The organism is Helicobacter sp. T3_23-1056 (genome assembly GCF_053654535.1).
On record NZ_JBSIUU010000012.1, the window covers coordinates 1 to 57,671 of the forward strand.

Consider the following 57,671-nt stretch of genomic DNA (forward strand, 5'->3'; position numbering starts at 1 on the left):
GATTGTGCCTAGCCACGCGTTATTTCCGTTTTTTATCTCGCTTACTTGAGCACCGTCTATTCGCAAATTTGTTAGACTGCCCTCATTAGTGATATAAGTTACGCTAGCGTTGTCTTTGATGTCCATATTATATACCATTCGCGTGCCAGATTCTACCTTGATAGTGCCTATTGTAGAGCTATGCCCTATGGTTATATGCTGAAAGATTCCTCCCAATTTCCCGTCCCAATTATATGTCCAGTTCCCCCTATCTCCAGCTTCTGTGGTAGTATCGCTAGCTAGGATAAGTGAGCCGATATGTGCTTGGGCTATGGTTTTTACACTTGCTTGGACTTGCCCTTGAGAAGTGATACGAAAGCTCATATCTTTTGCGTCCAAAAGCCCAAATTCTATGAATTTGTAGAATCCTTTTTTGTAGTCGTGCGGGTATCCTAAATACCCCTGCCCTCTAAAACGATTTAGCCCTACATCGATTTGTTGTGTGCCTCCACCGATAGTTAGCCTCTCACTTGCCGTGCCAAACTGCACGGTGGTATTCCAATACTGATTTGTCTCATAGGATTCGTGCAAGTGCCGTGCGCCACTTCCTGTCATCTCTGTCCAATCAGCATTGCCCGTGCAGGTATAGACTTTTGTGCGCCCATCAAAGTCATTGTAGATACTACCCGGTGTGTAGTCATTTACGGTAGTGCGGCAATTTACCTGCGCTGCTATGGTGTCTAGGCTAAGGCTAGCTATGAGGCTAGCTGTGGCTATGGATAACGCTAGGCGTTTTTTGGGCGCGGTGGTTTTATTTACCCGCCCCCTAGCCCCCTCCGCAAGGGAGGGGGAAATCCTGCCGTCATTGCGAGAATTTGCATTGTCGTCATTGCGAGCGCAACTCGTTGCGCGTGGCAATCCAAAATAAGCCCCCTCCCTTGCGGAGGGGGTTTGGGGGTGGGTAGATTTTGCGCTAGCAAAATTTGCAATCTTGTCATTGAAAGTTGCATTGCTGTCATTGCGAGCAAATGCGTTAGCATTTGCGTGGCAATCCACGACAAAAAACATAGGTGGCAATCCACACTACGATATAGACAAAATAGATTGCCACGATTCTGCAACTTTTGACAAAGTTGCAGAATCTCACAATGACGGTATTGTTTCCCACTCCCTTGCGGAGGGGGCTAGGGGGTGGGTTTCTTGTCATACTAAGCAAAGCGAAGTATCTCAAAATGTCGATAAAAACAGAGATATTTCGGGCTTTGCCCTCAATATGACAAAAAATAGCAATCAGACAAAAATTTATCGTCATTGCGAGACTTCCGCAGGAAGTCGTGGCAATCCACAATGTAATACAGAATCAATAGATTGCCACGCAAGTCTTGCGACTTGCTCGCAATGACGGAAGAGCAGAATCCTTGCCTATAATGACGGCGTGGGTGGATTGCCACGCGTGGCGTAAGCCACGCTCGCAATGACGGATTATAAAAGTTGTAAAATCTAGGCAATTTATTTTTATGTTTTTGATATGTTTTTGATTTTGGATTTTTCAAGCGCAACTGCGCCCGCTCGCGCTTACACACTAAATCGCTACTTTGTAGATACGGGCTTGTGCCACGCGGATTTATGCAAAATCCGCTAGCAATGACGAGGTGGCGTTTTGGTGGAAGTGGAATCTAAAAATACCCACCCCATTAGCCTCTCCGCAATGTGGGGGAATTTTTGGATTGCCGCGCAAGTCTTGCGACTCGCTCGCAATGACAGCGTGGGTGTGGATTGCCACAAATCTAGGCTTTTTAACAAAAGCCTAGATTCTAGCAATGATACCCACCCCATAGCCACTCGTGCTAAGTGGGTGGGGGACAAAAGGCAAAATCCTATGTATGCAGTGTAATGGAGGGGGGATTTGGACATTTTGATTTCTAAAAATATCAGTATTTTATTTTCCAAAAAAATATAAGTATTTTGATTTTTAAAAAATATCAGTATCTTATTTCATAAAACATATCAATATTTTATTTTACAAAAAAATCAGTATTTTGATTTTCAAAGAATATCAGTATTGTATTTTCCAAAAAAAAATATCAGTATTTTGATTTCTAAAAAATCTCAATATGGCAAAATTTATCACTATGCCGCTAGCATCAAGCAAAAGCCTAGATTTATTTTTTGCAAGTGTTGATTTGCGTGGAGTGGGCTTTTAGCTCGGCTTCTTTGTCGATACGATTTTGAGGGATTTGGGCAAAAGTAGCACTAGCCTTCACACAATCCCCTAGCTTATAATACCCCCACGCAAGCGAGTCGATGTATGAAATCGAGTAAGGCTCTACAAGCAATGCTTCTTTGACATATTCGATACCTTTTTTTATATCTATGTCAAAATCTATCATCAAATATCCGCAAAAATTATAAAAAAACGCATCTTGGTTGGTTGGCTTTTGTTTGTTTGATTGGAGTTCTTTTTTGCGCTCTTTGATTGCTTTTTCTAGCTTTTTTGCCGCCTCTATGGCAGAATCTTTTGCGATGTCGTTTTCGCCTAGCCCATATATCGCTTCTAGGGCTAAAAATCTAGGATTTTTGCTTTTGGCATAGATTTGCGCACTCAAATCCCGCGCTTTTTCAAAATCCCCTTGCATCACATACAAATCTAGCAAAAGCCCTTGGTCAAATGGAAAACTCTGCGCAATCCCTTGCGCTTCTTGGTATTGTTTGAGGGCGACTAGCACGCGCATATAATTGGTAGCATTTGGAATCGTAGGGGCTTTTTTATAAATCGTTTCAAACACCGCTTTTGCCATATTTAGCGCGTTTGAATCCACATAAAAACTCAAAGCCTCCTCGCAAAATCCTTCCTCGCAACCCTCGCTTATGAGATGTTCGCTAAGCAATCCTAACGCTTGCTGGTTTTTTTCTTGGGATAAAAATATGACTAAAATCTTTTTTAGCACTTCTGGGCTTTTGGTTTTGGTGTATAGTTCGCCAAATATATTTAGGGCTTTTGGTAGCTGTTTTTGGAGCATATAGAGATTTGCTAGGACATCATTTAGGGCGTCTGTTTCTTCGACTTTTTTGACTTTTTCAAGCGCGATTATGGCTTTGTCCATCTCGCCATTTTGGACAAACGCATCGGCTAAAATCTTATTGATGATAGGGTCATTATCATCGCCACTTTGCTCTATGTATAGATTTGCTAGGCTAAATGCTTTGTTTATATCGCCCGTGCCAATCGCGGCTTGAGCGGCTAGCTTTGCATAATAAGGCTCTTTTGTTTCATCGTATAAAAGCAAAAAATTCTCTAGCGATTCTGCAAAATTGCTATGATACAAATCATCAGCCCCTTGCAACAAAAGCAAATCTTTATGAGAATCCAAAATCTTTGGCATTTCTGTATTTTCGTTAGGCAAAGTGGTTTCTAAGTCGTTGTATGGCTGTCTTATGGCGATTTGTGCGGTGAGGGTATGGGAGTTTTGCAAAGAGAATTTAAAAGCGGATTCTATGTTTTCTTGCGCGCTTGTTTGTGGATTTATTTGCGCGCTTGTTTGCGTGTCTGGTTGTGGATTTGATTTTATATTTGGTTTTTTTGATAAGTGTTTTTTTTGGGTTTGGCTAGATTCTGCATTGTCTTGGGTGGTATCGTGCTGTGTGGCGACTGCTATGGCGCAAAAAACACTGCACAAATATAGCGATATAAATGCGCATTTTGCAAATCTTGTAAATGATTTTTGTGTAAGGCTTTTTTGATTCACGCTTTTTTCCTTTTTTTGATTAGTTTTGATTTTACTAGATTGGATTTCGCTAGTTTAGATTTTGTCTAAGTGCGTTTTAGATTTTGATATTTTCTATGAGAGAATCCACACTATCAGCGGGATTTACAACCCCTTTGCACATCGCAAAAAGTTCGGTTAATTCCTCACATTTTTTGCCCCTGTATTTTTCCCAAAAAGGAAAATCCACGCATTGCTTTGGGCGAAGCGGATAGATTTTGCAACATTTTTTTTGCTCATCAAAAAACACGCACGCAAAGCCATTTTGATAGGGCTTTTCGACAAGTGAAAATCGATACCCAACTTTGATTAGATATTTTTTGGCAAAATCTTCTAGCGAGCAGGACAAAAACTTAGCGATTTGCTCTGCTTCTTTTAGGCTTAAAAATATATAGCCACTCTCCCCCACACAGCATTTGCCACCGCAGGTTTCACACGCTTTTTGGCTAAAGCCAAAACCAAAATCTTTTTGCCTAATTGCACCATCTAACAAAGTATCTTGCATAGTTTGTTCTTTTTGCTTTTTTCTCTTTGACAAATCGGCTAGAATCTTTATGTTTCAAGGTTTTTAAGAGGATTTTAAGATTCTAGCGTGGGATTTGAGATGGGGGATATGCTATGAGATTTTAGCATTTCTAGCGTGCGTGATAGTAGAGAGCTAGTATCAAGCCCTAGATGTTTTTCCACGCTAGAGACATTGCCGTGCGGGACAAATGCAGAATCTAGCTCAAAGCTAATGATAGGCTTTAAAATGCCTTTTTGACTTAGCATTTCATTGATAGCACTTGCCACTCCTCCTTGCTTGTAGCTATCGCTAAATACGAATGAAATAGCGTGGGATTTGATGATTTTGGCAAGATTTTCATCTAGTGGCTTTACAAATCGCAAGTCTATAAGGCTAGGGGAAAATCCTAGATTTTCTAGCTCTTTACATACGAGGTGCGCCCTGCCTACGCCATTTCCATAGCCAATTAAGGCTATATCTTTGCCCTCTTTTAGCACTTCGCATTTGCCAAGCATAAATGAGCTAGGCTCATAAATAGGCTTGCTAGATTCTAGCGCATCTAGCACAAAACTCCCCCGCACATAGCGATACGCACAAGGCGCGCTATCAAAGCTATGGGCAAAATGCACCGCTTCTATGAGCGTGGCATTATCACGCGGGGCAAAAAGGACAAAATTCGGGATTATCCGCAAATATGCAATGTCAAAAAGCCCTTGATGAGTCTCGCCATCTTCGCCTACGATTCCAGCCCTATCGATGCTAAATCGCACAGGCAAGCCCAAAATCCCCACATCGTGGATAATCTGGTCAAACGCCCTTTGCAAAAAAGTCGAATAAATGCTAACAAATGGGATAAACCCCTCTTTTGCCATCGCTGCCATAGAGGTTACGCAGTGCTGCTCTGCGATACCTGCGTCCCAAAATCTATCAGGGTATAAATCCATTAGCTTGCCAAGCCCCACGCCACCGGGCATAGCTGCGGTTATGCCTACGACTTTTTTGTCTTTTTTGGCGATTTCTAAAAGCGTGTTTGAATACACTTCTGTGGGGGATTTTGCGCTAATAGAGTCGCTTGAATTTCTAGCGGGTTTTTTAAGTGGCTGTCCTGTTTGCAAATCAAACGCCCCAACCCCGTGCCATTTTTCATAAGGTCCTTCAGCGATTTTGTAGCCCTTGCCTTTTATGGTTTGGATATGCACGATGACAGGTCGCTCCATCTCGCGCGCTCTTTTAAGGCAAAAAATCAGCTCCTCTAGCTTATGCCCATCAATAGGTCCTATGTAGCTAATCCCCATTTCTTCAAACAAAATCCCCGGGGTAATGAGCTTAAAACTCTCCTCCACACGCTTTGCTAGATAACTCGCAGAATCAGGCATTTTCTCCAAAAATTTTTTTGTGAAGTTGCGAAAAGATTGATACATAGGGTGTGAGATAAGATGGGATAAATGCTTGCTAATCGCGCCTATGGGGCGAGCGATACTCATTTCATTGTCATTTAGGATTATTACCATTGGGTATTTTCTATCGCCTAGCTCATTTAACGCCTCATAAGTAAGCCCCGCACTCATAGAGCCATCGCCTATCAGCACCACAGGCAAGCCATTTTTTCCTTCTAGTTTGTAAGATTTTGCCACGCCCACGCCTAGCGAAATCGAAGTAGAGCTATGCCCAGCGATGAAATAATCCGCGCTAGATTCTTTTGGATTGCAAAATCCGCTAATCCCGCCAAATTGTCGCAATGAGGCAAAATCCTCAAATCGCCCGCTTAAAAGTTTGTGTGCGTAGGCTTGATGAGAAACATCAAAAATAAATGGATTATGCTTGCGATGAAACACATAGTGCATAGCCACAATAATATCCACCGCACCTAACGATGAGCTTAAATGCCCGCCATTTTTGCTAACCACTTCTAAGATTCTGCCTCGCAAAATCTCTGCTAGCGCATATAGCTCTTTTATGTCCATATATTCTATGGGTTTTTGGGGGAGGGCAAGCCCTGTGTTTGATTTTGGGTTATTTTGTGGCATTGTTTTTTAGTCTTTTAGATTTTCAAGCACGGATTGTTTTAGGGTTTTGTAGCGATTTGAGATACTTCCATCGATGATTCCCCCGCCGTTATTGATGATTAAGCCACCTTTTGTGATAGCGTTGTCTGCTTGAATTTTTAGCTTTGGATAGTCTTTTAGGGATTCTTGGAGGCTTTGCAAATCCTGTGGATTTACGCGAATATGTATATCTGTGGCATTTGCTATTGAGCCTAGCAGCTCTTTTGCCAAAGCCGTTGCCACCGCGCTAGAATCATTCTCTACTTCTTTTGCTATGACTTCTTTTGCCATATCTACTGCTATGCCACTAAGCTCTTTTTCTAGCTCGCGCAAATGTGTTTCAGAGTTTTTCATCGCAGTCCCTAAAGTGATAGCGGATTCTATTAGGGAATTTTTTTCTTTTTGGATTTCGTTTTGAAATTCTGCTTTGATTTTTTCTTCGCCATCGCGCAAGCCGTCTTTGTATGCGTCATTTCGCGCAGTGGCGATTTGGGATTCCATTTCTTGCTGTTGTTTTTCAAACTGCATTTGCATTTTTGCTAGCGAAGTGGATAGCTCATCAATTTTGCCTAATAATTTTTCTACCAATTCTTTCTCCAACGAATCATCTTTTTGGCTAGGTTCTACCTCGATTTCTTTTGGTGCTTCAGAGCTAGATTCTACCTCATCAAGCACGATAGGGCTAAACTCATAGCGCGTGATTTTGTGCTTGCTAGCGCGCTCTTTTGCGATTAGATTTTCTTCGCCAAAACTAGACAAGGACATCATCATCTCCGCCGACTTGGATTACGCCTTGTTCGCTAAGGGTTTGGACTACTTCGACAATCTTTCTTTGTGCGGCTTCCACATCACGCATTCTAACCGCACCCAAAAACTGCATTTCCTCCACAAACTGCTCGCTTGCGCGAGAGCTCATCTGCTCTAAAAATTTTTGTTTTAGCATATCGGGTGCGGATTTTAGAGCCATTGTGAGGTCTTTTTTGTCCGCGACTTTGAGAATCTCCCTAATAGCGTTTTTATCAAGCCCGATAATATCTTCAAATGTAAACATCATTTCTTTGATTTCGCTTGCTAGTTGCTCATCGATTTGCTCGATGTAGGCTAGCGTATTTTTTGCAGCCTTTTGCCCAAGTCTGTTAAACATTTCAGCCACAGCGCGCGGTCCGCCGACTTCGACTTTGTAGCTTGTGAGTGATTCTAGTTTGTTTTCTAGCACGGTAGATACCCTTTTTACGACATTTGGCGATATATCGCCTAAGTTTGCCATACGAATAGAAATTTCAGCACGCGTATTGTCATCGCTAAACTGCCCTAGCGTCTCTGCCGCGCTTGTGGCGTCCATATGTGCCAAAATCAGCGCGATAGTTTGGGGATGCTCATTGACAATAAAATCTGCAAGCTGTTGGGGTCGCACTTTGGATAGATAAGCAAAGTTTTTCGCAGACTGCATAGTCTTAGCGAGTTTATCCATAATGCGTTTGGCTTCTTCTGGTCCCAATGCTTTGGTAAGCAAATCTCGTGCGTAATCCAAACCGCCCGTGTTGATATATTGATTTGATTGAAAAATCGCGTAAAATTCCTCAATCACTGCACCGCCTATGGCTTTGTCTGTGCCTTTTAACTGCATAATCTGGCGCGAAATTTCTGTAATGCCATCAATATCAAGATTTTTGAAAATCTCGCTAGTGAGCTCCTCACCTACTTGGATAAGCAAAATGGCGATTTTCTCACTCATAGATAATTCATCATATTGCGCTCTTTGTCGTTGGTTTAGTGCCATTTTGTCTCCTTATAAGATTTTGTGTTGGATTTTATATCGCTTATTTTTGGCTTATTTTGGCAAATGCTAGAAAATCTAAAAAATCTATGTTTTATTTGGATTTTACTTTTCTTTTAGAAATTGCCAAAATCTAACTTGTCCGCTCTGTGGGCGTGCCTATCTCATCGTGGATAAGTTTTTGGAAAAGAGAGGCGACTTCTTCTGGTTTTTCTTGGATAAGGGCGCGGATTTTCTCTAGCAATACTTCGTATTTGACTTCATCTTCGCTAAACCCTGCGCCACTAAGCCCAAGCTGGTCTTCTATGCGCTTTTTCATATCGCCAAAGCGCGAGGTCAGCTCATCATCATCGTCATCGACTTCAAATAGCGACTCGACTTTGTCTTCCTCTGCGTCTTGCATTTCAAGCATTCTCTCTGCAAATGGTGCAATGACTTTTTTGTAGAATATAAACACAATCACAGCGATTATGACATATTTTAGCAATGGAATGTATTGCGCGATGAGTGCGGTGGCTTTTTCTACAAAAGTTTGAGGTGGTTTTAGCCTATCGTTTTTAGAAAAATCCCAATCCGAAACCGTTACAGAATCTCCCCTATTTGAATTATAGCCGATAGCATCTTGGACTTGTTTTTCTAGCTTTGCTATGCGCTCTGGCGTGAAGGGGACATATTCTAGCACTTCATCGCCATTTTCATTTGTGGTTAGTCTTTGTTCGCCATTGACTAGCACGGACGCTGTCATACGGATAGGCTCGCCGGGCGAAAATTTTGTCTTTATTGTTTCATTGCCTATTTCGTTATTTACAATCGTTTCGCTCTCATCTTCTTTGGTAAGCCCATTTTCATTATCCAAATCCTGCACAGGTCCTATGTTTGACTCTACGCCGGGGATTCCGCCTATGCGTTTTTCGCCCGGTCCTACTTTGTGTTTTTCATAGTCTCTTTGTGCGCGTGGAAGCACTTGTGCGGGGTCAAAAGTCTGCTTTACGGATTCTCTTTGGCTAAAATCATACTGCAAATGCACGATAGCCACTACCTTGCTAGCCCCACCTGCAAGGGGGCTTAGTAGTTTTACAATATCATCTGCTTTTTTTTGCTCCTCTTTATGCACGAACGCATATTGTTGTTTTAGCACTTCATTTAGCCCTAGTAGCTCATTATCCTCGCCTAAGGGCATACCATTGCTATCGACAATTTTGACATTTTCAGGCGTTAGCTTAGGGATAGCCGCAGAGACTAGGTTTTTTATCCCTGTGATTTGAAATGAAGATAATTGCGCCCCGGGCTTTATTTGCACCATTACCGCAGCGGTAGGTGGCACAGAAGTAGAGACAAAAAGACTCTCTTTTGGATTTGCGATTTGCACACTTGCTTTAAAAATCGGCTCTAATGCCTCAATCGTGCGCGTTAGCTCGCCCTCTGTGGCGCGCAAAAACTTCACTTGCTGGGTAAAATCTGTCGCAGCAATGTCGTTTGTATCAAAGACTTCAAACCCTACTTTTGAGGTTTTTGGGATACCGCGTGCGGCTAGCTCGATACGCTCCTCCGCTACGCGCTCTGCTGGGATTTCAATGACATCATTTCTAGGGATTTTATAAGGGATTTGTTTTTCTTTTAGGTATTCTAAAATCAGCGCATTATCCGCAGAATCTAGCTTGTCAAAAAGCACTCCATATTCGCTTTGGGGTTTTTTGCCCGAAAAAACCACCAAAAATACAAAAAATGCTATCAAAATCACAGCAGTAGCAGCAATAACAACGCGTTGTTTTTTATTGAGCTTGCTATAAAGTTTGTGCATACTCTCTAAAAATGCTTTTGCTTCCACTTGACTTCCTTTTGTTTGTTTTGTTTGTTTTGTTTGTTTTGTTGGTCGTTATTTTAGGCTTGTAGTGCTAGATTTTGTGATAATGCTTTATCTAGGCATTCTAGCACGCGTGTGTTTTGAGAATCTAGCCCGATAGTGATTCTGCACGCATTCATTTTGTAGCTTGCTAGATTGCGGATAATTATCCCTTGAGACAAAAGCCAATCACATATTTTGCTAGAATCTAGATTATCCCCCAAAATAAGCGTGATGAAATTGGTAAAAGATGGGATAAAATCTATGCCCTTAGATTTTGCAAAATCCTCATATCGCTGCATTTGGATAAAATTTTGCCTAACACTCTCTTGCATAAAATCATCATCTTTTAGTGCTTCGCTAGCAGCCACAAGGCTAAGGGTGGTGATATTAAACGGCGGGCGAACTTTGTGTAAAATCGAAATTAGATTTTGATTTGCTATGCCATAGCCTATGCGCATACCGCCTAGCCCATAAGCCTTAGAAAAAGTGCCTAGATAAATGGCGTTTGAAAATCGCTCCACAATCTCTAGCGGGGAAATCTCTTTTGCTTTATCTTTGTAGCGTGCAAATTCTTGATATGCCCCATCGATTAGCACCAAACTTTGAGGGGATTTTTTTGCCACAATGTCTAAAAACTCATACACTTCTTTTGCGTCCAAACATTCGCCCAAAGGATTATTTGGCACGCAAAGAAAAATAATCTCTGGTTTAGATTCTAGCATTTGGGTAAATTGGGCTAGATTGTGCGTATCGCTACTTGTGCGAAGTATCCTAAATCCCGCGATTTTAGAGTATATCTCATACATCGCAAAGGTAATGCCAGCCATAAGGACGGCAGGTTTTTGGGTTGAGCTATTTTGCGGATTTGTCGCATTTTGCGTGTTTGTTTGTGGATTTTTTTGCAGATTATTTTTCAAATTTTCTTGTAAATTTTCTCGCAAATTCTCTTGCAGATTCTCTTTTAAATTCTCTTGTGGATTGCTGCTTAGATTTTCTTTTGCCCTCACGCACATTTCTACGACTTGGTCGCTACCTGAGCCTATGATTAGATTTTCTACGCCTATGGCAAATCTTTTTGCTAAACCCTCTTTAAGTGCTAGCATAGAATCATCGGGGTAAAGATTGGCATTATGCGCGTTTGATTTGATTGCTTCGACTACTTTTGGCGAGGCGCGAAATGGATTTTCATTGCTCGCTAGTTTGATAATATTATCTTGCTTTAGCCCAAATTTTCGCACGACTTCTTCTATGGGTTTGCCCGCTTGATAAGTGGCGATATGTTCTAGCTCTTTGTTAAAGCGCATTTTATGCCCTATATTTTAGATTTTGTTATTTGCATTTAAAAGAGATAAACGATTTAAACTCGACATTTTTGCTACTTTGCAAAGGCAGGGCAAAATCTGCTATGCTAGATTCTTTTAGAAAATCCGCATTTGCTTTATTTATCCCGCTTGCCCCCATATTTTTTAGCATCGCGCTATGATGCCCTTGCAAAGCAAGATTTTGCCTATACGCATCATCAAAAAATTCCACTCGCGCTATTTCACATTTCACGCCAAACCCACCCTCTATCGCGCTTTGCTGTTTTTTGATTTCTTTGGATAGCTCGGCATACACTTCTTTGCTTGCATTAGATAACTGCTCTTGCGTGATAAGAGGCTCTATGCCGTAGTTTGCAAGCCTTAGGACGCCACTTTTTAGTGCTAGATAATCAATGTCTTTTAGCATTGCTTGATAGCTCGCAAACTCATCTTTGTTAAATTTGCATTCGATTACGCCACCTATAAAGGCATTTAGGTTGTTTGCAATGCTAAAATCGATTGCATTATTTTCATCAGTTTTTTCACTTTTTGCGTCTTTTTCATTTTTGTTGCTATTTTTTTGCAAATCAAAATCCCCACCTTGACATTTTTGCTCCCTCCTAGCTCGCTCTATCGCGGAAGCTAGGGTATTTTTGATAAGCTGTATTTCTTGTGAGTTTGGATTTTGTGAAATGCTTTTAAACCCAAAAGCACCTACATAGAGTTCAACGGGAAGTTGTTTTTGTGAAGTAAGAGTTTGAGAGAAGTGAGATTTTTCTTTGTTGCCAAGAAAGCTGTCTTTTTGCTCGCTTAGTCGCATAAAAAACGCTCCACCGACAAAAAGCCCGACTGCCAAAAACCCAACGATAAAATATTTTATAGAGCCCATATAAAATCCTTTGTGCTAAATCTTTACTTAACGCAAAACTAAGAAAATAGGGCAATTATAGCACAAAGAAATAAAAACATTTGCAAAATCTATATTTTGTGCTAAATTTATAAAAAATTTGCCGATTAGTGCCAATTCTGGCATTTGTCGATTATTTTTTCATATTTTCACAACTTTACAACGCCTGCTAATTTTAAAGATAATTTTAAAAACCTCGTAACGATTGCGTGCGCTCGTTGCATTCGCAAGAAAAAGTTTTTCACATTGCAAAACTTTACTTTAAGTATTTTGCTTTAGATTGGTTTATATATTTTTCCAATTCAGATTCCTTTCTATTTAGATAGTTTTCCAACTCTTTCAAATGAGATTCCCGCTATTTCAAATTATCCTCGAATTTTTTCAAATTATCCCACCTTTTTAAATTAGATTCTTTAGTTTCTAAGGAAATCGAAATATAATCAAATGATTTTCTCCTTAAATCATAGTATTTTTCAATCATTGCTCCTCCTTTAAACCTTAACGAAAACATTTTACCAATTAACAATTCTCTTGTTTCTTCATCATAATCATCTTTATCTAACGACGCGTCTAACTTTTTTTCTAACACTTCTAATAACCTTAGATTTAACGCATCCTTTTTATCTAACGCATCTAACTTTTTTTCTAACGCATCGGATTTATTATTTAACGCGTTTTGTTTATTATTTATTTCATCGTTATAAGCATTTACACTAAGCACACATAATGCCACTAACACCGCTTGTAACAATCTTTTTAATCCTGCAATTTCTTGCATTTACAATCCTTTATAAGTGAAATAAAATGGGGATTATATCTTATTTTTCCTGTTCTCTCTGCTTTTTAGTTTTTTTGAATCATTTAGCTTAAAAAACTCACAAAAACCCCACTAAATCCATATTTCAAATTCAACTTAGGGCTAAATGTGGCTAAATGCGGTTAGGTTGCAAGGATAAAATGGTGGCAAATGCGCTTTCAATGATTTTAACTTTTTTGGCGTAAAATCCATCAAAAAAAAACGCATAAAAAGGCTAGATTTTATTTTAGATTTTAGATTAGATTTAAGGTTAGATTTTAGGGATTCCGCTTTGAGAGCTGCCGCTAAAATCTAGTAGCTTTTTATACAGCACCACCCCAGCACGACTAAAGGCTTTTGACTTGCTTGCTTGAGTCTCGCTAAAGCTAGCCTCCCACAGCACATTATCAGCGCAGTCTTTTACTACCGCTTTGACTTCCACACTCACGCTTTTTTGCGCATTTGTGGTGCTTGCCTCGATATATAGCGTATGTATGTTTGGCTCATTTACTATGCGAGCAAATTTTGCCACTTCGCCCAAAAATACGGATTTATCGTTTTTGTCGCCCACATTATCGCCCTCAAATCGTATTTCTACTTTTAGTTTTGGTTTTGGTAGATTTGCCTTTTCTAGCTCCTCAAACTTCTCAAAATCAGCCCCCACAAACCCCAAAGCACGCAAAATCGCGCTAGATTCTCTCGCGTTTTTTAGCTCTTTTTGAAGCAGGGCAAAATCTTTTAGGCTTAGGCTAGAGCAAGATTTTGGGAGGGATTCTAATCGCTCGATTCCTTGCTCTAGCTTAGATTTTATCGGCATTGCTATGTCTTTTTTTGCGATAGCCACCTCGACATAATACACGCCTTTTGAGTGAGATTTTTGCGTGATTTTTAGATTTTGCAAATCCAGCATAGCACTGCTAAGCGAAATATTTTGCTCCAAATTAGAATCAAACCTATCATTTTGCGCGCTATTTGTGATATTTGTGCGGGATTTGACTTGTGTTTGCACGCTTTGTGCTAAGTCATTTGCCGCCTCCATTTTTGCTTTTGCTAGGCTATCGCCACTACCTAGCCCATATAGCGTATCGCTCGCACTTTTGGGCGTCAAAAACCATTTGGGAGGATTTGCCTCCACCACTCCGCCATCTAGCAGTAGCAACGCCCCAAACACGATACAAAGCCACATTTTTTTTAGCCCGCGTGCTTGTTTGATATTTTTTATCATCGCTTGGGTTTTTTCTTTTTTTGCCTCTTTTTTTGTGAGATTTTGGGCTAGATTTTGTTTGTCTTGCTTTGTTTGCAAATGTTCGATTTTTTGCATATTCTCCCTTTTTGTTTGCCTTTGTGTAGCTGATTTTGTAGCATTTTGTAAATGCCAAAATACTAATTTGAATGTTGATTTGGGCTAGATTTTGCACACATTCTAAGAAAACGCATTCTACACTATTTTTGCAAAATCTTAAGCAATTTTTTATAAACTTTGAAACTACTATGTTTATGAGATTTATAAAAACAGCACAAAATCTATCGAGTTTTTATCACAAATACCCTAAAAATCTATCAGGCTTTTTTAGTCATTAAACACCCTCAAAATCTTAAATAACACAACCACAGCGTAAAAACATTTATACCACACGAGCTTTTTAGTCAAAGCGTAATTTAATCCCGAGAGATAGAATGTTTTTAATCCTATCTTTTTTATTTTTTGCTTCTAAAAAATGAAACTTTAATGAGCCAAAACATTTAAGAACAAAAATTTAAATGCTTTGACTGCGATTATGCTATTTGAAACCTCCATATTAAAGTTTCTTCTACTATTAAAACTTTGAGTATTAAAACTTTGGGTTTTTGCTTCTAAAGACTTATTTGTTTGACAAAATCTTATTTGTAGCAAATCTTGCCGTCATTGTGAGAATTTGTATTGCCGTCATTGCGAGCGTTGCAGGACAACGCGCGACAATCCACACTCCCATCGTCATTGCCAAGATTCTAGCCTTTTGTGAAAAAGGCTAGAATCTTGGCAATCCACAAAAGAATTTTGTCATACTTAAGCGAAGCGAAGTATCTCAAAAAAAACTATAGATTGCCACGCAAAATCTAGCGATTTTTTAAAGAAACTGCGCTTTGTTGCGCGGATAGCTCGAATAATACACAATAATATTTCGCGCATTTTTAAGCAAATCCTCGCGCGATTTATGCAAATCTTGCGAACCGCCAAAAGCGACATTTATCATAAATCCACACGACATAGCCAAAAATACGCGCCGATTTATGCGCGAATCTTTTATGTGTTTCATCTATAAATCCTTTTAAAATCTATTTTGCGGGTTTGTTTATGCCAAAGCTCTCTTTTATGCCAAAATTTGGCTCTACACACAGGCGAATCACCAAATGCGCTATGGATTTTCGCGAAATATACGCGCTTGGATTTTTGAAAACTTCGCCCTTGCGCGTTAGCTCATAGTCAATCTCATCGGCGTTTGAAAACCACTGCGGACGGATTATCGTGTAATCAAGTCCGCTAGATTCGATAAGCCTTATAGGTTCGGCGTGGCGGGAGCGGTGCGAGACATTTTCGCTATCATACACGCCATAGCTTCCTATCCAAATAAGCCTTTTTAGCCCCGTTTCTTTCATTGCTGTTATAATCGTCTGCGCCATTTGTTTAATGTCGCTCCCTGCTAGATTTGCATACACGACATTGACATTTTTCATCGCATTTTTTAGCGCGTCAATGTCAAGCGCATCGCCTTCAATTAGCGTGATTTTGCTTGGATTTGCCTTTGCAATGCTTGATAAACGCCCCGAATCACGCAAAAATAATTTTAGATTCGCATTTGTGCCAACCAAAAATCCCTGCGTAGCGACTTTTGCCACGCTACCATTTGCGCCGATGATAAGAATCTGTGCTTTTGATTCGCGCCCTTTTATGTCGATAAAATCGCTCTTTTGCCACGAAACCGCACACGCACAATTTAATAAACAAGCAAAGACACTAAAAAGTGCTGTTAAAATTTTTTTCATTCTACCCCCTTTGGTTTTTTGTGATTTTCTAGTTGTTTTATGATTCGCGCGGGATTGCCCCCTACGATGACATTTGGCGGGACATTTTTAGTTACTACTGCGCCTGCTGCGATTATGGAGTTATCCCCTATGCTTACGCCCGGACAGATAGTCGCGCCTATGCCTATCCACACGCGTTTGCCGATTTTGACAGGTTTGCAAAATGTGGTAGCGCGGTTATGCGGGTCAAAATCGTGGTTTATCGTTACGATATTTACCTTTGGCGCGATAAATGTCGCTTCGCCCACTTCAATCCCGCCCCTATCCATAAAAGTGCAACAAGTGTTGATAAACACGCCCTTTTCTAAGGCAATATTACGCCCAAAATCCGTGTAAAATGGTGGCATTATCCACACACTATAATCAAGCGTGTAGCCAAAAAGTTCGCTTAAAATCGCCCGTGTTTCCTCGCGGGAGCGGTAGCCTGAATTTAGGTGCGCTACGATTTTTTGGGCATTAGTAATCGCCTTAAACATTTCCTCCCAGCCATTACTTTGATAGTTTATCCCATCGCCTCTCAAATCCCGCGCAAAAATTTCGTGCGTGAAGTCCACACGCTCTAAATCTAGCAATTCCTTAAAATTCGCCATAAGATTTTGCATTTTTGCTCCCTATTTTGCCCTCTCAAATGTAATCACAAAGCTCTCTTTTTGTGCTTTGATTTTTTCCAAAATTTGCAAATCCACGCTCCCAAAGTGCACAAGTCCGCTATGAAATGGTTGCTTTTCATAGAAAATCCCCAAATTCCCCCACGGGCTAAAATAAAACAAATCCCCCACTTGCGGATTGTAGCCATTTAGTCCGCTTGTGTTGAGCCCTCTTGGCAGTTTGGGCGAGATTTTTTCTTTGCCATCGTAGTCGCGAAATTCTAGACTCAAAGGCAAAAGCGCGTAAAAATCGCGCGTAGCGGGATTATCCTCTAGCTTTACTTTTGATGTTACTATGCCACTTTGTAGTTGCAATTTGAGCTCTATTATCATTTTGCTATCCTTATGCTTAGATTCCGCGCTCAAAGGCATCGCGACAAACACAATAAACGCCAAAAATCTAGCAATTTTTATGAGAAATTTTTGCATACTTGTTCCTTTTGCTAGATTTTACACGATTCCCGCGTTTGTTAGCCATTTGCGGATAGTGGATTTGTTTGCCCCGAAGTTAAATTTCGCTCCATCTAGGACTTTGGCATTTGGCACGAGCCTTTGCATATCGCGCGGGGCAGAGCCTAGCTCACTCCCACCGCTCGTGCAAAATGGCAATATAATCTTGCCACCAAAATCGCTTGATTCTAAAAAGCTAAACACCACAGGCGGCGCGCTATACCACCAAATAGGAAATCCTATGATGACAACTTCAAAGCGCGCTATGTCGATATTACCCGCAAGGGGCGGGCGTGAGCTTTTGTCCTTGCACTCAATCGTGCTTCTACTTTGCTCATTTGTCCAATCCAAATCCGCGCTTGTGTAAGGCGTTGCAGGCGTGATTTCATAAATTTCACAAGATTGTGCGCCCTGCATTTCCCCCGCTACTTTTGTGATTGTCTGTGCGACTTCTTTGGTAATCCCACTCGCACTAAAATATGCCACCAAAATATTCATCATTACTCCTTTAAATTTTAAAATTTAAACGCGCTTTGCTCCATTATATTTGCGTGTAGATAAGCCCAAAAGCGCGTGAAACTAGAATGCAACTACGCTAGATTTGCGCACGGATTTTGTATGCGGATTTTGTCAAACCCTACTTCGCTTTTTTTAGCGCGGATTTGTATTCCTCATCGCTTAGCTTTTCTAGCCACACGACATTTTGCCCATTTCTCACACCTGTAAGGGCGATATGTGCGACATTTTGCTTGTCAGTCGCGCCGTGCCAATGCTTCACATCTGGCGGACAAATGATTGTATCTCCTTTGCGTGCGATTCGCACTTCGCCATTTTCGCTACCTGTGATGATTTCGCCATCTGTTACGATTAGCGTTTGTCCCGCAGGGTGTGTGTGCCACGCGCTCCGCGCCCCTTTGCTAAACTCCACCAATCCCCCGCCAAACGCCCGATAAGGCGCGTCATTAAAAAGTTTGGTAACTTTGACTTTGCCACTAAAAATCGTATCATTGCCTTCAAATCCGCCCAAACTCCCCGCTTTGATTAACTCTTGCTCGCTTGCATTTACCATACTCAAACCTCCCAAAATCACGCATAGCGCGATAGATTTTGCTTTCATTTTTTCTCCTTTCAAATTAAAAACCAAAATTATGCAACTTTTATCAAACAAAATCCCTATCGCGTAAAGTTCTCCCCTGCTGTGCGCTCGTTAAACCACTTGATTCGTGCGGGGTCTTGATGGTCTAGCAAGGGTTTGCCTGTCTCTAATTTGGCGATTTTTGCCATATCTGTGCTTGTTAGCTCAAAGTCAAAAATAGCTAGATTCTCTCGCATTCTCGTGGGCTTGATAGTCTTTGCAACGCTAATAATGCCTCGCTGATAAATCCAGCGCAAAATCACCTGCGCCACGCTCTTTTTATGCGCTTTGGCGATTGTGCTTAAAACTTTGTCATTCAAAATATTGTCTTGTGCCTGTTTTAGCGGACTAAACGCCTCCATTTGAATGCCTAATTCTTTTAGATTTTGCAACGCCTTTTGGTTTTGAAAATGCGGATGGCACTCGATTTGATTGAGCGCGGGTTTGATTTCGTTGTTTTGCACGAAGTCCATAATCCGTGCGGGATTAAAGTTGCTAACGCCAATGGCGCGGACAGCTTTGTCCTTATAAAGCGCACTCATCGCCCGCCACGCGCCATAAGTGTCATTTACGGGCTGGTGGATTAGGTATAAATCTGCGTAGTCGATTTTGAGCTTTTTTAGGCTCTCAAAGTAGGCTTTTCCTGCCAACTTTTCGTTCGCATAAGGGCGAAAAAGTTTGCAAGTGATAAATAATTCATCGCGTTTTACCCCTGTGGCTTTGAATGCGTAGCCTATGGCTTCCTCGTTTGCGTAGCTTTGCGCGGTGTCAAATAATCGATAACCCGCTTCTAGCGCGTCCTCTACGGCTTTTTGCGTGGCTTTGGTATCGCCAAGTTTAAGTGTGCCAAATCCCACTGCTGGCATTACAACGCCGTTATTTAGCGTGAATGTGGGGATTTTGCTTGAATCTTTGGTGAGATTCGCGCTTGAATCTGTGCTATTTTTAAGATTCACGCTCTTTGAATCCGCACTCTTTGCCAAAAGAGTTGAGCTACCAAATGTCGCTAATGCGCCCAAAGCTACGCTCATTTTCGCGCTATTTTTGATAAATTCGCGCCTTTGCAAATCGCCTGTAAATGCTAGTTTTTTCATTGTTGTCTCCTTTGCTACAAATCCCTATTTTGCTTTATAATTTGCTAAAAAGCTCACCATTTGCGGGTCTCTGTGGTCGATAAATTGTGTCTTGCCCGTGTCTAATTTGGCGATTTTTGCCTTGTCTTCGGCAGTGAGTTTGAAATCAAACACAGCGAAATTCTCCCGCATTCGCTCGATTTTCGTAGTTTTGGGAATCACCACGACATTACGCTCAATTAGCCAGCGCAAAATCACTTGCGCGGGGGTTTTGCCATATTTTTCCCCGATACTTTTTAGCACTTTGTTGCTAAACATTCCGCCTTTGCCCTCCGCAAAACTTGCCCAGCTCTGCACCGCCACGCCTAAATCATTGTTGATTTTTTGCTCGTTCTCTTTTTGAAAAAGCGGGTGCATTTCGATTTGATTGAGAGCGGGTTTTATGTCGTTAAATGTGCAAAAATCCGTGATTTTATCCGCATAAAAATTGCTCACGCCAATAGCGCGGATTTTGCCCTCTTTGTGTAGCTTACTCATCGCACGCCACGCGCCGTAAGTATCGTTAAATGGCTGATGGATAATGTATAAATCAACATAATCCACGCCCAACTTCTTGCAACTTGCCTCAAACGCCTTAAATGCGTCCTTTTCGTTTGTGTGGCTAATCCATAGCTTTGTTTCGATAAAGAGTTCCTCCCGCTTTGTCCCGCCATTTAGCGCGGTTTTTATCGCCGCGCCTATGCCCTCTTCGTTTGCATAAGCCTGTGCGGTATCAATTAGCCGATAACCCACGCTTAGCGCGTCTTCTACGCATCGTTGCACCTCATTGTTTGGGATTTGATAAGTCCCATAGCCCAAAATTGGCATTTTCACGCCGTTATGTAGTGTAATCGTTTGCATATTTGCTCCTTTTTGATTTGCTTTGTTTTGGTTTGTCGCACTTTGATTTGAATGCGCCATTAGTGGCGCAACGCCTGAAGTCATAGCCATACTTGCTAGGGCGATTTTGCCCGAAGTTTTGAGAAACGCTCGCCGTTTAGACTCGCTTGTGTTTTGCATACTCGCTCCTTTAAATGTATTTACAATCTAGATTCTAGATTTATCGCAATTATAAACCCTGATAGCAACTCTAAGTCAAGAGGAAAATCACAAATTTTTCAAAGATTTTGCAAAAAATACAAAAAAATCGCATAGCTAGATTTTACCCCTTTGGTATCGCATTTAGTGCGTTTAGCGCGCGCGGATAGCCGATATAGGGGATAAGCGCGGTAATGGTAGCAATGAGTTTAGCCCTGTCATTGCCCATATTGAGATTGCCTTGAGCGTGTGCTTTGACTTGTGCGTCTGCCCCGCCGATACTTGAGACAAAGACAAATGTCAAAAGCTCGCGGAATCTCAAATCAAGCCCGCCTCGCGTATAAAAATCCCCAAAACAATGCCCGCTTAAAAATGTGCGGATATGTTTTTCATCATTTGGTGCGCTTGCATTGCCTTTATCGATTGCCTCCCCAAAGATTGTTCTTTGCACTTCTAGCCCTTTTTCTACACGATTTTCTCGCGTGGTGGTGGCTCTAGATTCTAGAGGCATTGGGATTTTGCGCGCTTTAAAGACCTCATTTGTAGTGATGATAAAATCTAGCCCCTTACCCATTCCAATGTATGGCGTAGCTTGATAGCAGATTTCTTTGATTGCCACAGGGCTTACGCCCGCATTTAGACTAGCATTAAGCATATTTTTATACTCGCTCACTCCTTGTGTGGCGATAAGCGCACCAAGCGTTAGCATAAGTCGCTCTTTTTCCTCTAAGTTCGCAAAAGATAGCACTTCATCAAAGGCAAAATTTGCGTATCTTTCTAAAAATTCTGCGTCATTTTGTGCTAGCTCACTCGCGCTAAAATCCTTGCCAAAATATCGCTCTAAGTTTGATTTCGCTGTGTTTGTGAGGTTCATATTTGCTCCTTTTGTGTTTGTTTTGGCGCACGCACTTAAGCCTATCGCGCTAAATATACCTAATGTATTTAGCGCACTAAGCGCGATTACTGCCTTGCTAGATTGTGTGATAAAATTACGGCGATTTTTCATTGTGCTTCCTTACTTGACTAGATTTTTTAACGACTCTTTTGCTTGTTCCTCTGTATTTGCGCCCACGATTTCGTGTGGGATATATGCTTCCTCTAAATACGCGATTTCTTTATCACTTAGTTTCACGCTCATCGCACGCAGTGCTTCATCGATATATTTGGTTTTGTTTGCGCCGATTATAGGCGAACCAGCACCTTTTGCCAAAAGCCACGCTAATGAAATTTGACTCATCGCCACGCCTTTTTTCTTTGCAAGTTCATTTACGCGCTCTACGATGACTTTGTCTTGTGATTCTGTTTTATCATACTTGCCCATTGCGACTTTGTCGGTTTTGCTTCGCGCGGTGTTAGTTTTCCACTCTGCTCGTGCCAAACGCCCAGAAGCAAGTGGCGAATAAGGCATAAGCGTAACGCCCTGCTGCTTGCAAATGGGGATTAGCTCTCTCTCGTCCTCTCGGTAGAGCAAATTATAGTGATTTTGCATAATGCTAAATGGCGTTAAGTTGTTGTCTTTGGCGATTTGTTGCATATTTGCAAACTGATAGCCAAACATAGCACTAGCACCTAACGCACGGACTTTCCCTGCTTTGACTATATCGTGGAGTGCTTGCATAGTCTCAGCAATTGGCGTTGTGTAGTCAAATCGATGAATAATATAAATATCCAAATAATCCGTCCCAAGTCGCTTCAAAGTGCCATCAATCTCGCGCAAAATCGCCTTGCGCGATAAAATCCCCTCGTTAAAATACACCTTTGATGAAATGACGACATTTTCGCGCTTTGCGTGCTTTTTTAACGCTTTGCCTAAATATTCCTCGCTTGTCCCAGCGGAGTAGATATTTGCTGTATCAAAGAAATTTATGCCCTTATCTAGCGCGTGTTTGATGATAGATTCGCTTTGTGCTTCATCAAGCGTCCAATCGTGCAAAGTCCCAGCCTTGCCAAAGCTCATCGCCCCTATGCAGATTTGGCTAATCTCAATGTCCGTGTTGCCGACTTTGATAAAATTCACGCCATTTGCCTTGCGCGTGATTGTGGGTGTAGAATATGTTTTGCTCATCGTTGCTCCTTTTTGATTTGGATTTGCTTTGTTTTGGTTTATCGCACTTTGATTTGAATGCGCCATTAGTGGCGCAACGCCTGAAGTCATAGCCATACTTGCTAGGGCGATTTTGCCCGAAGTTTTGAGAAACGCTCGCCGTTTAGACTCGCTTGTGTTTTGCATACTTATTCCTTTAAATTTTAAAATTTAAACGCCTATCGCACGAAATCTGTCGCGCTCAAACTTCGCATATCAATGACGAAGCGAAAATTTGCCTCACCTTTTGCGACTTTTTTGTAGGCGTTATCTAGCTCACTGATAGGGATTAGCTCAATTTGCGGGTAGATATTATTTTTCACGCTAAAATCTAGCATTTCTTGCGTCTCTTTTATGCCACCGATAAGCGAGCTATAAATCTTACGCCTAAACTGCCAAATCATCGCATTTGCGTCCAAATGCGGATTATCTTTTGACGATGGTAAGCCCACGATTGCCATTTCGCCATACATTTTTAGCATTTTTTGATAGGCGTTTATGTCGTAGTGATAAGGGATAGTTGAGATGATGAAGTCAAATTCATTTGCGATTTGGCTAAATTCTTTGCTTTTGACATTGATAAATCGCTTCGCGCCTAGTTTTAGCACGGAATCCGTCTTATCTACTATGTCAAACCCCGTAACTTCCGCGCCCAAAGCCACCATATATTTCACCGCCAAATGCCCTAGTCCGCCAACCCCTGCAACGGCGACTTTTTGCCCTTTTTTTACCTTGCTAAACATTATAGGCGAATAAGTCGTAATCCCCGCGCAAAGCAGGGGCGCGACTTTTTCAATCTGTGCGGATTTTGGCACTTTTATGGCAAATTTTTCGCTTACTACATAGTTGTTTGAGTAGCCACCATAGGTGTTTTCACCGCCGTGAAAGACATCTTTGCTATTGTAAGTAAAGACGGTTTTAGCATTGGTGCAAAACTGCTCTTCGCTACGCTTGCACGCTTCGCACTCGCCACAGCTATTTACCATACAGCCAATTCCTGCGTAATCACCGATTTTAAACTTGCTAACTTTGCTCCCCACTGCGACTACGCGCCCTGCGATTTCGTGCCCGGGGACTATGGGATAGATAGTCGCGTGGTGGTCTCCAGCGACTGAATGCAAGTCGCTATGGCAAATCCCCGCGTATAAAATCTCTATCAAAATGTCGCGCTCACCTAGCGGGTGGCGCGTGAAAGCGTATGGCTTAAATGCAAAATCCTTGCTAAAAGCTGCGTAGCCTTTGCTTTGGATTCTCTGTCCGCTTTTTGCCTGTGCTATCGCCTCATCTATGCCAAATAGTTTTTGCGCTTTTTTTGCGTGATTTTGCTCGCTTGTTTGGGCGGTATTTGCATCGCTTGCAAAGATTGCAGAGCCTCCCAAAATCGCACTTACGCCAAGCGCACCCATTTTTGCAGAATCTGCGATAAACTCTCGCCTTTGCTTATTTTTAATCGTTTGCATATTTGCTCCTTTAAATGTATTTGCAATCTAGATTCTAGATTTATCGCAATTATAAAACCTGATAGCAACTCTAAGTCAAGAGGAAAATCACAAATTTTTCAAAGATTTTGCAAAAAGTCTAAAAAAGTGCAAGAAAGCGCGAAAAAATCTACAACATTTCTATGCTACAATCACGGCATAAAAACCAACGCAAAAACACAAAATAAGCAATACCAAAAGGCACACAATGAATCTCTACATTCTCACAGAGGAGCGACCAAAAGTTAGCACTTTGCGCTTTATCATCACGCGATTTTTGCGCGATAAAAAGTTTGTCGCTTTTGTGGATAATCTTAGAATCTTGCCTATCATAGAAAATGAGCGGTTTTTGTTTAGCTATGAAATCATAGGTGTGCGGTGTAATAAAATCGCTAAAATCTACCTAAAAATCATTAGTGGTGGCAGTAGCTTTGTGGATTATCTCGTGTTTTTTCAAGCCACAGAGCCAAAGCCAAAAGATACGCCACTTTATGCCATAGAGGAAACAAAAACTGATGATAAAGAATCACGCAATACAGGAGCTTTGCAACGCATTACAAAATTTGTGTATGTGGATTATTTTTATCCAAATGCCACAAAGATTATGTTTTATAATTTAGCCATAAGCCAAAAGCAAAAGCCCACCGATACAAATATCTTTGGAATGCGGATTTTACGCACACTTGGCGTTGAGATTGAGGGCAAAACGCTATCAGGCGAAATCTTAAAACCATTTGAAACCATAAATGAACTTATAGATTTTAAAAATGCGATGCGAAAGCCACCAAAAGGCAATGTGGCTATAAATATCTTTAAAAAACCAAATGCGTTGCAAATTTCAGGGAGATTAGCCAAAAGTGGCTCACTCTCACACGACCCAAATATCGGTGCGATAAGTGGTATAGCCAAAGCATTGCGCATTTTAAAATTTGATGGCAAAATCGAAGTGATTTTACACGGGCTAACTTCGCAAAATCAAGTCGGCAAGGACAACAAATTTATCCAAATCGCAAATATGCTAGGCATTTCTTTGCAGGGTTTAGCCCTGCCAAAAGCTCTACCACAAAAAGAATATTGGCATTATGAGACAAAGGGCGAAAAACTTGCCACGATTTTTATTCATTTGGTTGTTACGCATTTTACAAGTGCGGAGTCTATTTTTGAAAATCACGCAGGGTGCGAAAAAGGCTACTTTTTTGATAGCGATGGCAACGCAATCGCGCTAGAAAAATACGAGGACAAAGAGGCGTATAAGAGTGGCGATAAAAACAAGCGATTATTTATACCTGATTTGATTTTGCTTGATAGTGAGCGATTAGAAATCACAAACATAGAGGGAAAAAAGTATGAGAATAAGCACAAAGGCATTGAGGAGCTAAAAAACTATGATTTTATAGAATCTGCGTATATTAAGCGATGTTATCCGCGCTATAAAATCATTCGCACACTTGTTTTGTTTGGTAGCGATAATGAAAAAATCATCGAAGTAGAAATAGGCTTTTTACTCAACAATAAGGGCAAAATGATTTTAGGCATAAAAGCCCCGCAAATTTTTATCATTGCGTTAAAAAATTTGCTTGATTTTTGGGGTGGCAAATGACTTGGAATCTAGCACATAAAGCACAAAATCAACGATTTATCAAATCCCCGCTAAATTATATCGGTGGAAAATATCGCCTTTTGCCACAGATTTTGCCATTGTTTCCAAAGCAAGTGGATAGCTTTGTGGATTTGTTTTGTGGTGGGCTAAATGTGGCAATCAATGTGGAATCTAGCCAAAATTCGCCACTTTGGCATAAAAATCAAATCTATGCAAGGCAAATTATTTGCAATGACAATCTCGTGTATCTAATTGAGCTGTATGAATTTTTGCGCTCTTATAATGTAGATTTTAGCTTGCAAAATTTAGAGCAAATCATTGCCACATATCATTTAAATTCTATAAACACGCAAGGCTACAACGCCCTGCGTGATGATTATAATAAAAATAAGACACCGCTTAAACTCTTAGCCCTTATCGCACACGCTTTTAACCACCAAATCCGCTTTAATAACGCCCATAAATTTAACACCCCTTTTGGCAAAAATCGCTCCACCTTTAATGCGACAATGAGGCAAAATCTCATTTGTTTTATCCACGCATTGCAGAGCAAAAACTTTGCATTTTACGCGCTAGATTTTAGAGAATTTTTATCCCAAATCCACCTCACAAAAAAGAGTTTTCTCTATGCTGACCCGCCCTATCTTATCACGCAAGGCACTTATAATGACGGCAAAAGAGGCTTTAGCGGATGGAGTGAGAATCTAGAAATCGCCCTGCTAGAATCTTTAGCTAATCTGCATAAAAAGGGCATTAGATTTGCACTCTCAAATGTGCTTAGCCACAAAGGAAATCAAAACAAGATTTTGCAAGATTGGGTGAGCAAAAATAACTTTTTTACTACGCATTTAGAGGCACACTACACAAATGCAAACTACCAAACAAAGCACAAAGATAAAAGCAAAACCAAAGAAGTGCTTATCACAAATTACAATCCTTTGGATTTAGGATAGCAAATGCGCTTCATCGGCAACAAAGAAAACCTAATCCCTAAAATCTATGATTTTATGCAAAAATGCGGGATTGTGGAGCGTAAAATGGCAGATTCTAGCGATTTTGGCGAGGCAAGTTCGCATAAAACATTTTTTGATGCTTTTAGCGGAAGTGCAAGCGTAGGGAGATTTTTTAAGAGCAAAGGCTTTGAAGTGGTTAGTTGTGATTTGCTTTACTTTTCTTATTGCTTACAAATGGCGTATTTAGGTAACAATACAAAGCCAAATTTTGAAAATTTAGATGAGATTTTGCGTGAGATAAAGACGCAAAATTTGCTTGCTTCGCCATATCAAAAAGTGTTACGCTATCTCAATAATTTAGAACCTAAAGCAGGGTTTATTTATGAAAATTACGCACCAAGTGGGAGCAAGGATTTGTCGCAACCTAGAATGTATTTTAGCAATGAAAACGCCCAAAAAATTGACGCTGTGCGTTTGCAGATTGAATCGTGGAGAGTGCGAAATGCAATCACTCAAAACGAATACTTTATTTTGCTAGCCACGCTTTTAGAATCTGTGTCGTTTTTTGCTAATGTCGCGGGCGTGTATGCGGCATTTTGCAAAATCTGGGATAAACGCGCATTAAAGCCTTTTATCTTAAAAGAAATCACGCTTTTGTATGATTTAGATTCCAAAAACAACGCACCAAATCCACGCGCAAAATCCACAAAAAATCATCGTTGCTTTTGTGGGGATTGTTTAGAGATTTTAGATTCACACACAGGCGCACCTTTTGACATTCTCTACCTTGACCCGCCATATAATCACCGTCAATACGCACCAAATTATCATTTGCTAGAAACCATTGCCAAATATGACAATCCGCGCATTAAAGGTGTGGCTGGACTGCGCGAGTGGGATTTCCAAAAATCAAACTTTTGTAATGCCAAGCTCGCTCCGCTAGAGCTAGAAAAAATCGCCAAAAGCCCGCATTATAAAGCTCTCGTGCTAAGCTATAATAGCGAGGGGATAATGAGCAAAAGCCAAATTGAAAGCATTTTACACGCGCAAAATGGGCGTGTGGATTTTATAGAGCTAGATTATCCGCGATTTAAAAGCCACAAAAATAACGCCCAAAAATCCATTAAAGAATTTGTGTGGATTTTGCAACGATAAAATGATATGGTAACTCAAGGCAAAATCTGTGTGGGAGGATTTGCTGGCTTTAAATTTTAAAATTTAAAGCTATTTTGTGGGATTTTGCGACCTTGTAAAAAATCCTTGTCAAAAGTCGCAAAATCGTGGCAATCTCAAACCAAAATCACAAAGCATAATCATAAAACACAAGCACGATTCTAAGTCAAGAGGAAAATCACAAATTTTTCAAAGATTTTGCAAAAAAGTCTAAAAAGTGCAAGAAAACGCGCAAAAATCTGCGATTAAAGGCAAATACACAGAAGCACAACTTAAAAAACTGCTAAATTACTTTGGCTTATTTGAAGCACTCCAAAACGCCGATGAATCTTTAATAAAAAGCATTTTAAAACGGCGCGTGAATCCTAACGCAAATCAGTGAAGTTTGCGCGTGAATCTTATTTTACTGCCCATAATCGCGCTTTTAATCTTTAATCACCCTTGATTAACGGCAGATTTTTTAGCATTTCTTGTAGCTCAATCTGTGCTTTTGGCAAATGCTCTGCGATTGTAAGCCCGACTACTTCGGCGTTTTGGCTAACGGCATTTATCGCGCCCACCACTTGTGCTACACTCAAGATTCCAGAATCACCCACCGCGACATAGAGTTCGCGCGGATTTAGCACATCTAAATCCAAATGGATTAGCACTTTTTTCACGCTACGCGACTTTATCCACGCGCTAATCGCGCCAAACGCCTTTGCCTCGTCATTTGCAATATCTTTGCCCCAAATAGCTTGTATGCCTAGCTCCACTCGGCGCGAATCATAATGTGTTGCCTCATTTGAGTGTAACCCGATAAAAAGGACATTTTGGGGCTTGATATACGCAGGGAGCGCGAAATCCTGTGCCAAGCCAAAGTCGCCTATAAGCGCACTCACCGCCATCGCGTGATAGCCTTTGTAAAAATCGTTTTTCACGCCCAAATCAGGGTGCGCATCAATCCAAATCATCGCTATTTCATCGCCTTTGTATTTATCCGCTAGATAGCCAAATGGCGCGATACTTGTGGCGCATTCTCCGCCCAAAGTTAGGATTTTGGCAGGATTTTTGGCGTGTAAAATATTAAGCGCGTTTTTGTGCTGGGCGCGCAAAATCTCTTTGTCGATTATGCCATCTTGCACGATTCGCGCATTTTTAGAATCCACGAAAAAATCGCGCGAAATATCCACAATCGCAGTGTTTTTATCTAAATTTGGATTTATATCGCGCGAAAGCAAATCTAAAATCTGTGCGCCCAAAACATAGCCCCGTGCGACAACGCTAGGCTCTAAATCCTTGAAAAATCCAGCTATATCGCCACCCTGCCATTGTGGAAAAATGAGTTTTAGTGTTTGATTTTGCATTGTGTTTTCCTTTTTTAGCGTTCTTAGTTTTTGCCCTTGAAGCCCATTTTTAGTTGCTTTGTCGCCCACGCATAGTGGCTAGAAGTGCTTGAAATCATATATGAAGCGAGCGCATTTGCCCCTGTGAAGTCAAAATGCCCCCTGCCAAATAGCTCATCATTGCTAAATCTTTTGACAAGGCTTACAATCCTGCTATGGCTATCTTGCAGGCTTTCTAGCGCGTCTTGCAAGCTTGTGCTTTGGTGCTTTTGCCAAATCTCTACATTGAGCTGTGGATAAGTGCGCCAATTATACGGGGGAGGCAAAAATGGCGCAATCTCTGGCTTTTGTGTAAATTTTCCGCCCTCGCGCTCCAAATTATTGGCGATAAAATCCTCTAGCATTATATGCCATTCATAGAGGTGGATAAGCACATCGCGGGCGTTTTTATCGCGTGCATTATCACGCAATGCTTTGGCAAAATCCCTCTCCAACATATCGCTAGCCGTGCTTTTTATAAGCCCCAAAAGCTTGGCAAACTCATCACTTATCGCTGACAATAGCTCATCTTTATTGCGCGGGCGAGGCATATTACTTCCTTTTTGTTGGATTTTAAGCTAGATTTTTTAAATGGTTATTTTTTAAAAAAGCTAGATTCTTGTTTGGTGTGAATCTAGCACGAAATCCACGCGATTTTGCGCGTTTATAGCGCACGCAACTAAAATTTTCAAAAACTCGCGTCTTTATTATTGTTAATCTTTTGTTTTGATTTTGCTAAAATCGCAATTTTATCATATCAAGCACAAAATCTTGCGCTAAGCTTAGCAACGCCACGACAAAAAAATAAAGATTTCAAGGAACAAAAATGGATTTTTTAAGCATATTTTTTATCGCCTGCGCTTTGTCTGCAGATGCCTTTGTGGTAAGCCTTTGCAAAGGTTTGAGTGTCAAAAAAGTGGGATTAAAGCATTATGTTATTGTCGCTATGTATTTTGGTGGATTTCAGGGAATTATGCCATTGCTTGGATATGGGCTAGGGGTGGGGTTTGCCTCTTTTATGGCTAGATTTGATCATTGGATAGCGTTTTTGCTGCTTAGTGCTATCGGGGCAAAGATGATAAAAGAGTCTTTTAAAGAGCATTCTTGCGGTGCGGAGGGGGCGGATTTTGGCTATAAGATTATGTTGCCTTTAGGCATTGCCACTAGCATAGATGCGCTAGCGGTGGGGGTAAGCCTAGCCGTGCTAGAGACGCATATCTATGCAAACGCGCTTTGCATAGCCATCATCACAGCGATATTTTCAGCCCTAGCCCTAAATCTAGGCAATCGCTTTGGCTTGCATTTTGCAAATAGATTTTCAAACAAAATAGAGCTTTTAGGTGGCGTTATCCTAATCCTTATTGGCACAAAAATCCTAATCGAGCATTTAATAGAGGGGATTTAAAATATGATTTTGCTATAATTGCGCTTTTTTATTTTACATATTAAACAAGGCAAAAATATGCAAGCAAGGCAACATAAAAAAGATTTTGAAAAAAAATTTGAAAAAGATTTTGACATTATCATCGTAGGTGGCGGACACGCAGGACTAGAAGCAGCTTGCATAGCTGCCAAAATGGGCGCAAAAGTGCATTTGCTAACGATTTTGGTAGAAAATATCGCCCTTGCAAGCTGTAATCCCGCTATGGGCGGACTTGGCAAAGGACACCTAATCAAAGAAATAGACGCGCTAGGTGGCGTGATGGGGCAAATAAGCGATAAATGCGGAATCCAATACCGCACTCTAAACGCCTCAAAAGGTCCAGCTGTGCGTGGCACACGCGCACAAATCGATATGGACGCATACAGAATCTATGCGCGAAATCTAGCTCTAAACACGCAAAATCTAAGCATATCTCAAGAGATGGCGTGCGAAATCCTGCTAGATTCTAGCCTAGAATCTAGCCCATCTAGCGCAGAGTGTGAATCAAAATCTAGCGCAAAATCCAAACTCCACGATTGTCCGCAAAAAAACACCACGCAAAAAAGCCTCTCACAAAAAAGTTTTGCGCAAAAAAGTTTTTCGCAAAAAAATCCACCACAAAAAGCCCCCCTCAAAAACCAAAAAAAAGCTATCGGCATTCGCACAAACATAGGCAAGACTTACTACGCAGACAAAATCATCATCACCACAGGGACATTTTTGTGCGGACTTGTGCATATCGGGGAAAATCAAATCATCAATGGGCGATTTGGCGAGAGTGCTAGCAATGAGCTAAGCGAAAGCCTAAAAAAAATAGGGCTAACGCTAGGACGACTAAAAACAGGGACTTGCCCGCGCATCGATGGTAGAAGTATTGATTTTGTTGCATTAGAGCAGCATATAGGTGATAAAAATCCGCCATATTTTAGCTACCATACGGGCTTAGATTTGGAGCAAACAAATAGCAAATTTACGCCACTTGATTTGCCCTGCTTTGTAACATATACCAATGAAAAAACGCATAAAATCATAAGAGAAAATTTCCACCGCGCACCGCTATTTACAGGGCAGATACAGGGAGTGGGACCGCGCTATTGCCCAAGTATCGAGGATAAAATCAATCGCTTTGCGGACAAAGAGCGTCATCAGCTTTTTTTAGAGCCACAGACAAAAGATAGAGTCGAATACTACATAAATGGGCTTACCACCTCGCTACCTGTGGATATTCAAGAACAAATCATACACAGCATAAAAGGGCTAGAAAACGCACGCATAACGCGCTATGGCTACGCGATAGAATATGATTTTGTAGAGCCTACACAGCTAAAACACACGCTTGAATGCAAGGAAGTGGATAATCTATATCTAGCGGGGCAAATCAATGGGACTACGGGGTATGAGGAGGCGGGGGCGTTGGGGTTAATGGCTGGAATCAATGCAACCCTAAGCCTTTTTTCAAGCAATTCGCCTGCGGGTAGTCATTGCATAGATTTTGTAGATTTTGAGAGTTCGCAGGCAAGAGAGCCTAGCTCACTCCCAAAATCTGCAAAAAACTCCACAAGCACCACCTCACTTGCTAGAATTGTAGCGGAAAATGGTAGCATAGATTCTAGTATGGCAGAATCGTCATTGCGAGCGAGCGATAGCGAGCGTGGCAATCTATCTTGCCATACCAAAACCCTTTGTCATATTGAGCGAAGCGAAATATCTAAATCACAAATAAAAAATAAAGATATTTCTAGCTCACACCCTCAATATGACAAAAGTTATGACAATGTGGATTTTTCGCTTCCCACAAAAGCAAAAAATGACACAAATAATGAAAACATAAGTTGCCACGATGTTGCTATGCAAAATCTTGCAATGACAAAAAAAACAACTACCCAAAATCAGCCATTAAAAGAGCTTGTTTTTTCGCGTGATGAAAGCTATATTGGCGTGATGATTGATGATTTGGTAACCAAAGGGACAAAAGAGCCTTATCGACTTTTTACCTCTCGTGCGGAGTATCGCCTGCTTTTGCGCGAGGATAATGCCATATATCGCCTGCTAGAATACGCCAAAGCGTTAGGCAGTATTTCCCCTAGTGATTATGAGATTTTCGCCAAAGAAAAGCGCGATATTGCCAAATCTATGGCGTATTTAGAATCCACCTCCATCACGCCTAGCAAAAGGGTGCAGAGCTTCCTAGCTAGCATAAACCAAAATCCGCTAAATGACAAAACCGCCCTAGTGCATATTGTCGGCAGGTATGAAATACGGGGCGATGAAACAAAAGAGAATGAAAAAAAAGATAATAAAATGGGGGAGGATTTTGCTAGTTTGCGTGCAGATTTTATCGCATTAGAGGATTTTTTGCGCCTCGAAGCAGGGCAGAAAGATTCTAGTTTGCGAGCAAACACGCCACAAAATGCAAACCAAAATCACGCCACAAAACAAACCCCAAACAATGATAAAAATCTAGCTACAAATATACCCCAAAATCTAATCCCGCCCGATTTTTCTACAATGTCAAATCGCACATTGCACCAAGTCCAAATCCTATCTAAATACCACAACTACATACAAAAACAACTAGCCGATGTAGCAAATAGCAATGAAATGCTAAAGCTAAAGATTCCGCAAGATTTTGAGTATAAGGGCATCTCTGGGCTATCGCTTGAAGTCATAGAAAAACTAAGCAAAGCGCGCCCTAGCACGCTATTTGAAGCAAGTCAAATCAGTGGCATAACGCCTGCTAGCCTTGATGTCTTGCATTTACACATTCATTTGCGCAACAAAAAATCTTAAAAAAGCTTAAAAAAATAAGGAACACAAATGCCAAAAACGCCCCAAAATATACAAAATCTCCCCCCAAGACACAAAGCCTGCATAGAGCTACTATGCGAGCTAATCAAACGCCAAAGCGTAACCCCGCAAGAATGCGGAATCTATGAAATCATAAAATCTAACCTAAATCAAACGGAGGATTTTCAGTTTTTGCATTTTGATAAAGGTGGGGTAAAAAATCTTTTTGCCTATAAGATTTTGCCACACGCCACACAAAACACAAAAACCCCGCAAGACAATCAAGCACAAAACGCAATGAAACATTTTTGCTTTATGGGGCATATCGATGTCGTGCCTGCGGGGGAGCATTGGAGTGAAAATCCATTTGGTGGGGCGATAAAGAGGGGCAAAATCTATGGCAGAGGTGCGCAAGATATGAAAGCAGGGGTAGCGTGCTTTGTGCGCGCGGTGGTGGATTTTGCAAACCAAAAACAAAATCTAAACCAAAATCCAAACAAACAGGCACAAATAAAATCTAGCGCGAAATCTAGCCAAAATCCAAAGCATTATCCACAAAATGATTGTTTTATCATTTCGATTTTGCTAACTAGCGATGAAGAGGGCGATGGAATCTATGGCACACGATATGCGCTAGAAAAGCTAAAAAAGCTAGATTTGCTCCCCACGCACGCCATTGTCGCAGAACCGACTTGTGAATACAAGTTTGGCGATATTATCAAAATAGGGAGGCGAGGCTCGATAAATGGCTCTCTGCGGGTTATCGGCAAGCAGGGGCACGCAGCCTATCCACAAAAATGCCTAAATCCTATCGAAGCCCTAGCTGTGGCTTTGCCACTAATCGCAGGGCAAAAGCTAGATAATGGCAACGAACATTTTTCCCCCTCTATGCTCGTGGCTACGGATATTCGCGGTGGGCTTGAAGTCTGCAATGTAACGCCTAGCGAAGTTGTTTTGAGGTTTAATCTGCGAAATTCTACGCTGACAAATTTAAGCGATTTAGAATCGCATTTACAAAAAGCCATAGCGATGATAGAATCCAAAGTCAAAGGCGTAAAATGCGACCTAACGCTAAATCAAAGCTCAAAGCCATTTTTAAGCAATGCGGATTCTATCTTAGTGCAAAATCTAGCCAAAAGTGTAGAAAAAATCACGCACATAACGCCAGAATTAAGCACAGGTGGCGGGACAAGCGATGCAAGATTTGCTAGCGCGTTTGGCATAGAAGTCGCAGAATTTGGCGTGCGAAATGACAAAATCCACAGCATTGATGAATGTGTAGAAATATTTGAAATTATAGGGCTTTATGAAGTATTTTTAGATTTTTTGGATAATATCACAAGACAAACCCACACAAAAGGATTTACCAATGAAAATGCCTAGTATTTTTTCTCGTCAAATGTTTGATGATATTTTAAACGCGTTTAGATTGTATCCGTTTATTTCATCTGCATCGCTTTATGTTGCAATGTTTTTTATTATGAATATTTTGCTTACAACACCTGCTTTATTATCTGAGAATATTTGGCATTTTAATAATATGTTGATAACGATAGCTTTTGGAGTAGAATCGCTTTTTATTTATTTGCAAGGTTTGCGCTTTTTGTCCCACAAAAACTTTACATTGCCAACGCACATTATCCAAATAGCTAAGTTTGCTTTTTATATATTAGTGGCTATGCTACTTTATTTTTATATCGATTTTTTATCATTAAAAGATTTTGACCCAAGACATTATCTATATCTTTATGCACTTTATCTTATTTGCTTTCTTGCCTTTTTCGCGCTAAAGATTGGCGATTCTTTCCATAGTCTGTATAATGCTACATTTTGTGCGTTATTTATAACTTCTATTGGCGTAGTGATAACCATTTGTTGGTTGATTTTTACAGGATTGTTTTACGCATTGTTTGACATTTGGAATCAAAAATTTACCTTTATCCCAATAATATGCGTCTCTGAAATGATATTTTTGCTATTTTTGGGCGCGTTTGAGCGCGAAAGAAAATCAAAATTTGGCATATTTTTGCGCATATTAAATATTTTTGCAACCATTTATATAGCGATGTTTTTGCTGTATTTTATCAGCATTACTTTAGGATTTACAACATCAAAAGAATCATTTTCAATCGTGCATTTGGTGCTTTGGTATATCTTTTTCGCGCTATTTTTATGGTGGCTAAATATGGCACAAAATCCGCTAGATTCTATGAGTCAAGACCCACGCCAAAAGCTCACCAAAATTATGCGTGTTGTTATCCCGCTTAGCGCACTTTTTGTGCTAAATGCTATCGCATTTTACGCCATAATTATCCGCATAAATCAATACGGCGTAACGCTATCGCGCTATTTTGTGCTTGTTGCTTGTATCGCGCTTTTTGCAAATCTAGCCTTAAGTGCATTTTGCAAAAAACCTATCCAAAAAGGCATTCTCACGCTAATGGCTTTAATCGCATTTAGTGCGTTTGGTGGGAAATATAACGCGATAAATCTAAGCATAGATTCTCAAATCAAACAGCTAAAAATCGCAGAACATAACGGCGATAATAGCAGAATGTTTGATATTAGTTACACGCTAAGGAATCTAGGCTATAAGGAATAAAAATCTTGCGATATAAAATCCTATAAACAAATCTAAAACCACCATTAGCATAAATCTATCAGCATAAATCATAACATTTTGCCACAGATGATGCCAAAATGATTTTTGCGCATTTTGGCTTTGGCAAGTCGCCTAGATTTGCCAACAATCAATGATAATCATTGTAGCTTTGCCGCTAAATGCGTCTCTTTGAAGCGTAAATTTGGCTGTGAGGATTTCGCCTTTTTTGATTTGCTTTTCGCAAAAAAAATACATCGCTTTTAATGAATCTAGGCTAGAATCTTGGCGGTAATTTTGGGCAAAATCTTGGCTTTTTTTTGAGTCAAGATTTTGATTTAATTCTATGGTGCAAGCATTGCTAGATTTTAAATCTAATGGCTTAAAAGTGATTTTTCTATGCACTTCTTTGATAATCTCTACGCATTCTACTTGCAAAGTCGCTATAAATATCGGCTTTGGATTGCCCTGCCCATAAGGCTCAAAGCATTCTAATATTTCTAACAATTCTACGCCAATCTCCCTAGAATCAATCTCTCCCAAACATTCATCACATTCTGCCATATCGCTAATATCTGTTGTTTTATACCCCTCCACATAAGCACAAAAATCCTCATATCGCTCCGCTTTTAGCGTTAGTCCTGCGGCATTTTTATGCCCTCCAAAATTCTCCATCATATCTTGCGCCCCGCTTAGCAAATCCACAACATTTGCATTCCCCACCGAGCGTGCCGAGCCTTTTAGGATTGTAATATTTTCATTTGCAAGATTTTGCCCTGCCAAATCTTGCGCCCCCAAATCCCATTCTGCCAAATCCTGCGCCCTCAAACTTTGCTTTTGTAAATCTTGCTCTTTTAGATTCTCATCTGCGGGGTTTTGACAGCCATCTTTATGCGTCTTGGTTAGCACAAATGCGCATTTGTTAAATTGTTTGGCAAGTTTGGAAGCGACTATGCCTAGCACGCCCTCATTCCACTGCCCTAGTGCGATGAGTGCGCTAGGGTATGTTTGCAGATTTTTTAGCGCGGATTCTAGCGTGTCTTTGGCGCATTTTTTGCGCTCATCGTTTATAGATTTTAGCATACCCAAACTCACTTCACTAGAATCTAGCAAAAATTCACTTGCGATTCTCCCCTCCCCCATTCTCCCCGCCGCATTTAGCAATGGCGTAATGCTAAAACTAATATCGCTTGCCGTGATAAATGGCGTTTTTAGCAATGATTTTAGCGCGTTTATGCAGGGGAAATGCGAGGTTTTAAGCCGTTTGATTCCATATAGCACGATGGTTTTGTTGATATGTTTTAGCGGCATCATATCCGCAATCGTTGCTAGCATTACAAATTCTAGCAAAGGGGCTAAATCAAGCGATTTTATCGCGCTAGATTCTAGCTCATTTGGGTTTGCTTGGCTAGATGCTGTCGCGCTAGATTTTTGGGGGTTTGCTTGCAAATGTTTGTGTAGATTTTTGTGTAGATTTTCTTGCGCATTTTTTTGTGTATTTTCTTGCAGATTTTCTTGTAGATTGTTTTGTAGATTTTTTTGCAGGGCGATTTTTATCCCCGCGCATAGATACCACGCCACAAGCGCACCGCAAATCTCTTTTTGTGGAAATCCACAATCACTTTGCATTGGATTTATCACAAAATCTGCGTTTGGCAAGATTTGCTTTGATTCTTGCATTTTAGGCAAATGGTGGTCTGTGATGATGAGCGTGCGTTTTTGCTTGGCACAAAAATCCGCCGCTTCAAACGCATTTATGCCATTATCCACGGTGATTACGATTTCGCTAGGATTTTGCTCCAAAATCTGCTTGCTTACGCCATAGCCATCTCTAAAACGATTTGGGATAATGTAGCGCACATTTGCATAACCTAGCGCGTAAAAAAACCTCATCATTACCACGCTAGCGACAATCCCATCGACATCATAATCCCCTATGATTAAAATCTGCTTGTGTTTAGCTATGGCTTTGGCTAGGCATTGAGAGGCTAGCTCGCAGTCTTTTAGGGTGTAGGGGTTGGGGAGGGAAGATAGCGAAGTGTAGTCCCACTTTTTATTTCGATTATGCAAAATCTCACGGATTTTTGTCTTGGTAAGGGGTGGATTTGCAAATAGATTTTTTGGTGGATTTTGCAAAATTTGATTTTGTGGATTTGTCGTGGTTTGTGAAGTTTGTGCTGTCATTTATGCTAGATTCTTTTGTGTTAGATTTTGTGTGTTAGATTTTGCCTAAGCATTTGTGTAAGGCGTGATTAAAATCTTGGCATTATACCCCAAAATCTACAAACCTATAAAAAACCTAGCGACTTAAAGCGCGACAAAAAATGCGACAAAATCCACGCAAACAAACTAAAAATGATGCAAGATTCTAGCTCCGACCGTGTAGCTCTGCGTAATCTGCCTAGAGATGATATTTGCCTCACTGCCTTTGTTGATAAAATAATGCGATATGAATGGAATCTTTGCGACTAATTCTATGCCTACTGATTTGCATACAGCAGATTGCAATCCTATCTGCAAGCCCGTTTCTACGCCATTTTGCGACACGCCAAAACCTGAAAAGCTAGATTTTGCTTCGCTTTTTAGCCTATTTACCCCACTGCCAAAATAATGCACTCCCCCTACCCCTAGCCCAAAAAATACGCCTATTTGCTTAAAATCCATCAAAAAATCTGCATTTACACCATAATGAATCGCTTGAATCGTGCCAACAGATAGATTTGCAGGGGCTTGAGATTCAAAATAATCAATATTTGCATACCCCCGCACCCCTATGCCCTGCGTGAAAAAATGCCTATACCCGCCAAGTATGCCTATCTTTAGCCCGCCACCGCTAGACTCCGCTCTAGGTGCTATGCTACTCCCTACTACGCTACCAAGCGTGCCTTTTTCATCATACTTTAACCCCGCATAAGAAGCCTCTAGCCCGATAAATCCACGCTTTGTTGTGGTGGATTTTGGCGTGGATTCTGGTGGGAGGTTTTGTGCTTCTTTTTTGTTGTATTCTTGCTGTGGATTTTGGTTTGGATTTTTATCTGTGGTATCGGTGGCATTTGGGCTATCTTGTTTTTGTTGCGTTTCTTTATTTTCATTATTTTCATTTGCGCTCTGTTTTGTCATTGTATCTTGCAAAGTCGCGTCTGATAGCGTGTCTAATAGATTTTGACTTGTGCTATCTTGTGCCTGTTGTGTTTGCTGCCACGCTGCATTCTCACTATTTGGATTATTTGTAGAATTTGTAAGATTTTGACTTGGATTTTGCGTAGCTTGTGCAAATGAACAAAATGCAGTAAGACAAAGAGAATTTAGCAAAAAAGATTTTCTATTAGATTTTGCTTTGTGCTGATAAGTGTCCTTAAATGCGATATTTTGTAGCATATTTACCCCTTGTATTTGGATTTGATAAAAGTTACTTTTGATTGTTTGGGTTATTTTGAGTTGGTCGCAAAATCAGTATATATTAAAAGTAACTCTTATGATTTTTTGGAATTATGCACTTTAAAAATAAATGTTTGACATAAAGTTTTAAGATTTTTTGCAAAAAGTTTGCATAAAAAGATTTTGCAAAATGCAAAAATACAAAATCAAATCAAAATAAAATAGTGTAAAATTTCAATTTTGCAACATCTTAAAACACCATAAAATAACGCAAAATCCCCAACAAATAAGGAGAAAAAATGAATAAAATCGAAGGGAAAATCCTACTCAAAGGCAGTGAAAAAATCGCAATTATTTGCTCTAGATTTAACCATATCATAACCGATAGACTTATCGAAGGGGCGCAAGATAGCTTTCTAAGACACGGAGGAAATGCAAAAAATTTGGATTTGATTTTAGCACCTGGGGCGTTTGAGCTACCTTTTGTGCTTGATAGGATTTTATCTAGCAAAAAATATGATGGCGTGTGCGCGATTGGCGCGATTATCCGTGGGGGGACGCCTCATTTTGACTATGTGAGCGCAGAGGCTACAAAGGGCATAGCTAATACGACTCTAAAATACGGAATGCCCGTAAGCTTTGGCGTGCTAACCACGGATAATATCGAGCAAGCAATCGAGCGGGCAGGCTCTAAAGCGGGCAATAAGGGCTTTGAAGCGATGAGTTCGCTTATAGAATTGCTAAGTCTTTATGCGGAATTAAAAGTATAGATTTTTGGGCTAGATTTGGCAAAAAAAGCAAAATCTAAACTCCACAAAAAGGCACAAAATGGCGACTAGGACACACGCTAGAGAAGCGGTAATCGCGCTATTATACGCATATCAAAGTGGCAATGCAAACACAAAAGATTTTGCGCCAAACTTCCTAGAATCCCGCAAAATCAAAAATAAGCAAAAAGATTTTGCACTCGGGCTTTTTGGTGGGGTTATGGAGCATTTAGAATCAATAGATTTTGAGCTAGCGCAAAACCTGCAAGAATGGGACTTTGAGCGACTAGGGCAAATGGAAAAAAGCATACTAAGGCTTGGGGCGTATGAGATAGCCCACACCAGCACACAATCCGCAATCGTAATCAACGAAGCCATAGAACTAGCAAAAAACTATGCTGATGAAAACGCGACAAAACTCATAAATGGCGTGCTAGATAAAATCAAAAAAGTAAAGCAGGATTAGGGTTGTTTTTGTGGAATTTTTATGCGGGTTATGTTGTGAAGTTTTTATGGATTTTGGAGGGATTTTAAGAAGCGTTAAAAACCTTAATGTCATAGCAAAAATAGCAAAAGTGGTGCGCCCAAGAGGACTCGAACCTCTGACCTACGGCTTAGAAGGCCGTTGCTCTATCCAGCTGAGCTATAGGCGCAAAATCTAGCAAAGCCATAACCAAAATCTAAAATCTTTAAGATTTTTTCTTTAAGACTTTTATCTTTAAGATTTTATCTCGGTGGTGCGCCCGAAGGGAGTCGAACCCCTAACCCTCAGATCCGAAGTCTGATGCTCTATCCAATTGAGCTACGAACGCAAAATCTAATCATTTGATAATGTATAAAAGAATCTAAAAGAAGTCAAAAGTAAATGGGGTGGGTAATGGGGCTCGAACCCACGACCCTCAGTGCCACAAACTGATGCTCTAACCAACTGAGCTATACCCACCATAAAAATTTCAATCCATAAAAACACAACAAAATCAAAAAACTTCAAATGGTCGGGGCGAAAGGATTCGAACCTTCGACCCCTTGGTCCCAAACCAAGTACTCTAACCAGACTGAGCTACGCCCCGATATTTGAATCTAGCCAAATGCTAGTAAAATGTAAAGAACAAAAAGCCAAAAATGGCGGACCAAAAGATGGCGGACAGAGAGGGATTTGAACCCTCGAGACCCGATTAAGATCTGCACCCTTAGCAGGGGTGTGGTTTCAGCCACTCACCCATCTGTCCTTACGAAAAAAACTACCATAAAGCAAAAAAGGCAAAAAGCAAAATCTATCAAACTCATTTTGACAAAATTTTGCAAAAAATAAAGCTGTGATTTTACTCTATACTGCATAAAATATACCTTAAATATCATAGATTTTTGGCTACATATTGCTAGATTTTGACTATATTTTGGCTAGATTTTGTGTCTTGTTTATATTGCTTTCCATAAATTATGACGCATTTTGACTAAGATTTATTGCAATCCCAAAATAGCTTTGCGCAAATCTCACATCAATCCAACACAACAAAATCTTATAAAATCTTGCAAGCAAGTCCCTACAAGCGAACGATTTTTACGCCCATTCCGCCTTGATTGGCAGGCGCATCGCCAAAGCTAACCACTTTTGGGTGCTTGCTTAAAAATTCTTTTGTGATTTTTGCTAGCACGCCTCCGCCTAGCCCGTGGCATATCGCCACCTCATCAAACCCCGCCACCAAACTTTGTGAGATAAAATCCTCCATCGCCTCTATCGCTTCCTCTGCGCGAAATCCGTGCAAATCAAGGCTAGGACTTGCCCCCTTTGCCACGCTCTCTAGCGTGTAGCCTTTTTTGATAGGGTTTGGGCTTGTGTCTTTTTCTAGGGTTTGGCTTGGCAAATGCCTAGAATGCGATTTTAGAGAATTTTTTTGCACTTTTAGTCGCATACCAGAATCTAGCTCGATTACAAAATGCTTATCTTTTTCCTCTAAGATTTTGCCCCTTTTGCCATTATATTTTATGCTATCGCCTTTTTTGTAGTCGTTATTTTGGTGTAGATTTTGGGCTAGATTATTATTTTTTGCATTATTGTTTTTTTCATAAAAATTATCCAAAATCTTATGGGCATTATTGATATTTCTATGCGCTTCACTCATCGTATTTGCCTGCTGTTTTAGCGCGTCTAGAGCTTGTTTATAGGCTTCTTGCAAGCTAGCCTCTTTTTTGGCAAAATCCTCCCTCAAAGCAAGTATTAGCTCATCATATTCTTGGTGTTTTTTTGCTAGATTTTCTAGCTCTTTTCTTGCTTGCTCATTTTTAGATTTTAGCTCTATTTCTAGTTTGCTAGATTGCTCGATTAGCTCATTTAGCCTCTCTTTATCTGCACCATAATGCTCCCTTGCCCGCTCAAGCAAAAGGGGCGAAATCCCATATCTCTCCGCGCTCTCAAAGGCATAGCTTTTGCCAATGCTTCCGTGCATAAAATCAAACAACGGCTTGCCTAGCGCAATATCAAAAAGTGCCGCGCTCATTTGCACGCGCAAATCCCCAGCCATAAGAGAGGCAAGGCGTTTGTGGTGCGTGGTAAGCACGATTTTATTGCGCTTTTTTAATAGCTCATCTAGCAGGACTTTATAAAGAGAGCTAGCCTCATCAGCGTCCGTGCCTAGCTCGATTTCATCGATTCCTAAAAGCATATTTTTTTTATCTAAATTTTGGCTAAATTCTATCATACGCCCCGCAAAAGTCGAAATATCATTTTTGGTATTTTGCGGGTCAGAGATGATGGCATAGATACGCTTAAAATGTGGAATCTTGCTTTTATGCGGATTGATTTTCATAGGCAATAAATGTTTTGCCAAAAATGCCGCGCTTAAAATAGATTTTAGAAGCATTGTCTTGCCGCCTGCATTTACGCCTGTAAGGATTAGTGCGCCTTTGTCAAATGTAGTATTGATAGGCTTTGGATTTGACAAAATCGGGTGGCAAAAATCGCGTAAAATGATTGTATCAAAATCGTGGCTAATGTCGTTGTTATGGTTATTTTTAGCGCGTGTTTTGTGTGGATTTTGGATACTTTGCAATCTTTGTGGAGCTTGTGAAGTTTGTGAAGTAGGCAAGATAAAATCTAAATTATGCTTTTTTGCAAAATTTATCCGCGCTTGAAGCAAGTCAAATTTATCAAATTCTTTATCAATAAAGCGCAAAAAAAGCAAATGTGCTTTTAGCAAAATCGATAGATTTTCACATATTTTTGCAATCTCTACTTCAAGCAAATCGCGCAAAGAATTTTGCTTTTCATAAAGCCCTTTTATGCTACTTGGCAGGACATAAAAATACCCCGCTTGCGTGCGTTCTAAGATATTGCCATTTAGGATTTTGCTAAATCCAGCTTTTAGCAAGAGGCATTGGGATTCATAAATAAAATGCACTTGTTTATCCACCAAAAATGGCTCTATTTTGGCAGAATTTAGAAGTGAAGCTAGCTCGGTTTTTATCTGTGAAACGACATTGCTAAGCGTTGATTTTATGCAATCTATTTGAGGGAAAATGCTATCTTTTATCTCGCCTTTTTGGGTAAAAATCAGCATTGATTCTAGTAAATTTGGCGGGAAAATGATTTTATCTAGCCATTGTTTTAGGCTACTTTGGGGTGGGATTTGTGGGTTTTTTTGGGCGTGTTTTTGAAGCAAAGAAAAATAACTCAAAATCTTAGATATGTTAAAGATTTGGCTTAAATGCAAGATGCCATTTTTGCTTAAATGCAAAAGTGCTAAATCTAGCGATTCTACGCGTGGGATAGCAGGCAAAGACGCGCTAGCAAACGCCAAATCTAGCTCATCTAAAATCTTTTTATATAATCCTAAATCCCCTTGCAAATAAATGGGTTTTTTTCGTGCCAAAAATAAGCTAAATTGGTTGATAAAATGCTCTAAATCAAGCTGTTTTATCAGCCTAAAATCCCCCCCACTATGCAATGGCAAAAAATCATTTTGCACTTCTTGTCGCGCTGTGAAGGCGTTTATATTTTGGCAAAAATCTATGTTATTTTGTGTATTTTGCGTATTTTGTGTATTTGGCATTTGCATAGTTTTGGCATAAAGCGTGATTTAATACCCGATTTCATATAGCTTTTTGCGCTCGCTTGAGCTTGCGATATTTAGCTGTTTGCGATATTTGGTGATTGTCCTACGGACGATTTTTAGCTCAAATTTTTCCTCTATCATTTTTAAGATTTTCAAATCGCTTAGCGGTTTTTTGCGATTTTCGCTTTTTATGATTTCGCTTAGAAAATCTTTGATTGAAGCATTGCTTACATCGCCTTCAATCGCGGTGGTAAAAAAGCTCTTTATAGGGAAAATCCCCCTTTGGCATTCCAAATATTTATTAGAAATGGCGCGTGAAATGGTGCTTGGAGCATAGCCTAGCTCTTCGGCAATATCTTTTAGCTTCATAGGCTTCATCTCCCCTCCCATAAAAAAATCATACTGATAATCCACTATCATAAGCCCCACTTTTTTTATCGTGGCTTTGCGCATTTCTAGGGCGTCTATCAAATCACGCGCTTCTTTGATTTTGGTTTTTATGTAGATTTGGGTGTCTTTTTCCTCGTTTGTGAGATTTGCACTGCGATTGTTTTGCAATGTCTCAAGCCTAGATTCTTGCCTCTCTAGCTCGATTATTGGGTAGTATTCATCATTGCTTTTTACGATGATATTGCCCTCTTCTTCTAGCACATAAATATCGGGGATTTTGTATGCGTCCTCATAGTCAAAATCTAATCCGGGGGGATTTTTAAAACTTCGTATGATTTTCATCGCTTCTTCATAAAAGGGGCTTTTTTTGTATTGCGTATGTGTGCTTAGATTGTGGATTATTTGCGTGCAAAGCTCATAGGTGTCATTATCTGCCCCGCTAGATTCTAGCTGAAAGCAAAAGGATTCTAGCACATCTTTTGCCCCCACTCCGCGTGGCTCTAGATAGCTAAATCTAGCGCGGATTTTTTCATACTCTGCTTCCTCTATGCCAAGCCTTTTAGCGCAAACCTCGCTATCCTCCCTAAAATACCCCTCACTATCAATCCCCTCGATAATATCAAACGCGATTTGTTGAGAAATGTCCGTAGGAAAAAGCGGAGGGCTAATTTGGGATTTTAGATTTTCATAGAAGCTATCTTTTGCGATAGTTAGCTGCTCGATTTTCTCGCTTATGCTAGATTTTGTGGATATGCTATTGCTTTGCTTGCTAGATTTGCTTGCTTTATTTATGTTGCCAAAATCCTCTTCTCTAGCGTTTTTAATATTGATAAATGGATTTTGCATAGCGCAATCTTTTAGGATTTCCTCCACTTCGGATAAATCCCCCTGCAAAATGGGCAACCAGCTTTTAAGCGTGGTAGATAATTTGCCTTTGATATTTTGCCGTAGGCGAATCGCTCCTTGCGCCATTTGCTCCCCTAAGTCTTGCTACGCTCTAAAATGCTCGCCTAGATAATAACGGCGAACAAGGGCGTTTTGGTAGATTTCATCAGCACTGCCACTTGCAAGCAAAGAGCCAGATTTTATCACATAGGCTCTTTGGCACACCGATAGCGTCTCTCGCACATTGTGGTCCGTGATAAGCACGCCTATATCCATATCTACAAGTTTTTGGATAATCTTTTGAATATCTATCACAGCGATTGGATCCACCCCTGCAAATGGCTCATCAAGCAAAATAAACTTTGGCTCTTTTATCAATGCGCGTGCGATTTCTACGCGCCGTCTCTCCCCACCGCTTAGGCTTAGCCCTTTGCGCTTTCGTATAGGCTCTATGTTAAATGCTTCTAACATTTGCTCGATTTTGTGCGTGGCTGCTTTGGCGTTTTTAAAAGTCGCTTCCGCTGCTAGTGCTAGATTTTCCTCCACACTCAAATCTTTAAAAATACTAGATTCTTGCGGGAGGTAGCCTATGCCTAGATTTGCCCTTTTGTGCAATGGATATGCTGATAAATCCTCCCCATCTAAAAACACCCCCCCAGAGCTAGGCTCTAAAAGCCCGCAAATCATATAAAAAGTCGTGGTTTTTCCCGCTCCATTTGGTCCTAGAAGCCCGACTACTTCGCCACTTTCTACAAAAAGAGAGATACCATTTACAATTTTTGTTTTTTTGATATGCTTGGCTAAGTCTTTTGCCTCTAGCTTATGCTCTCCCATCGCCTTCCTTAGTATGTTTTGTAAGTGTTTTTTGTGTTTTTTGTGTTTTTTTGTGGTTTTTGATATTGATTTGTAATGCTTGATAATGAGTCTATAAATGCAGGGAACATAAAATATATAAGAACAAAAATTGCTTGTTATTATAACTGCGTTGTTTTAATCTGTGGCGTTTTTTGCGTTTTTTAGTCCTTTTTTGGCATTTATGACAAAAATCTATAAAATCTTTTAGAATCATTTGGCGTTAGAGTGGCGGATAGATTTTTGATAGTTTGTGGTTTTTGGTCATTTTGCAAAACCTCATCTAAATCATCTAAATCCTCGCTAATAATGATTTCTACGCATTCAAAGCCATTTTGTTTTAGCAAAGGCATCACTTCCTCTCCCCACTCGATAAAATGCCACCCCTCATCATCTAGCCATTCCAAAAGCCCAAGCTCTAGCACATAATCCACATCGATACGATACAAATCATAATGAAAAACACTGCCATAATCTGTGTTATTTGTTTGATTTGTGCTATTTTTTGGGGCATTTTGACTACCGATTTTGCCATATTCATTTCGTATCCCAAAAGTAGGTGAGCTAGCCCGCACAAAAGCAAAATCCTCAAAATCTAGGCTACTTTTTTTACTACTTTCTTTCGCGCTTTTTTTTGTGCCTTGTTTAGAGTTTTTTTTGCCATTATTATGTGGATTTTGCTTGTTTTGCATAAGCGATAGCACCGCTTGCACTAGCGTAGTCTTGCCACTTCCTACCGCACCGCTTAATACAAAAATCCTCTCTTTTCTCTCCAAAATCATATTAGCGATTGTCGCTATATCTGCCACATTTGCGCAAAAAATGTCGGCGTTTTTTGCGCATTGTGTGGGCGTTTTTTGCCCATAGCTTCGTGTTAGATTTTGTGCTGTTTTTGTCATTTATGTTGTTTGTGGCTTGTTGTCATCTTGCACGCGCATTTGTGTCGCGCCAAAATTTTGCTTTATGCTATCGATTAGCTCTTTGTTTTGGGCGATGAATTGTTGAGTTTGAAGCTGGGACTTTGCTAAATCGTTGTCATTAGATTGCGCTTTATTGTCCTCGTTAGATTCTGTCGCATTAGTCGTGTGAGTCGCATTTGGCTCATTAGATTCCATAGATTTGCTTTGGTCAAAGTCGCCAAAATCCGTATCGCTAGAATCTATATTTGCAGAATCGATATGCTGTGGATTAGATTCTTGCGAATTGTTTTGCGCATATTCTTGCGCGTTATTTTGGGGATTTTCTTGCATATTTGTTTGAATAATAGATTCTGTTATGCTAGATTCTATGGCGTTATTAGGCTCTGCTTTAGATTCCTCCATATTTTGGTTTTGTCTTGGACTTTGGTTCAGATTTTGGCTAGGGGGTTGATTTGTGGGGTTGCTAGGATTTGTATCATTTTTGCTATCTTTTGCGGTGTTTTTTATCGCTATTGTTTCGCCAAATATTTCTTTTGCAAGCGCGACTATGACGGCATATCCACGCGTTAGTTGCCCTTTTTGGTTTTCATTTGGGCAAGCTTTCCAATACAGCACATTTTCTTTCACGCATTCAAACTCCACGCACGCGCTAAACACTTCGCCTAGCTCAAAAGAGCGGTCATAAATTTTTTTGACTAATTCATCAAATTTTGCATTATCTAAGTCGCTAGCTAGATTTTGGTTTGTCGCATTTGTGGGCGTTAGTGGCATTTGGCTAGGATTTGGCATAGGTTGCGTGCTAGAATCTTGTGTGTTGTCATTTGCAGTATTTGGGGGATTTTGGGTATTGCGCTCTTTATTTGGCATAGATTCTTGCGATAAATCTTGTGCTAGATTTTGGGGTTGATTTTGGGATAGATTTTGTGCGTTATTTTGTATGGGATTTTGGGGTAGATTTTTAGATAAAACACCTGTTTTTTCTAGCGAATTTATCGCTTCATTTATATCTTTTAGCTTCATTGCCTCGCGCATTTTTAGGCTTATGAGAGTTAGGACAAACCCGCCATCAGGATTTAGATTTAGCAGGGATTTTGCCCGCGATAAAATCCCCAAAAATCTATCCAAAAGCAACAAAGGAAAATCCTTATTCCCGCCAAAAAGCGCGTCTTTTAGAAAAAGTAGCATTTCATCGATTATCATTTCGCATTCATATTCGCTTAGCGTTTCTAGATTTCTTTTTAGCCCCTCCTCATCATTATGCAAAATGCTCCCAAAAAAATCGCTCAACACCTGTGGATCTACCACGCCTAGCATTTGAGTTACTTGCTGTGTAGTCAAAAATTTATCACAATAATTTATCGCTTGGTCAGTTAGCGTTAGTGTATCGCGCAAGCTCCCTCCGCCCGAGCGAGCGATGATTTCTAGCGCACCATCATCATACCCCACTTCTTCTTTTTGCAATATCATTTTTAAATGCGCCACAACCAGCCTATGTGGAATCTTTTTAAACCGAAAATGTTGCGTGCGCGATAAAATCGTAGCAGGAAGTTTTAGCGGGTCGGTAGTCGCAAGGATAAATTTCACATACGGCGGTGGCTCTTCAAGGGTTTTTAACAATGCGTTAAATGCTTCTTTTGTCAGCATATGGACTTCATCTATGATAAAGATTTTAAATCGTGCCATTGCGGGGGCGTATTTGGTTTGCTCAATCAAATCGCGGATATTATCGATACTGCGATTTGAAGCGGCGTCCATTTCGATAATATCGATATTTCTCCCCTCTAATGTCGCCTTGCAAATATCACATTCCCCACAAGGCGTAGAGATAGGTCCCCTCTCACACTCCAAAGCCCGCGCAAAAATCCTAGCCGAGCTTGTCTTGCCACTGCCTCTAAGCCCGCTAAAAAGATACGCATGAACAATGCGATTTTTATCCAATGCCATTCCTAGCGTCTTAGAAATCGCATCTTGTCCTATGAGGTCGCAAAACAGCTGTGGGCGGTATTTGAGAGCTAGGGCAAGCGACATAGATTCTCCTTATTTTTAGCGATAATATCTCACGCAAAATGCAAATTTTTTAAAATAAATAAGTAAAAAATAAGTTGAAATTATAATGACATTTTTGCAACATTTGCAACAAAACGATAAAATGTTGGCTTGCAGTAGCGATATATCTTGTTATCGTCTTGTATAGAAGTTTTAAAGTCCAAATGCACGCTAAAATGGCTTAACAAAAAGGCTTAATGCAACATCACAAACAAAATCAACAACAAAAACAACAAAGGGGAATACAAATGACAACCACAAAAAACCAAAAATCAAAATCGCCAAAAAATAGCAAAATCCACAGCTACAAAATCTCCACCAAAGATTTGCAATCCATCTTTAAAACCCTCCCAAATATCACACATTTTCAACTACAAAAAATTCGCACAAAAGTGCCTACTAAGATTTACAAAAAGCTACAAACCCTATGCCCTTTTATCGACAAATACACGATTAAAGATTTGCAAAAAGAAGCCACTTCATTTATGCAAATCGCTACACAGCTATCAAATGACGCCGCATTTAGCAACCTAGTGGAAGAAAAATAAGCCCAAATAACATAAAAAATGTTATTAAAATATGTCTTAAGCCATATTGCTATTTTGGTTAGATTTTATGCCTATTTTTAAGTCGCTTTTCTTAAATAAGTTAAAAACTTATTAAAACTTCTTGTGATAAGATTTCGCTTATGCTTTTTAGCAACGCTTGCTTTATTGACAACGCTTTTTGCAATGCCTTTTTAGGACTTTTTAGCAACGCTACAATAGCCACAAATACATAAACAACACATAATAAAACAAGGCAAACAAATGAAATCTCTGCCAAATATTCTTACCATTAGCCGCATTATTTTAAGCATTTTTTTACTCTTTTTTTTGTTGCATAGTGATTTGGTATTGCCATCTTGGGTGGATAAAAGCTGGGCAAATTATGTCGCGTGTTTGATTTTTTGCATAGCGAGCATTACGGATTTTTTTGATGGCTACATAGCGCGCAATTTTGCCCTAGAATCCACTTTTGGCGCGGTGTTTGACCCTTTGGCAGATAAAATGCTGATTTTAAGCGCGTTTATTGGGCTTTTGCTTCTTGGCAGGGCAAATGCGTGGGCGGTGTTTATGATTTTAAGCAGGGAGTTTTTTATCACAGGTTTGCGCGTGGTAGTAGCCTCTGTGAAATCCAACTCCAAACAACCACAATCTAGCAAGACAAAATCTAGCATTTCTATCAAAGCTAGCAATTTAGGCAAATACAAAACAGGCGTGCAAATCGCTGCAGTTGCGTTTTTGCTAGCGGATTTTTTCCCGGGTGGAGAGGTGCTTTTGTGGCTAGCGACTTTTATCACGCTATATTCTGGCATCGATTACACGGTTAAATATTACAGGGCTTTGTAGATTTTTGATAAAATCTAGGTGGGATTCCAACAAGTTTTTTTGAAAAATCTTATGAGAATCCGCAAAATCTAGTTTCATCATCATTTTATCAAACACGATTTCAAGGAACATTATGGGTTTTTTAGAAGCACTTTTAGCATTATGTTTTTTAATCTTTTTTCACGAGCTAGGGCATTTTTGCGTAGCAAGATATTTTGGCGTATTTGTAGAAGTGTTTAGCATAGGATTTGGACCAAAGATTTTGACCAAAAAAATCGGGCAAACCAAATACGCGATTTCTGCTATCCCGCTAGGTGGCTATGTCAAGCTAAAAGGGCAAGATGACTTAGACCCGCTAAAAAAAGACAGCGCAAATGATAGCTTTAGCACAAAGCCCACATATCAAAAAATGCTAATTTTATTTGCTGGACCATTTTTTAATTTTATTTTGGCATTTATCATCTACCTAATCGTAGGCTCTATGGGGGTAAAAACGCTATCTCCAAAACTAGATTCCCCAAAAGAAAATTCCCCTGCAAGCGTGGCAAAACTCCAAAAAGGCGACATAATTTTATCCATCGATGGCAAGCAAATACACTCGTGGGAGGACATAGCCATAGCCATTGCAAATGCCAAAGAAACAAAAGAGGGGGATAAAAAGTTTGCACCATTAAACTTTGTGATAAAAAGAGAATCTAGCGATTCTAAAGATTTTAAGGATTCTAAGATTTCCAAAGATTCTAAGACTTCTAAGGATTTTAAAGAAAAAGATTTGACAAGCAATGATTCCAACGCAACACAGCAGATTTTAGAGCTAAAAATCGCCCCGCAAATCGCCCTAACCAAAAATATGTTTAATGAGGAAATATCTCGCCCCATCATTGGCATAACACCACTAGGCGAAATCATAGAGCAAAAATTTGGTGGATTTGGGTTAGTTGCTTTTGCCTTTGATGAATGCAAAAAATCCTCTGTGATGATTTTTGAGGGAATCAAAAAGCTAGTTTTAGGTGTGATTCCACTAGGGGAGATAGGTGGGGTGGTGGGGATTGTAAATATTATGGCAGATATTGCGCCTAGTGGGTTTGTCGCATTTGGCTTGCTTGTCGCGCTCATATCGATAAATCTAGCGGTTTTAAATCTACTTCCTATCCCAGCCCTTGATGGCGGGCAAATGCTTATCACACTTTATGAAGGGCTAAGCAAAAAGCCTATCAATGAACAAGTGCTTTATATCATTACGATTGCGGGCTGGAGCTTGTTGCTAGGGCTTATGCTACTAGGGCTTTATAATGACTTTTCGCGCATTTTCCCAGACTCTTTGCAAGCATTGCCACGCATAGAGCCTTAAAAGTTTTTATCGGTTTAGCAATGCCCGCCCTATCAGTAAGTGCGCTAAATACGCAGATAAAATCCCTTATTGAAACGACATTTTTATCTGTCGTAGTGGAGGGGGAGATAAGCAATTTTACTTTGCATAGTAGCGGGCATTTGTATTTTAGTCTAAAAGATGAAAAAAGTGTCATATCTTGCGTAATGTTTAGAGGGAATGCTAAGGGGTTAAAATTTACCCCCCAAAATGGCGAAAAAGTCGAACTAAAAGGCACGCTAAGTGTGTATCTACCAAGAGGGGGCTACCAAATCATCGTTGAGAGTATGCGCCCAAGCGGGCAAGGAGAGCTAGCACAAAAATATGAAGAGCTAAAGAAAAGGCTAGAATCAAAAGGCTACTTTGCAAAATCAAAAGCACAAAAACCCCTGCCCTCATTCCCCAAAAAAATCGCCCTGCTTACCTCGCTAAATGGCGCAGCCCTCCAAGACATACTCCGCGTAGCGCAAAATCGATGGAATCTAGTGCATTTTGTCGTGTTTGATACGCTAGTGCAAGGCACAGATGCAAGACACAAAATCGCACAAAATATCGCGCTAGCTGATAGCTTTTATGGTAGTGATGAAGCATTTGATATAATCGTGCTTAGCAGGGGTGGAGGTAGTATGGAGGATTTATGGGCGTTTAATGAAAAAATCGTAGCCGAAGCGATATTTAACGCACGCACGCCTATCGTTTCAGCCGTAGGACACGAAATCGATTTTGTGATTAGCGATTTTGTAGCAGATATGCGCGCCCCTACGCCGAGTGCGTGTATGGAGATGATTTTGCCTGATAAAAAAGAATGGCTTTTAAGGCTTGATGATTTATCACAAGCCCTAGATTTTAGCTTTGGCAAGTTTTTGCAAAAAGCAGGCGCGACTTTGCGTGATTTGCGTGCATTGTATCAATCAAAAAGCTATGAAGCGAGACTAAAGCAAGGCGGGGATAACATCGCTACGCATAAAGATTTGCTAAATTCTAATTTTTGCGCTATCTTGCGACAAAAAAGCCAAAATCTAAATTTACTAAAACAAAATCTTAGCCTAGAAATGATTTTTAGGCAAAAAACATTAGTGCTAGATTCTCTAAAGCAAGCTATGCAAGGGCAAAATCCAAAATCTAAAATCAAAGCAGGCTATGCCCAAATCTCACAAGAATACAAAATAAAGCCTTTGTGTGATTTGAGGGTGGGAGATGAGTTTGAGCTATGTGATGGCGAGATAGAAGCAAAAGCAAGAGTGCTAGATACAAAAAAGCCTAAATCCGCGTTTTAAATGCGGATTTAGGGCTATCAAATATGAGTTACAACAAAATCGCTATTTTGGCATACAGCCTATGGTAAAGCTAGCACTTAGCACCAAATCTTCCTCTTTTGTCGTAGGAAGTGATAGCTCTCTATTGTTTAGTGAGGATTTAGCAGAGGTTGGCTCTACGCTCATCGCCATTACGCCATTTCTGCCCTGTGATTTTGGTGTTTTTAGGTTATCGACTTCTTGGAAATTTATATCCTCGATATTGCACTCCTGCCTCAAAGCCTTAGAATACTGCTTTGCAACGCCTTGTGCTTTTTTTAGCAACTCTGTGCGCATCTCTTGGGTATTTTTATCGATTTGCTCAGGGGTAACAATTGCTTGCAAAGGCAATAATGGAAGCGTTAGCAAAGGATTTCTCCCCACTTCTACCCCCACCGCTTTTAGCAATTTTTCATAAGCGGTTTTTTGCTCAACACCAAAACTGCATTCAATCTCTTGGCTAGCACTAAACCCTACCCTGCGTCTATTGCGCTCATAATACACTTCTGGCGCATATCCATAGCTACCACCTGAACAAATCTCTTTATTTGCCTTTATCAGCCTAGAGACTGCCTCAAAAGTCTGCACCAAACTATCGCTTTGGTCATCATTTAGCTTAGGTAGCGCGCGCAATGCGTTGCTACCTTGTATGCGGATTTTTGCCTTAAATGTATCGGGCTGGGCTTTAGAGCGAACTTCCATTTCTTGGTTTATAGATAGTTTGCGCTCGGTTGCGATTTTGTTGTCATTTAGGGCAAATCCTAGCCATATACCGCATACAAACACGATAGCTACGACAGAGACTGCCACAATGAATTTTTTTGAGTCTAACATATTATGCTCCTTAGATTAAGCAATTTCATTAGCTAGATTTTGGTGTGGCTAATGATTTTGTAATTGCTTAAAAAATTTGTAGTTGCATTGTAGTCAAATAAACCTTAATATTTACTGAATATTTACTAATTATTTACTGAATATTAACTAAATATTTAATGCAGATTTACCATTAGATTTTGGGCTTAAAATGGCGTATTTTAGGGGGTTTGACAAAAAATGCAGTTGAAGTCTTGCCACAAATATTGCAAAAATTTTTGAAATATTTTTATGAATATTTTTAGATTTTGCTTGAATATTTGTTGATTTTTTATTGCCTTTTGTAGCAAAAATTTTTACAACATATCAAAAAAATATAGTCCAAAATCTAAAAAATCACACAATTACCAAAAATAACCTGAATTATTAAATCATCAACCATCATCAAATATCTTAAATCTAGCGATACAGATAGATTGTCATTTTTTCGCCTTTTAGGATTAGGCTTTTTTCCTCTTTGTGCGTGATTTCAAACACCCCATCAAGCCCACGCACAAGCCGAAATTCAAACCTTGTAACCTCTCTTGGCGTGCAAATCTTGCGCGTAGCACTACCCGGGATAATATCCAAATGCGTCCTATCATTCCACGAATACCGCGCATAATACGAGCCACAGCCACTCTCCCCTGAAATCCTATTTTCTTTTGCATCAAAATCCATTGTGGCGATTTTGTCGATTTGGGCTAGCTCATATATAGGCGTTGGCTGGCTATTATTGTTGGCATTATTGGCATTATTTTCGTTAGTATCTTGGCTATGTTGCTTTATTTTATCGGATTGCTGATTGGATTCTTGTGGTAAGCCATTTTTTAGGGATTCTTGTGCGTTTTGTGCTAGCACTTGAGGGGATAAAAACTCTTCGCCATTTTCGCTAGAGTTTTCACTAAAAACAACGATTTTTTGGATATACCATTCATTTGCAGGGAGGTTGCCCTGCGTGGCTTTGCGCTGGATAAAATCAAACAACGAACACCCGCTAAATCCACATATAATCGCTATATTTATCGCCATTAGTTTTAAGATATTTTTTTTTGTGTGTGTCAATTTTTTTCCTTTTTTTGTGGGGATTAGAAGTCGCATAAATCGCGTCTATATGGGGGCTAGCTAGAATGATTTGTGTTTATTTTTGCTTAGGCTTCATCGCAGGCTTTTATTCCACGACAAAAGCAAAATCTAATCCAAATTTTACAAAAATTTTACCAACATTTAGTTTTTCAAATGCTTGTAGCTTTCCAAATAGCTTGCAGTTTGCCAAATAGCTTTCCCAAAATCCATTAGCGAATTTTAGCTACGGATTTAGCGGATTTTGGTGCGCTCTAAGATTTTGCGACAAAGCGCGCTTGTGGTGAAATTGCATTTAAACGCGGGCTGTTCGCTAAAATCGCTAGGCGTTATGCTAAAAGCTACATTTTGATTCCCCGCAGTTGCGATTAGGCGATTTTTGCTAAAGATTAGTTGGCAGTTTGGGGTATTGCCAAAATCACTATTTTGCAACGAATTTTGCAACGAATTTTGCAACGAATTTTGCAACAGATTTAAGCTAGATTCTTGCATAGTCGCAAGTGGCATTGGGCTAAGCGTAAAAGAAGTATAAAGCAGTGAAAATCTCTCTTGCAAAGTCGCCAAAGACTGCGCTAGCTTAGCATAGCAAGATTTTTCTTTTATGTGCAAAAAGCTAGGGATTGCCACGACTAGCACGCCTAAAATAGAAATGACAAACACTAGCTCAATAAGGCTAAACGCGCTTTTTGTATGCCCTGTTTTGATTGCGCTTTTTTGCCTTGCAAAATCTAATCTAAGCGACAAAATCTAAACCCAAATAACCAAAATATTATGCAAAATCAAAGCAGTGAATCTTGCAAGTTGATTCTAAGAGGGTTTGGATAGGCTTTTAGTAGCTTTTGGCAAAGTGGCGAGCTAGATAGCGGGGCAATCTCTATATTTAGCGTTTGCGCATTTGCATCGATTATCACGCAGTTATTTTGCGTATCGATTGTGCCTTCTTTGCTTAGACGCACACCATTTCCCTGTGCTATCCAGCGCAGTGGGGATAGCCCTGCGATACGCATTATAAAATCGCCATTTAGGCTTGTGGCTAGATTGTCCTGCGTGGTGGCGGCTACTTGGATAGATGAGATGATGGCTTGAATGTCTTTATTTATGGCGGCATATTGCGCATCGGTGCGCGTGGCACTTAGCTTTGGGATAGCAATAGCGGCTAATATCCCAACCACAGCGATGACAAACACTAGCTCAATAAGGCTAAACGCGCTTTTGTAGTGTTTATGTAAGCGTTTGTGTGAATGTCTATTTATGCGTCTTGTTTTTTGTATTTGTTGCATATTTTTCCTTAATTATTTTTTGCTATTTTGCATTTTTGGTTGCGCGAAATTATGGGATTCTAGCCCAAAATCTTATCAAGCATTTTTTTGACAAACTCCGCACAGATTTTCGCGCTTGAGTCCAAAAACTCATCAAAACTCACATCAGCGCTACCATCAGCACTATCGCTGATAGAGCGAAACACACAAAAAGGCACGCCAAAGCTATCGCACACCACCGCCACACTAGCTCCCTCCATCTCCACTGCGTCCGCGCCAAAATTATCCACTAGCCATTGCTTTTTCTCCACACTATGCACAAACTCATCGCCTGAAGCGATTATCCCCTCTTTTAGCAGGATTTCGCCATTTTTTACGCCACATTCTGCGCTGTATTCTTGGGCGACAAGATTTGCTATGCCATTTAGAATCTTGCTAGATTCTACAAACAACTTGCTTTCAGGGATAAATCCTAGCGGATGCCCAAATGCGCTAATATCCACATCGTGCTGGCATAGCTTGGTGGCGATTAGCATATCGCCGATTTTTAGATTTGGGTTTAGCGCGCCTGCCACACCGCCAAAAATGATTGCCTCACAGCCAAAATGCGCTATCATCGTAGTAGCAGTCATCGCGCTATGGACTTTGCCTATTTTGCTATATGCGACATACAAAGTAGCATTTTTATACGGAATCTCATAGTAGATATTCCCACCCACAGCAAGCGCGGTATGCGTGGGAAAAAGATTTAACAACGGCGTAATTTCTTCTTGCATAGCACCGATGATGCCGATTTTTTGGTAGTTTGGTGCGATATTAGATTTTATACTAGATTCGTTATTATCGTGCATTTATTACTCCTTAGATATGCTTTTGGCTCTCTTTTGACTAGCGTTTTGTTGGCACGCTTTTTGTCGCATTTGATAGATTTTAGCCATTTTGCTGTATTTGGGCTATGGTGGCTTTTAGGGATTCTGTGTCGCTTACATTTAGCGTGGGTTTTTGGCTTAGCCGTTTGTTTAGCCCTTTTAGCACAGAGCCGTGTCCTAGCTCGATATAGGCATCTACTTCGTTATCTATGCTTTGGATAGATTGTTTGTATAGCACTGGGGAGGTTAGTTGTAGGCTTAGCAGTTTTAGGGCGTCTTTTGCGTTGTTGTAGGGTAGCGCATTGGCATTTGAGATGATAGGCAGTGCAAAGCTATCTTTTAGCATTGGTTTTAACAACGCTTCAAACTCGGCGTTCATAGGCTCTAGTAGCGGGCAGTGGCTAGCCACAGACATCGGCAGTAGTAGCACACGCTTAGCCCCCAAATCTTTTAACACAT

General features: G+C 40.3%; 54 protein-coding genes and 5 tRNA genes (1 of these 59 running past the window's edge). 16 read left to right on the top strand and 43 right to left on the bottom strand.

The window, feature by feature from the left end:
- The coding region (locus ACWIUO_RS07435) for a hypothetical protein (RefSeq protein ID WP_454177278.1) at positions 1-1,047 on the bottom strand (1,047 nt) is incomplete at its 3' end.
- Between ACWIUO_RS07435 and ACWIUO_RS07440 the strand changes: the two genes are divergently transcribed.
- Positions 998-1,381 carry a hypothetical protein gene (locus tag ACWIUO_RS07440; protein WP_454177279.1) on the top strand — a complete coding sequence of 128 codons (384 nt, stop codon included), beginning with the start codon at positions 998-1,000 and terminating at the stop codon, positions 1,379-1,381. The genes ACWIUO_RS07435 and ACWIUO_RS07440 overlap by 50 nt on opposite strands.
- Before the next feature lie 236 nt (positions 1,382-1,617).
- Here the strand turns inward: ACWIUO_RS07440 and ACWIUO_RS07445 are convergent, their stop codons facing one another.
- From ACWIUO_RS07445 to ACWIUO_RS07495, 11 genes are all read right to left on the bottom strand, one after another.
- A complete protein-coding gene (locus ACWIUO_RS07445) occupies positions 1,618-1,893 on the bottom strand; it encodes a hypothetical protein (RefSeq protein ID WP_454177280.1) in 276 nt (91 codons plus the stop codon).
- Between the two features lie 248 nt (positions 1,894-2,141).
- A complete protein-coding gene (locus ACWIUO_RS07450) occupies positions 2,142-3,725 on the bottom strand; it encodes a tetratricopeptide repeat protein (protein ID WP_454177281.1) in 1,584 nt (527 codons plus the stop codon).
- Positions 3,726-3,801: 76 nt separating this feature from the next.
- A complete protein-coding gene (locus ACWIUO_RS07455; protein WP_454177282.1) occupies positions 3,802-4,248 on the bottom strand; it encodes a YkgJ family cysteine cluster protein in 447 nt (148 codons plus the stop codon).
- Between the two features lie 74 nt (positions 4,249-4,322).
- Positions 4,323-6,212 (bottom strand): 1-deoxy-D-xylulose-5-phosphate synthase, encoded by a 1,890-nt coding sequence (dxs, locus tag ACWIUO_RS07460; protein WP_454177352.1) that lies wholly within the window; start codon positions 6,210-6,212, stop codon positions 4,323-4,325.
- Between the two features lie 69 nt (positions 6,213-6,281).
- Positions 6,282-7,064 (bottom strand): flagellar assembly protein FliH, encoded by a 783-nt coding sequence (gene fliH, locus ACWIUO_RS07465; protein WP_454177283.1) that lies wholly within the window; start codon positions 7,062-7,064, stop codon positions 6,282-6,284.
- On the bottom strand, positions 7,045-8,073 hold the full coding sequence (fliG, locus tag ACWIUO_RS07470; protein ID WP_454173907.1) for a flagellar motor switch protein FliG: 1,029 nt from the start codon (positions 8,071-8,073) through the stop codon (positions 7,045-7,047). The genes fliH and fliG overlap by 20 nt, the downstream gene beginning before the upstream one ends.
- 130 nt (positions 8,074-8,203) lie before the next feature.
- A complete protein-coding gene (fliF, locus tag ACWIUO_RS07475; protein WP_454177284.1) occupies positions 8,204-9,898 on the bottom strand; it encodes a flagellar basal-body MS-ring/collar protein FliF in 1,695 nt (564 codons plus the stop codon).
- Between the two features lie 53 nt (positions 9,899-9,951).
- Positions 9,952-11,220: an aminotransferase class I/II-fold pyridoxal phosphate-dependent enzyme gene (locus ACWIUO_RS07480; protein ID WP_454177285.1), complete on the bottom strand. Its 1,269-nt coding sequence runs from the start codon at positions 11,218-11,220 to the stop codon at positions 9,952-9,954.
- A gap of 25 nt (positions 11,221-11,245) precedes the next feature.
- On the bottom strand, positions 11,246-12,106 hold the full coding sequence (locus ACWIUO_RS07485; protein ID WP_454177286.1) for a hypothetical protein: 861 nt from the start codon (positions 12,104-12,106) through the stop codon (positions 11,246-11,248).
- A 373-nt stretch (positions 12,107-12,479) separates the two neighbouring features.
- The gene (locus ACWIUO_RS07490; protein ID WP_454177287.1) at positions 12,480-12,902 is read right to left on the bottom strand and encodes a hypothetical protein; all 423 of its coding nucleotides are present in this window, start codon (positions 12,900-12,902) and stop codon (positions 12,480-12,482) included.
- A gap of 289 nt (positions 12,903-13,191) precedes the next feature.
- On the bottom strand, positions 13,192-14,241 hold the full coding sequence (locus tag ACWIUO_RS07495) for an LPP20 family lipoprotein (protein ID WP_454177288.1): 1,050 nt from the start codon (positions 14,239-14,241) through the stop codon (positions 13,192-13,194).
- 545 nt (positions 14,242-14,786) lie between these two features.
- Between ACWIUO_RS07495 and ACWIUO_RS07500 the strand changes: the two genes are divergently transcribed.
- Complete coding sequence (locus tag ACWIUO_RS07500; protein WP_454177289.1) at positions 14,787-14,933, top strand: hypothetical protein; 147 nt, start codon at positions 14,787-14,789, stop codon at positions 14,931-14,933.
- Positions 14,934-15,028: 95 nt separating this feature from the next.
- Here the strand turns inward: ACWIUO_RS07500 and ACWIUO_RS07505 are convergent, their stop codons facing one another.
- The 11 genes from ACWIUO_RS07505 to ACWIUO_RS07555 form a co-directional block, all read right to left on the bottom strand.
- Positions 15,029-15,217 carry a hypothetical protein gene (locus ACWIUO_RS07505; protein WP_454177290.1) on the bottom strand — a complete coding sequence of 63 codons (189 nt, stop codon included), beginning with the start codon at positions 15,215-15,217 and terminating at the stop codon, positions 15,029-15,031.
- 19 nt (positions 15,218-15,236) lie between these two features.
- Positions 15,237-15,944 (bottom strand): NAD(P)H-binding protein, encoded by a 708-nt coding sequence (locus tag ACWIUO_RS07510; protein ID WP_454177291.1) that lies wholly within the window; start codon positions 15,942-15,944, stop codon positions 15,237-15,239.
- On the bottom strand, positions 15,941-16,585 hold the full coding sequence (locus ACWIUO_RS07515; RefSeq protein WP_454177292.1) for a sugar O-acetyltransferase: 645 nt from the start codon (positions 16,583-16,585) through the stop codon (positions 15,941-15,943). The genes ACWIUO_RS07510 and ACWIUO_RS07515 overlap by 4 nt, the downstream gene beginning before the upstream one ends.
- 9 nt (positions 16,586-16,594) lie before the next feature.
- On the bottom strand, positions 16,595-17,059 hold the full coding sequence (locus ACWIUO_RS07520) for a cyclophilin-like fold protein (protein ID WP_454177293.1): 465 nt from the start codon (positions 17,057-17,059) through the stop codon (positions 16,595-16,597).
- Between the two features lie 21 nt (positions 17,060-17,080).
- On the bottom strand, positions 17,081-17,578 hold the full coding sequence (locus ACWIUO_RS07525) for a flavodoxin (RefSeq protein ID WP_454177294.1): 498 nt from the start codon (positions 17,576-17,578) through the stop codon (positions 17,081-17,083).
- Positions 17,579-17,717: 139 nt separating this feature from the next.
- Complete coding sequence (locus ACWIUO_RS07530) at positions 17,718-18,149, bottom strand: cupin domain-containing protein (protein WP_454177353.1); 432 nt, start codon at positions 18,147-18,149, stop codon at positions 17,718-17,720.
- A gap of 104 nt (positions 18,150-18,253) precedes the next feature.
- Entirely contained in the window at positions 18,254-19,309 is a 1,056-nt protein-coding gene (locus ACWIUO_RS07535; protein ID WP_454177295.1) for an aldo/keto reductase, read from the bottom strand.
- Between the two features lie 24 nt (positions 19,310-19,333).
- The gene (locus tag ACWIUO_RS07540; protein ID WP_454177296.1) at positions 19,334-20,347 is read right to left on the bottom strand and encodes an aldo/keto reductase; all 1,014 of its coding nucleotides are present in this window, start codon (positions 20,345-20,347) and stop codon (positions 19,334-19,336) included.
- 142 nt (positions 20,348-20,489) lie between these two features.
- Positions 20,490-21,371, bottom strand: coding sequence for a carboxymuconolactone decarboxylase family protein (locus ACWIUO_RS07545; RefSeq protein ID WP_454177297.1), 882 nt, complete (start codon positions 21,369-21,371; stop codon positions 20,490-20,492).
- 9 nt (positions 21,372-21,380) lie between these two features.
- Entirely contained in the window at positions 21,381-22,595 is a 1,215-nt protein-coding gene (locus tag ACWIUO_RS07550) for an aldo/keto reductase (protein WP_454177298.1), read from the bottom strand.
- A 32-nt stretch (positions 22,596-22,627) separates the two neighbouring features.
- Positions 22,628-23,908 carry an NAD(P)-dependent alcohol dehydrogenase gene (locus ACWIUO_RS07555; protein ID WP_454177299.1) on the bottom strand — a complete coding sequence of 427 codons (1,281 nt, stop codon included), beginning with the start codon at positions 23,906-23,908 and terminating at the stop codon, positions 22,628-22,630.
- 226 nt (positions 23,909-24,134) lie between these two features.
- On the opposite strand from ACWIUO_RS07555, the gene ACWIUO_RS07560 reads away from it, so the two are divergent.
- From ACWIUO_RS07560 to ACWIUO_RS07575, 4 genes are all read left to right on the top strand, one after another.
- On the top strand, positions 24,135-25,526 hold the full coding sequence (locus tag ACWIUO_RS07560; protein ID WP_454177300.1) for a hypothetical protein: 1,392 nt from the start codon (positions 24,135-24,137) through the stop codon (positions 25,524-25,526).
- Complete coding sequence (locus ACWIUO_RS07565; RefSeq protein ID WP_454177301.1) at positions 25,523-26,479, top strand: DNA adenine methylase; 957 nt, start codon at positions 25,523-25,525, stop codon at positions 26,477-26,479. The genes ACWIUO_RS07560 and ACWIUO_RS07565 overlap by 4 nt, the downstream gene beginning before the upstream one ends.
- A gap of 3 nt (positions 26,480-26,482) precedes the next feature.
- Complete coding sequence (locus ACWIUO_RS07570; RefSeq protein ID WP_454177302.1) at positions 26,483-27,634, top strand: DNA adenine methylase; 1,152 nt, start codon at positions 26,483-26,485, stop codon at positions 27,632-27,634.
- Positions 27,635-27,869: 235 nt separating this feature from the next.
- Complete coding sequence (locus tag ACWIUO_RS07575; RefSeq protein ID WP_454177303.1) at positions 27,870-28,034, top strand: hypothetical protein; 165 nt, start codon at positions 27,870-27,872, stop codon at positions 28,032-28,034.
- Between the two features lie 49 nt (positions 28,035-28,083).
- Here ACWIUO_RS07575 and ACWIUO_RS07580 read toward each other — a convergent pair whose 3' ends face one another.
- Both ACWIUO_RS07580 and ACWIUO_RS07585 read right to left on the bottom strand, forming a co-directional pair.
- Positions 28,084-28,998: an arginase family protein gene (locus tag ACWIUO_RS07580; protein WP_454177304.1), complete on the bottom strand. Its 915-nt coding sequence runs from the start codon at positions 28,996-28,998 to the stop codon at positions 28,084-28,086.
- A 23-nt stretch (positions 28,999-29,021) separates the two neighbouring features.
- Positions 29,022-29,567 (bottom strand): ClbS/DfsB family four-helix bundle protein, encoded by a 546-nt coding sequence (locus tag ACWIUO_RS07585; RefSeq protein ID WP_454177305.1) that lies wholly within the window; start codon positions 29,565-29,567, stop codon positions 29,022-29,024.
- 275 nt (positions 29,568-29,842) lie between these two features.
- Here ACWIUO_RS07585 and ACWIUO_RS07590 point away from each other — a divergent pair, with 275 nt between their 5' ends.
- Genes ACWIUO_RS07590 through ACWIUO_RS07605 form a run of 4 tightly spaced genes read left to right on the top strand, consistent with a single transcriptional unit; the run spans position 29,843 to position 35,828 of the window.
- The gene (locus ACWIUO_RS07590; protein WP_454177306.1) at positions 29,843-30,421 is read left to right on the top strand and encodes a manganese efflux pump MntP; all 579 of its coding nucleotides are present in this window, start codon (positions 29,843-29,845) and stop codon (positions 30,419-30,421) included.
- A 57-nt stretch (positions 30,422-30,478) separates the two neighbouring features.
- Complete coding sequence (locus tag ACWIUO_RS07595; protein ID WP_454177307.1) at positions 30,479-33,229, top strand: tRNA uridine-5-carboxymethylaminomethyl modification enzyme MnmG/GidA; 2,751 nt, start codon at positions 30,479-30,481, stop codon at positions 33,227-33,229.
- Positions 33,230-33,256: 27 nt separating this feature from the next.
- A complete protein-coding gene (gene dapE / locus ACWIUO_RS07600) occupies positions 33,257-34,609 on the top strand; it encodes a succinyl-diaminopimelate desuccinylase (protein WP_454177308.1) in 1,353 nt (450 codons plus the stop codon).
- Complete coding sequence (locus ACWIUO_RS07605) at positions 34,596-35,828, top strand: hypothetical protein (RefSeq protein WP_454177309.1); 1,233 nt, start codon at positions 34,596-34,598, stop codon at positions 35,826-35,828. The genes dapE and ACWIUO_RS07605 overlap by 14 nt, the downstream gene beginning before the upstream one ends.
- 132 nt (positions 35,829-35,960) lie before the next feature.
- Here ACWIUO_RS07605 and ACWIUO_RS07610 read toward each other — a convergent pair whose 3' ends face one another.
- Entirely contained in the window at positions 35,961-38,009 is a 2,049-nt protein-coding gene (locus ACWIUO_RS07610; RefSeq protein ID WP_454177310.1) for a single-stranded-DNA-specific exonuclease RecJ, read from the bottom strand.
- Between the two features lie 165 nt (positions 38,010-38,174).
- Positions 38,175-39,203: an outer membrane beta-barrel protein gene (locus tag ACWIUO_RS07615; protein WP_454177311.1), complete on the bottom strand. Its 1,029-nt coding sequence runs from the start codon at positions 39,201-39,203 to the stop codon at positions 38,175-38,177.
- A gap of 299 nt (positions 39,204-39,502) precedes the next feature.
- On the opposite strand from ACWIUO_RS07615, the gene ribH reads away from it, so the two are divergent.
- Positions 39,503-39,973, top strand: a complete 471-nt coding sequence (gene ribH / locus ACWIUO_RS07620) for a 6,7-dimethyl-8-ribityllumazine synthase (protein WP_454177312.1) — start codon at positions 39,503-39,505, stop codon at positions 39,971-39,973.
- 58 nt (positions 39,974-40,031) lie between these two features.
- Positions 40,032-40,436 (top strand): transcription antitermination factor NusB, encoded by a 405-nt coding sequence (gene nusB, locus ACWIUO_RS07625; protein ID WP_454177313.1) that lies wholly within the window; start codon positions 40,032-40,034, stop codon positions 40,434-40,436.
- 110 nt (positions 40,437-40,546) lie between these two features.
- Here the strand turns inward: nusB and ACWIUO_RS07630 are convergent.
- From ACWIUO_RS07630 to ACWIUO_RS07675, 10 genes are all read right to left on the bottom strand, one after another.
- Positions 40,547-40,623, bottom strand: a tRNA-Arg gene (locus tag ACWIUO_RS07630).
- A gap of 82 nt (positions 40,624-40,705) precedes the next feature.
- Positions 40,706-40,782, bottom strand: a tRNA-Arg gene (locus ACWIUO_RS07635).
- A 54-nt stretch (positions 40,783-40,836) separates the two neighbouring features.
- Positions 40,837-40,913, bottom strand: a tRNA-His gene (locus tag ACWIUO_RS07640).
- A 49-nt stretch (positions 40,914-40,962) separates the two neighbouring features.
- A tRNA-Pro gene (locus tag ACWIUO_RS07645) sits at positions 40,963-41,040 on the bottom strand.
- A 68-nt stretch (positions 41,041-41,108) separates the two neighbouring features.
- Positions 41,109-41,199: transfer RNA gene (locus tag ACWIUO_RS07650), tRNA-Ser, on the bottom strand.
- A gap of 315 nt (positions 41,200-41,514) precedes the next feature.
- Complete coding sequence (locus ACWIUO_RS07655) at positions 41,515-44,019, bottom strand: endonuclease MutS2 (protein ID WP_454177314.1); 2,505 nt, start codon at positions 44,017-44,019, stop codon at positions 41,515-41,517.
- 27 nt (positions 44,020-44,046) lie between these two features.
- Positions 44,047-45,384 carry an RNA polymerase factor sigma-54 gene (locus ACWIUO_RS07660; protein ID WP_454177315.1) on the bottom strand — a complete coding sequence of 446 codons (1,338 nt, stop codon included), beginning with the start codon at positions 45,382-45,384 and terminating at the stop codon, positions 44,047-44,049.
- A gap of 18 nt (positions 45,385-45,402) precedes the next feature.
- Positions 45,403-46,131 (bottom strand): LPS export ABC transporter ATP-binding protein, encoded by a 729-nt coding sequence (lptB, locus tag ACWIUO_RS07665; protein ID WP_454177316.1) that lies wholly within the window; start codon positions 46,129-46,131, stop codon positions 45,403-45,405.
- A gap of 200 nt (positions 46,132-46,331) precedes the next feature.
- Entirely contained in the window at positions 46,332-47,048 is a 717-nt protein-coding gene (locus tag ACWIUO_RS07670) for a tRNA (adenosine(37)-N6)-threonylcarbamoyltransferase complex ATPase subunit type 1 TsaE (protein WP_454177317.1), read from the bottom strand.
- Positions 47,049-49,097, bottom strand: a complete 2,049-nt coding sequence (locus ACWIUO_RS07675) for a DNA polymerase III subunit gamma/tau (protein WP_454177318.1) — start codon at positions 49,095-49,097, stop codon at positions 47,049-47,051.
- 266 nt (positions 49,098-49,363) lie between these two features.
- Here ACWIUO_RS07675 and ACWIUO_RS07680 point away from each other — a divergent pair, with 266 nt between their 5' ends.
- From ACWIUO_RS07680 to xseA, 4 genes are all read left to right on the top strand, one after another.
- Positions 49,364-49,663: a hypothetical protein gene (locus tag ACWIUO_RS07680; protein ID WP_454177319.1), complete on the top strand. Its 300-nt coding sequence runs from the start codon at positions 49,364-49,366 to the stop codon at positions 49,661-49,663.
- Between the two features lie 261 nt (positions 49,664-49,924).
- The gene (gene pgsA / locus ACWIUO_RS07685) at positions 49,925-50,506 is read left to right on the top strand and encodes a CDP-diacylglycerol--glycerol-3-phosphate 3-phosphatidyltransferase (RefSeq protein ID WP_454177320.1); all 582 of its coding nucleotides are present in this window, start codon (positions 49,925-49,927) and stop codon (positions 50,504-50,506) included.
- A 112-nt stretch (positions 50,507-50,618) separates the two neighbouring features.
- Entirely contained in the window at positions 50,619-51,836 is a 1,218-nt protein-coding gene (gene rseP / locus ACWIUO_RS07690) for an RIP metalloprotease RseP (RefSeq protein ID WP_454177321.1), read from the top strand.
- A gap of 20 nt (positions 51,837-51,856) precedes the next feature.
- Positions 51,857-53,131 (top strand): exodeoxyribonuclease VII large subunit, encoded by a 1,275-nt coding sequence (gene xseA, locus ACWIUO_RS07695; RefSeq protein ID WP_454177322.1) that lies wholly within the window; start codon positions 51,857-51,859, stop codon positions 53,129-53,131.
- 42 nt (positions 53,132-53,173) lie between these two features.
- On the opposite strand, the gene ACWIUO_RS07700 is transcribed toward xseA, so the two are convergent.
- The 6 genes from ACWIUO_RS07700 to fabD form a co-directional block, all read right to left on the bottom strand.
- Positions 53,174-53,983, bottom strand: a complete 810-nt coding sequence (locus ACWIUO_RS07700) for an SIMPL domain-containing protein (protein ID WP_454177323.1) — start codon at positions 53,981-53,983, stop codon at positions 53,174-53,176.
- Between the two features lie 438 nt (positions 53,984-54,421).
- Complete coding sequence (locus ACWIUO_RS07705) at positions 54,422-55,066, bottom strand: META domain-containing protein (protein WP_454177324.1); 645 nt, start codon at positions 55,064-55,066, stop codon at positions 54,422-54,424.
- A gap of 252 nt (positions 55,067-55,318) precedes the next feature.
- Complete coding sequence (locus tag ACWIUO_RS07710) at positions 55,319-55,828, bottom strand: type IV pilin protein (RefSeq protein WP_454177325.1); 510 nt, start codon at positions 55,826-55,828, stop codon at positions 55,319-55,321.
- Positions 55,829-55,863: 35 nt separating this feature from the next.
- Positions 55,864-56,364, bottom strand: coding sequence for a pilin (locus tag ACWIUO_RS07715; protein ID WP_454177326.1), 501 nt, complete (start codon positions 56,362-56,364; stop codon positions 55,864-55,866).
- A gap of 59 nt (positions 56,365-56,423) precedes the next feature.
- Positions 56,424-57,194, bottom strand: coding sequence for a 5'-methylthioadenosine/adenosylhomocysteine nucleosidase (locus ACWIUO_RS07720; protein WP_454177327.1), 771 nt, complete (start codon positions 57,192-57,194; stop codon positions 56,424-56,426).
- A 79-nt stretch (positions 57,195-57,273) separates the two neighbouring features.
- Positions 57,274-57,671 carry the 3' end of an ACP S-malonyltransferase gene (gene fabD / locus ACWIUO_RS07725; protein ID WP_454177328.1) on the bottom strand. The gene runs 538 nt beyond the window's last position, so the window shows 398 of its 936 coding nt (coding positions 539-936); its start codon lies off the right edge, out of view; its stop codon occupies positions 57,274-57,276.

Bases quoted from the DNA above. Each gene is read 5' to 3' on its own strand.
- ACWIUO_RS07445 (WP_454177280.1), bottom strand. From the start codon at position 1,893: ATGTCCAAATCCCCCCTCCATTACACTGCATACATAGGATTTTGCCTT.
- ACWIUO_RS07455 (WP_454177282.1), bottom strand. From the start codon at position 4,248: ATGCAAGATACTTTGTTAGATGGTGCAATTAGGCAAAAAGATTTTGGT.
- dxs (WP_454177352.1), bottom strand. From the start codon at position 6,212: ATGGACATAAAAGAGCTATATGCGCTAGCAGAGATTTTGCGAGGCAGA.
- fliH (WP_454177283.1), bottom strand. From the start codon at position 7,064: ATGATGATGTCCTTGTCTAGTTTTGGCGAAGAAAATCTAATCGCAAAA.
- fliG (WP_454173907.1), bottom strand. From the start codon at position 8,073: ATGGCACTAAACCAACGACAAAGAGCGCAATATGATGAATTATCTATG.
- ACWIUO_RS07480 (WP_454177285.1), bottom strand. From the start codon at position 11,220: ATGCGCTTTAACAAAGAGCTAGAACATATCGCCACTTATCAAGCGGGC.
- ACWIUO_RS07485 (WP_454177286.1), bottom strand. From the start codon at position 12,106: ATGGGCTCTATAAAATATTTTATCGTTGGGTTTTTGGCAGTCGGGCTT.
- ACWIUO_RS07490 (WP_454177287.1), bottom strand. From the start codon at position 12,902: ATGCAAGAAATTGCAGGATTAAAAAGATTGTTACAAGCGGTGTTAGTG.
- ACWIUO_RS07495 (WP_454177288.1), bottom strand. From the start codon at position 14,241: ATGCAAAAAATCGAACATTTGCAAACAAAGCAAGACAAACAAAATCTA.
- ACWIUO_RS07505 (WP_454177290.1), bottom strand. From the start codon at position 15,217: ATGAAACACATAAAAGATTCGCGCATAAATCGGCGCGTATTTTTGGCT.
- ACWIUO_RS07510 (WP_454177291.1), bottom strand. From the start codon at position 15,944: ATGAAAAAAATTTTAACAGCACTTTTTAGTGTCTTTGCTTGTTTATTA.
- ACWIUO_RS07515 (WP_454177292.1), bottom strand. From the start codon at position 16,585: ATGCAAAATCTTATGGCGAATTTTAAGGAATTGCTAGATTTAGAGCGT.
- ACWIUO_RS07520 (WP_454177293.1), bottom strand. From the start codon at position 17,059: ATGCAAAAATTTCTCATAAAAATTGCTAGATTTTTGGCGTTTATTGTG.
- ACWIUO_RS07525 (WP_454177294.1), bottom strand. From the start codon at position 17,578: ATGAATATTTTGGTGGCATATTTTAGTGCGAGTGGGATTACCAAAGAA.
- ACWIUO_RS07530 (WP_454177353.1), bottom strand. From the start codon at position 18,149: ATGGTAAATGCAAGCGAGCAAGAGTTAATCAAAGCGGGGAGTTTGGGC.
- ACWIUO_RS07535 (WP_454177295.1), bottom strand. From the start codon at position 19,309: ATGAAAAAACTAGCATTTACAGGCGATTTGCAAAGGCGCGAATTTATC.
- ACWIUO_RS07540 (WP_454177296.1), bottom strand. From the start codon at position 20,347: ATGCAAAACACAAGCGAGTCTAAACGGCGAGCGTTTCTCAAAACTTCG.
- ACWIUO_RS07545 (WP_454177297.1), bottom strand. From the start codon at position 21,371: ATGAAAAATCGCCGTAATTTTATCACACAATCTAGCAAGGCAGTAATC.
- ACWIUO_RS07550 (WP_454177298.1), bottom strand. From the start codon at position 22,595: ATGCAAAACACAAGCGAGTCTAAACGGCGAGCGTTTCTCAAAACTTCG.
- ACWIUO_RS07555 (WP_454177299.1), bottom strand. From the start codon at position 23,908: ATGCAAACGATTAAAAATAAGCAAAGGCGAGAGTTTATCGCAGATTCT.
- ACWIUO_RS07560 (WP_454177300.1), top strand. From the start codon at position 24,135: ATGAATCTCTACATTCTCACAGAGGAGCGACCAAAAGTTAGCACTTTG.
- ACWIUO_RS07565 (WP_454177301.1), top strand. From the start codon at position 25,523: ATGACTTGGAATCTAGCACATAAAGCACAAAATCAACGATTTATCAAA.
- ACWIUO_RS07570 (WP_454177302.1), top strand. From the start codon at position 26,483: ATGCGCTTCATCGGCAACAAAGAAAACCTAATCCCTAAAATCTATGAT.
- ACWIUO_RS07580 (WP_454177304.1), bottom strand. From the start codon at position 28,998: ATGCAAAATCAAACACTAAAACTCATTTTTCCACAATGGCAGGGTGGC.
- ACWIUO_RS07585 (WP_454177305.1), bottom strand. From the start codon at position 29,567: ATGCCTCGCCCGCGCAATAAAGATGAGCTATTGTCAGCGATAAGTGAT.
- ACWIUO_RS07590 (WP_454177306.1), top strand. From the start codon at position 29,843: ATGGATTTTTTAAGCATATTTTTTATCGCCTGCGCTTTGTCTGCAGAT.
- ACWIUO_RS07595 (WP_454177307.1), top strand. From the start codon at position 30,479: ATGCAAGCAAGGCAACATAAAAAAGATTTTGAAAAAAAATTTGAAAAA.
- dapE (WP_454177308.1), top strand. From the start codon at position 33,257: ATGCCAAAAACGCCCCAAAATATACAAAATCTCCCCCCAAGACACAAA.
- ACWIUO_RS07605 (WP_454177309.1), top strand. From the start codon at position 34,596: ATGAAAATGCCTAGTATTTTTTCTCGTCAAATGTTTGATGATATTTTA.
- ACWIUO_RS07610 (WP_454177310.1), bottom strand. From the start codon at position 38,009: ATGACAGCACAAACTTCACAAACCACGACAAATCCACAAAATCAAATT.
- ACWIUO_RS07615 (WP_454177311.1), bottom strand. From the start codon at position 39,203: ATGCTACAAAATATCGCATTTAAGGACACTTATCAGCACAAAGCAAAA.
- ribH (WP_454177312.1), top strand. From the start codon at position 39,503: ATGAATAAAATCGAAGGGAAAATCCTACTCAAAGGCAGTGAAAAAATC.
- nusB (WP_454177313.1), top strand. From the start codon at position 40,032: ATGGCGACTAGGACACACGCTAGAGAAGCGGTAATCGCGCTATTATAC.
- ACWIUO_RS07655 (WP_454177314.1), bottom strand. From the start codon at position 44,019: ATGCCAAATACACAAAATACGCAAAATACACAAAATAACATAGATTTT.
- ACWIUO_RS07660 (WP_454177315.1), bottom strand. From the start codon at position 45,384: ATGGCGCAAGGAGCGATTCGCCTACGGCAAAATATCAAAGGCAAATTA.
- lptB (WP_454177316.1), bottom strand. From the start codon at position 46,131: ATGGGAGAGCATAAGCTAGAGGCAAAAGACTTAGCCAAGCATATCAAA.
- ACWIUO_RS07670 (WP_454177317.1), bottom strand. From the start codon at position 47,048: ATGACAAAAACAGCACAAAATCTAACACGAAGCTATGGGCAAAAAACG.
- ACWIUO_RS07675 (WP_454177318.1), bottom strand. From the start codon at position 49,097: ATGTCGCTTGCCCTAGCTCTCAAATACCGCCCACAGCTGTTTTGCGAC.
- ACWIUO_RS07680 (WP_454177319.1), top strand. From the start codon at position 49,364: ATGACAACCACAAAAAACCAAAAATCAAAATCGCCAAAAAATAGCAAA.
- pgsA (WP_454177320.1), top strand. From the start codon at position 49,925: ATGAAATCTCTGCCAAATATTCTTACCATTAGCCGCATTATTTTAAGC.
- rseP (WP_454177321.1), top strand. From the start codon at position 50,619: ATGGGTTTTTTAGAAGCACTTTTAGCATTATGTTTTTTAATCTTTTTT.
- xseA (WP_454177322.1), top strand. From the start codon at position 51,857: ATGCCCGCCCTATCAGTAAGTGCGCTAAATACGCAGATAAAATCCCTT.
- ACWIUO_RS07700 (WP_454177323.1), bottom strand. From the start codon at position 53,983: ATGTTAGACTCAAAAAAATTCATTGTGGCAGTCTCTGTCGTAGCTATC.
- ACWIUO_RS07715 (WP_454177326.1), bottom strand. From the start codon at position 56,364: ATGCAACAAATACAAAAAACAAGACGCATAAATAGACATTCACACAAA.
- ACWIUO_RS07720 (WP_454177327.1), bottom strand. From the start codon at position 57,194: ATGCACGATAATAACGAATCTAGTATAAAATCTAATATCGCACCAAAC.